Annotated in this window: 45 protein-coding genes, 1 other RNA gene and 1 pseudogene (2 of these 47 cut by a window edge); 26 read left to right on the forward strand and 21 right to left on the reverse strand. The window is 33.6% G+C overall.

The window, feature by feature from the left end; all coding sequences use genetic code 11:
* The 6 genes from ACM55G_RS12315 to ACM55G_RS12340 form a co-directional block, all read right to left on the reverse strand.
* Positions 1 to 2,772: the 5' portion of a SusC/RagA family TonB-linked outer membrane protein gene (locus tag ACM55G_RS12315; RefSeq protein WP_416844238.1), read on the reverse strand. 237 nt of this gene lie to the left of the window's left edge; 2,772 of the gene's 3,009 nt are visible here — the first part of the coding sequence; it begins with the start codon at positions 2,770 to 2,772; the stop codon falls past the left edge of the window.
* 242 nt (positions 2,773 to 3,014) lie between these two features.
* The gene (locus ACM55G_RS12320) at positions 3,015 to 5,759 is read right to left on the reverse strand and encodes a ligand-binding sensor domain-containing protein (protein ID WP_416844239.1); all 2,745 of its coding nucleotides are present in this window, start codon (positions 5,757 to 5,759) and stop codon (positions 3,015 to 3,017) included.
* 97 nt (positions 5,760 to 5,856) lie between these two features.
* Positions 5,857 to 7,056 carry an acetate/propionate family kinase gene (locus tag ACM55G_RS12325; protein ID WP_416844240.1) on the reverse strand — a complete coding sequence of 400 codons (1,200 nt, stop codon included), beginning with the start codon at positions 7,054 to 7,056 and terminating at the stop codon, positions 5,857 to 5,859.
* Position 7,057: 1 nt separating this feature from the next.
* Positions 7,058 to 9,151 carry a phosphate acetyltransferase gene (gene pta, locus ACM55G_RS12330; RefSeq protein ID WP_416844241.1) on the reverse strand — a complete coding sequence of 698 codons (2,094 nt, stop codon included), beginning with the start codon at positions 9,149 to 9,151 and terminating at the stop codon, positions 7,058 to 7,060.
* Between the two features lie 54 nt (positions 9,152 to 9,205).
* Positions 9,206 to 10,276: a magnesium/cobalt transporter CorA gene (gene corA / locus ACM55G_RS12335; protein WP_416844242.1), complete on the reverse strand. Its 1,071-nt coding sequence runs from the start codon at positions 10,274 to 10,276 to the stop codon at positions 9,206 to 9,208.
* A 231-nt stretch (positions 10,277 to 10,507) separates the two neighbouring features.
* Positions 10,508 to 11,710, reverse strand: a complete 1,203-nt coding sequence (locus tag ACM55G_RS12340) for an NAD(P)-dependent oxidoreductase (protein WP_416844243.1) — start codon at positions 11,708 to 11,710, stop codon at positions 10,508 to 10,510.
* Positions 11,711 to 11,956: 246 nt separating this feature from the next.
* Here ACM55G_RS12340 and ACM55G_RS12345 point away from each other — a divergent pair, with 246 nt between their 5' ends.
* From ACM55G_RS12345 to ACM55G_RS12360, 4 genes and pseudogenes are all read left to right on the forward strand, one after another.
* Entirely contained in the window at positions 11,957 to 13,168 is a 1,212-nt protein-coding gene (locus tag ACM55G_RS12345) for a serine hydrolase domain-containing protein (RefSeq protein ID WP_416844244.1), read from the forward strand.
* Positions 13,169 to 13,243: 75 nt separating this feature from the next.
* Positions 13,244 to 13,640, forward strand: a transfer-messenger RNA (tmRNA) gene (gene ssrA, locus ACM55G_RS12350).
* A 370-nt stretch (positions 13,641 to 14,010) separates the two neighbouring features.
* Positions 14,011 to 14,387: pseudogene (locus ACM55G_RS12355) on the forward strand (ATP-binding protein).
* A 485-nt stretch (positions 14,388 to 14,872) separates the two neighbouring features.
* A complete protein-coding gene (locus tag ACM55G_RS12360; RefSeq protein WP_416844245.1) occupies positions 14,873 to 15,034 on the forward strand; it encodes an IS3 family transposase in 162 nt (53 codons plus the stop codon).
* 141 nt (positions 15,035 to 15,175) lie between these two features.
* Here the strand turns inward: ACM55G_RS12360 and ACM55G_RS12365 are convergent, their stop codons facing one another.
* The 3 genes from ACM55G_RS12365 to ACM55G_RS12375 all read right to left on the reverse strand — a co-directional run bounded on the left by ACM55G_RS12365 (position 15,176) and on the right by ACM55G_RS12375 (position 19,799).
* Complete coding sequence (locus ACM55G_RS12365) at positions 15,176 to 17,374, reverse strand: TonB-dependent receptor plug domain-containing protein (protein WP_416844246.1); 2,199 nt, start codon at positions 17,372 to 17,374, stop codon at positions 15,176 to 15,178.
* A 20-nt stretch (positions 17,375 to 17,394) separates the two neighbouring features.
* Entirely contained in the window at positions 17,395 to 17,931 is a 537-nt protein-coding gene (locus tag ACM55G_RS12370) for a hypothetical protein (protein ID WP_416844247.1), read from the reverse strand.
* A 302-nt stretch (positions 17,932 to 18,233) separates the two neighbouring features.
* Positions 18,234 to 19,799 carry a family 43 glycosylhydrolase gene (locus ACM55G_RS12375; protein ID WP_416844248.1) on the reverse strand — a complete coding sequence of 522 codons (1,566 nt, stop codon included), beginning with the start codon at positions 19,797 to 19,799 and terminating at the stop codon, positions 18,234 to 18,236.
* Positions 19,800 to 20,359: 560 nt separating this feature from the next.
* Between ACM55G_RS12375 and ACM55G_RS12380 the strand changes: the two genes are divergently transcribed.
* The 3 genes from ACM55G_RS12380 to ACM55G_RS12390 all read left to right on the forward strand — a co-directional run bounded on the left by ACM55G_RS12380 (position 20,360) and on the right by ACM55G_RS12390 (position 23,704).
* Positions 20,360 to 22,447 (forward strand): TonB-dependent receptor family protein, encoded by a 2,088-nt coding sequence (locus tag ACM55G_RS12380; RefSeq protein WP_416844249.1) that lies wholly within the window; start codon positions 20,360 to 20,362, stop codon positions 22,445 to 22,447.
* Positions 22,448 to 22,597: 150 nt separating this feature from the next.
* A complete protein-coding gene (locus ACM55G_RS12385) occupies positions 22,598 to 23,032 on the forward strand; it encodes a DUF6526 family protein (protein WP_416844250.1) in 435 nt (144 codons plus the stop codon).
* Positions 23,033 to 23,134: 102 nt separating this feature from the next.
* Positions 23,135 to 23,704, forward strand: a complete 570-nt coding sequence (locus tag ACM55G_RS12390; RefSeq protein WP_416844251.1) for a pentapeptide repeat-containing protein — start codon at positions 23,135 to 23,137, stop codon at positions 23,702 to 23,704.
* A gap of 4 nt (positions 23,705 to 23,708) precedes the next feature.
* Here the strand turns inward: ACM55G_RS12390 and ACM55G_RS12395 are convergent, their stop codons facing one another.
* The 9 genes from ACM55G_RS12395 to glyA form a co-directional block, all read right to left on the reverse strand.
* On the reverse strand, positions 23,709 to 24,389 hold the full coding sequence (locus ACM55G_RS12395) for an ABC transporter ATP-binding protein (RefSeq protein ID WP_416844252.1): 681 nt from the start codon (positions 24,387 to 24,389) through the stop codon (positions 23,709 to 23,711).
* 2 nt (positions 24,390 to 24,391) lie between these two features.
* Positions 24,392 to 25,648, reverse strand: coding sequence for an ABC transporter permease (locus ACM55G_RS12400; RefSeq protein ID WP_416844253.1), 1,257 nt, complete (start codon positions 25,646 to 25,648; stop codon positions 24,392 to 24,394).
* The gene (locus ACM55G_RS12405; protein WP_416844254.1) at positions 25,648 to 26,742 is read right to left on the reverse strand and encodes an efflux RND transporter periplasmic adaptor subunit; all 1,095 of its coding nucleotides are present in this window, start codon (positions 26,740 to 26,742) and stop codon (positions 25,648 to 25,650) included. The genes ACM55G_RS12400 and ACM55G_RS12405 overlap by 1 nt, the downstream gene beginning before the upstream one ends.
* 137 nt (positions 26,743 to 26,879) lie before the next feature.
* Positions 26,880 to 27,377 carry a GNAT family N-acetyltransferase gene (locus ACM55G_RS12410; protein WP_416844255.1) on the reverse strand — a complete coding sequence of 166 codons (498 nt, stop codon included), beginning with the start codon at positions 27,375 to 27,377 and terminating at the stop codon, positions 26,880 to 26,882.
* 16 nt (positions 27,378 to 27,393) lie between these two features.
* Complete coding sequence (locus ACM55G_RS12415; protein ID WP_416844256.1) at positions 27,394 to 29,190, reverse strand: ATP-binding protein; 1,797 nt, start codon at positions 29,188 to 29,190, stop codon at positions 27,394 to 27,396.
* 10 nt (positions 29,191 to 29,200) lie between these two features.
* On the reverse strand, positions 29,201 to 29,653 hold the full coding sequence (locus ACM55G_RS12420; RefSeq protein ID WP_416844257.1) for a response regulator: 453 nt from the start codon (positions 29,651 to 29,653) through the stop codon (positions 29,201 to 29,203).
* A gap of 26 nt (positions 29,654 to 29,679) precedes the next feature.
* Entirely contained in the window at positions 29,680 to 30,243 is a 564-nt protein-coding gene (locus tag ACM55G_RS12425; protein WP_416844258.1) for a helix-turn-helix domain-containing protein, read from the reverse strand.
* A 182-nt stretch (positions 30,244 to 30,425) separates the two neighbouring features.
* Entirely contained in the window at positions 30,426 to 31,019 is a 594-nt protein-coding gene (locus ACM55G_RS12430; RefSeq protein ID WP_416844259.1) for a MiaE family protein, read from the reverse strand.
* Between the two features lie 133 nt (positions 31,020 to 31,152).
* On the reverse strand, positions 31,153 to 32,427 hold the full coding sequence (gene glyA, locus ACM55G_RS12435) for a serine hydroxymethyltransferase (protein ID WP_416844260.1): 1,275 nt from the start codon (positions 32,425 to 32,427) through the stop codon (positions 31,153 to 31,155).
* Positions 32,428 to 32,535: 108 nt separating this feature from the next.
* On the opposite strand from glyA, the gene fahA reads away from it, so the two are divergent.
* From fahA to argH, 12 genes are all read left to right on the forward strand, one after another.
* Positions 32,536 to 33,819, forward strand: a complete 1,284-nt coding sequence (gene fahA, locus ACM55G_RS12440; RefSeq protein ID WP_416844261.1) for a fumarylacetoacetase — start codon at positions 32,536 to 32,538, stop codon at positions 33,817 to 33,819.
* A gap of 138 nt (positions 33,820 to 33,957) precedes the next feature.
* Entirely contained in the window at positions 33,958 to 35,142 is a 1,185-nt protein-coding gene (locus ACM55G_RS12445; protein ID WP_416844262.1) for a hypothetical protein, read from the forward strand.
* A gap of 467 nt (positions 35,143 to 35,609) precedes the next feature.
* Positions 35,610 to 36,227 (forward strand): GNAT family N-acetyltransferase, encoded by a 618-nt coding sequence (locus ACM55G_RS12450; protein ID WP_416844263.1) that lies wholly within the window; start codon positions 35,610 to 35,612, stop codon positions 36,225 to 36,227.
* Positions 36,228 to 36,310: 83 nt separating this feature from the next.
* Positions 36,311 to 37,504 carry an argininosuccinate synthase gene (locus ACM55G_RS12455; protein WP_416844264.1) on the forward strand — a complete coding sequence of 398 codons (1,194 nt, stop codon included), beginning with the start codon at positions 36,311 to 36,313 and terminating at the stop codon, positions 37,502 to 37,504.
* Positions 37,497 to 38,474, forward strand: a complete 978-nt coding sequence (argC, locus tag ACM55G_RS12460) for an N-acetyl-gamma-glutamyl-phosphate reductase (RefSeq protein ID WP_416844265.1) — start codon at positions 37,497 to 37,499, stop codon at positions 38,472 to 38,474. The genes ACM55G_RS12455 and argC overlap by 8 nt, the downstream gene beginning before the upstream one ends.
* Positions 38,475 to 38,586: 112 nt before the next feature.
* A complete protein-coding gene (locus tag ACM55G_RS12465; protein ID WP_416844266.1) occupies positions 38,587 to 39,723 on the forward strand; it encodes an aspartate aminotransferase family protein in 1,137 nt (378 codons plus the stop codon).
* 87 nt (positions 39,724 to 39,810) lie between these two features.
* Positions 39,811 to 41,007, forward strand: a complete 1,197-nt coding sequence (locus ACM55G_RS12470) for a glutamate-5-semialdehyde dehydrogenase (protein WP_416844267.1) — start codon at positions 39,811 to 39,813, stop codon at positions 41,005 to 41,007.
* A 61-nt stretch (positions 41,008 to 41,068) separates the two neighbouring features.
* Positions 41,069 to 41,830: a glutamate 5-kinase gene (proB, locus tag ACM55G_RS12475; RefSeq protein ID WP_416844268.1), complete on the forward strand. Its 762-nt coding sequence runs from the start codon at positions 41,069 to 41,071 to the stop codon at positions 41,828 to 41,830.
* Positions 41,831 to 41,904: 74 nt separating this feature from the next.
* Positions 41,905 to 42,852, forward strand: coding sequence for an N-acetylornithine carbamoyltransferase (locus tag ACM55G_RS12480; RefSeq protein WP_416844269.1), 948 nt, complete (start codon positions 41,905 to 41,907; stop codon positions 42,850 to 42,852).
* On the forward strand, positions 42,842 to 43,627 hold the full coding sequence (gene argB, locus ACM55G_RS12485; RefSeq protein ID WP_416844270.1) for an acetylglutamate kinase: 786 nt from the start codon (positions 42,842 to 42,844) through the stop codon (positions 43,625 to 43,627). The genes ACM55G_RS12480 and argB overlap by 11 nt, the downstream gene beginning before the upstream one ends.
* On the forward strand, positions 43,624 to 44,694 hold the full coding sequence (locus ACM55G_RS12490; protein WP_416844271.1) for a M20 family metallo-hydrolase: 1,071 nt from the start codon (positions 43,624 to 43,626) through the stop codon (positions 44,692 to 44,694). Before argB ends, ACM55G_RS12490 begins: the two co-directional genes overlap by 4 nt.
* 136 nt (positions 44,695 to 44,830) lie before the next feature.
* A complete protein-coding gene (gene argH, locus ACM55G_RS12495) occupies positions 44,831 to 46,111 on the forward strand; it encodes an argininosuccinate lyase (protein WP_416844272.1) in 1,281 nt (426 codons plus the stop codon).
* 87 nt (positions 46,112 to 46,198) lie between these two features.
* Here the strand turns inward: argH and ytxJ are convergent, their stop codons facing one another.
* Complete coding sequence (ytxJ, locus tag ACM55G_RS12500) at positions 46,199 to 46,588, reverse strand: bacillithiol system redox-active protein YtxJ (protein ID WP_416844273.1); 390 nt, start codon at positions 46,586 to 46,588, stop codon at positions 46,199 to 46,201.
* Between the two features lie 143 nt (positions 46,589 to 46,731).
* Here ytxJ and clpB point away from each other — a divergent pair, with 143 nt between their 5' ends.
* The 4 genes from clpB (at position 46,732) to ACM55G_RS12520 (ending at position 51,984) form a co-directional block, all read left to right on the forward strand.
* Positions 46,732 to 49,335: an ATP-dependent chaperone ClpB gene (clpB, locus tag ACM55G_RS12505; protein WP_416844274.1), complete on the forward strand. Its 2,604-nt coding sequence runs from the start codon at positions 46,732 to 46,734 to the stop codon at positions 49,333 to 49,335.
* A gap of 651 nt (positions 49,336 to 49,986) precedes the next feature.
* Complete coding sequence (tnpA, locus tag ACM55G_RS12510) at positions 49,987 to 50,448, forward strand: IS200/IS605 family transposase (RefSeq protein WP_416844275.1); 462 nt, start codon at positions 49,987 to 49,989, stop codon at positions 50,446 to 50,448.
* A 168-nt stretch (positions 50,449 to 50,616) separates the two neighbouring features.
* Complete coding sequence (locus ACM55G_RS12515) at positions 50,617 to 51,216, forward strand: nitroreductase family protein (protein ID WP_416844276.1); 600 nt, start codon at positions 50,617 to 50,619, stop codon at positions 51,214 to 51,216.
* Positions 51,217 to 51,336: 120 nt separating this feature from the next.
* A complete protein-coding gene (locus ACM55G_RS12520; RefSeq protein WP_416844277.1) occupies positions 51,337 to 51,984 on the forward strand; it encodes an HAD family hydrolase in 648 nt (215 codons plus the stop codon).
* Between the two features lie 35 nt (positions 51,985 to 52,019).
* On the opposite strand, the gene ACM55G_RS12525 is transcribed toward ACM55G_RS12520, so the two are convergent.
* On the reverse strand, positions 52,020 to 52,487 hold the full coding sequence (locus ACM55G_RS12525; RefSeq protein WP_416844278.1) for an OsmC family protein: 468 nt from the start codon (positions 52,485 to 52,487) through the stop codon (positions 52,020 to 52,022).
* 201 nt (positions 52,488 to 52,688) lie between these two features.
* Between ACM55G_RS12525 and ACM55G_RS12530 the strand changes: the two genes are divergently transcribed.
* Positions 52,689 to 53,558 carry a DUF808 domain-containing protein gene (locus ACM55G_RS12530; RefSeq protein ID WP_416844279.1) on the forward strand — a complete coding sequence of 290 codons (870 nt, stop codon included), beginning with the start codon at positions 52,689 to 52,691 and terminating at the stop codon, positions 53,556 to 53,558.
* 460 nt (positions 53,559 to 54,018) lie between these two features.
* Positions 54,019 to 55,704, forward strand: coding sequence for an ATP-dependent nuclease (locus ACM55G_RS12535; RefSeq protein ID WP_416844280.1), 1,686 nt, complete (start codon positions 54,019 to 54,021; stop codon positions 55,702 to 55,704).
* A gap of 272 nt (positions 55,705 to 55,976) precedes the next feature.
* On the opposite strand, the gene ACM55G_RS12540 is transcribed toward ACM55G_RS12535, so the two are convergent.
* A complete protein-coding gene (locus ACM55G_RS12540; RefSeq protein ID WP_416844281.1) occupies positions 55,977 to 56,258 on the reverse strand; it encodes a hypothetical protein in 282 nt (93 codons plus the stop codon).
* 430 nt (positions 56,259 to 56,688) lie between these two features.
* On the opposite strand from ACM55G_RS12540, the gene ACM55G_RS12545 reads away from it, so the two are divergent.
* Positions 56,689 to 57,671: the 5' portion of a glycoside hydrolase family 28 protein gene (locus ACM55G_RS12545; protein WP_416844282.1), read on the forward strand. It continues 706 nt past the right edge of the window; the window shows 983 of its 1,689 coding nt (coding positions 1-983); it begins with the start codon at positions 56,689 to 56,691; its stop codon lies beyond the right edge, outside the window.

Consider the following 57,671-nt stretch of genomic DNA (forward strand, 5'->3'; position numbering starts at 1 on the left):
TGATTCTAAATAATAGTTAGAAGCTACAGGAACTAAATTAAATGGTCCAGGATTTGCAGCCGTCGTATTATTTACAGTCCAAAAATTAGTAGCCAAGGATTCTTCTACATTTTCTCCGCTAAAGCGTTGTGCTTTTTTACCATTGTATACTTTAGCACCAGAAGTACCGTATCCGTCCACTGAGAAATCAAAGTTTTTATAGTTCAATCCTAAAGTTACACCATACGTAGAATTAGGTAAAATTGAACCAACATATTTTTTGTCTTTATTAGCATCCAAAGCATCTTGAGTCACTTTGGCACCTGTTGCAGTATAATATAACATCTTACCATTTACAGCATCAAAACCAGCATATTCATAAATATAAAAACTACCTAATGGTCTTCCTACTGAGGTATTATCTAATAGTTTTGTCCATTGCCCATTTGCTAAATCTCCACCAGTAATTGGCGCAAGCGTAGCATCTTTCAAACCTGTCAATTCATTTTTGTTATTTGAAAAATTACCTCCAACCCAGTAACTCAAATTGTCAGTTAGTTTATCATCCCAACGTAAAGAAATTTCATATCCTTTATTAGATACTTCCCCAACATGTGCTGGTGAAGAATTACTTATACCTGAAGTCATATAAGGTTTTGTATTCAAAATAACATTGGTTGTTGTTTTATCATACACGTCAAATGAACCTTTCAATCTATTGTTCAACAATTCAAAATCGATACCACCAGAAGTTTCCTCGGTAATTTCCCATGATAAACTTGGATCAACTTGAGAATTGATTGTAGTTCCTTCATTCAATATAGAACCTCCTAAATAATAAGTAAGACCAGAACTATACGCTTGGTTGTTAAGCGGTACGTTTTGGTTTCCTAATTTACCCCAACCTCCTCTTAATTTCAATAAATTAATTCCTTTAACATTAGACATAAATTCTTCTTTGGTAACAACCCAACCTAAGCCAAAGGCTGGAAAAGTTCCCCAACGATAGTCTTTACCAAAATTGGATGAACCATCACGTCTAATTGTACCTGTAAATAAATATCGGTCCATTAATTTATATTGGAAACGACCGAAATAAGAAGCTATTTTATTTTCATTAAAAATTTCATCTCTATAACTAGTAACTGTTCCTACATAATCAACACCTGCTAGTGACCAGTAATTTGAATCTGCATTTACATTTTTCCTGGCAACAGTCAATTGTTCTCTTGCTCCTCTGATAGAAGTTTCAATACCCCCGGTTACTTCAATATCATGGATTTCGCCAAATACTTTATTATAAGTAAAGTAATTGGATAGATTCCAATTGAAATATTGATTTCTGCCTTTTGTCAATAAGTTAATATTCTTATCTGAAGGATAAATAATTGTAGCTAACTGACCTGGATTATTATTTGTTTGCCAAATAGCCTTTGTATCTTCAAAATTGTAATTTTTCCAAGTATAATATTCCCCATTAAACTGTGAGGTGAATTTTAACGATTTTACAATTTCATAATCTAATTTTACACCACCTTGCAATGTTACACTGCGCTGTTGTTCATTAAAATAGTCTAATTGAGCAACAGGATTACCTACATTATTAAAAGAAGAACCTGCTGTTCCAGCAAAACCATCGTTCCCTACATAAGACACTCCATATTGTCCATTAGAAAAACGAACAGGAACTATTGGAGATTGCTTGTACGCATTTGTAAAGGCACTCAATGGTTTTGGAGTAGAATTTGTTGAACCAAAACTGAAGTTTTGATTTAAAGTCAGTTTTTTAGAAATTTTGTATTCGTTGTTATTTCTAAAAGTAGTACGACTGTAATCTAAACCATTAAGAATTGCTTTCTCCTGATAATTTCCAATACTAAAGAAATATTTTATATTCACTGTTCCCCCAGAAACCGAAACGTTATTTTGAGTATAAGATCCTCTTCTTGTAATCGCATCAAACCAATCGGTGTTAACGGGTTGATCTTGTGAAAAAGTAGTCGTTTGCAAAGCTGCATTCGAATAATGGGAATATTTATTACTTCCCGCCATTTTTACTTTTTTCAAAGGCTCTCTAAAACCAGCAAAACTTTCAAATTCTACAGAAACCTTAGCCCCTTTTCCTTTTTTGGTAGTTATTATTATAACTCCATTTGCAGCTCTTGTTCCGTAAATTGCTAGTGAAGAAGCATCTTTCAATATTTCATAGGATGTAATATCATTAGTATTGATGTTATTAATGTTCTCAGTGGGCATCCCATCCACAATAAATAAAGGAGTTCTTCCTCCTAATGCAGTTCCTAAACCTCTAATAACAACAGAAGGGGTACTTCCCGGCAAGTCTGAAGAAATTACTTGAACACCAGCAGCCTTTCCTTGTATGGCTTGTGAAGCATTCAAAACTTTGGTTTTAGATATTTCCTCTGCTTTTAATGAAGTAATTGCGGTAGTATTGTCAATCTTTTTTCTGGTTCCGTATCCTATAACAATCACTTCTTTTAATTCAGTGTCTTTGGATTCTTTTAAAGTAATGTTCATATTATTAGCCGTTACGGCAATTGATATGGCATCAAAACCTAGCATGCTAATTTTTAATACCTCTCCTAGTTTGGCATTAATATTAAAATTACCGTCAAAATCAGTATCAGCCGAAGTCTTAGAATCAACAGCAAAAATCATTGCTCCAGGAATTCCAATTCCACTCTTATCCAATACTTTTCCCTTAATTACTTGACCAGACATGTACGCCGGAAGCAGAATGAGTGCTAAAAAGCTAAAAATAAAATTTCTCATATATTAATAATTTGTTAAAATTAGTAGAGCCAAATTAGATAATTACAACGTTATAGTAACCATAATAGAGTTACTACATGAATACATCAAAACATTGAAAGCCGATAAGAAATCTATATTTTAAAGAAGCTAACAAAGGTATATAGGCACTGTACTACATCGATATGATGTAGTAATGATGTAGTGTAATTTCGTGAAAAAATGAATGAAATAGTATGTTATATATAAAAATATAACCTATTTTATATAGTTAATAAAAATTTAGAAAGGTTTTCTTCCTGAGTAAGATTTAATTTCTTTCTTAATCGATATCGATGCAGTTCAACACCTCTGAAAGAAATGTTTATCATTGGTGCAATTTCTTTGGAGGAAAGATTCATTTTTAAATAAATACAAAGCTTAATATCCTTCGAAGTAAGGTTTGGATATTTTTTAGAAAGTTTAATTATAAACTCATTATGAATTTGATTCAAATTTGTTTCAAATGTTTCCCATTCATGCTTGTTTACAGCATTGATTTTTATGGCTTTTTTTATCTCGCTTTTTAGTTTATTGAAATCTGCTTCAGAATCTAAAATTCCCTGGATATTCTCTATCATTTCACTTTGCTTGGCAATCGAAAGTGATTTACCCGCAACTTCAGATGATTTTGATTGCAATTCCAATTCAAGAATGTGTTTTTCATATTCTTGAACATTTAACTCGTTTTCGGCTTTTAATTCCATTTCGAGAATTTTCTTTTGATGCTTTAATTCTTCTTCCTGCAATTTCAATTTCTGAATGTATTTCATCTTATTCCACTTATAATAAAGATACAATACCATTCCTATTAAAATCAAGTATACTAAAATCATCCAGAAAGAAAAATACCATGCCTTTGCCACCATGAATTGAAAACTGGAAACTTTATTATAATGCAAGCCATCATTCCCATAAATAGTTACCTCATGGGAACCACTATTGAGGTTATTCAAAATAATCAATCCTTCTTTTATGGGAATAAATTCTTTATTCCCATTTAGTTTATAAAATAAATCAGGTCTTGTCGCACCATAAATTCCAGATATTACATTTATTTTAAGATCTGAATTATGATTGATTTTTGATTTATTTTCAACCAAAATGGTATCATTAAAAGCTTCAATCTTTATATTTGATTTAGGTTTATTTTTATATTTTAATTGAAGAGAAATAAAACCGTCATCCAGATTCAAAAGATAACTGTCGTTATTGTTAAACACTTTCAAATTGTCATTGATTATTTTTCCTTTATAATATTTCTCCTGAATACTATTCTTAATGAATTTATTATCGTTGGCAAAAACCTGATATAAAAGTCCCTCTTCAAGTACCATGAAGTTGTTATCGTCAATAGCAACAATATCAGAGACGTTTTTGAAATTGGAATTAAACAATTCATTCCCTTCCAATTGATTGGTGATTGAATTATAAGTATACCAAGATTTGTCTATCAAGAAAAGGATTTCATTTCGAAACTCAAATATTTTCACACCAAAATCATTATCGATTTTACTACTTTGGGTAACATTTACAATACTGGTAGTTTCGTACGCATCATTATACAGAATTCGATACAAACCCCTGTTATTATCCGCAGCCCATATTTCATTTTTCCTATTTTGCGCCACATATTTAATAGGCTTCATTATTCCTTTTATAACTACTTTTTGAGTCAAATCATTCGCATCATTATAAATGATTACCCCACTATAAGTAGCTTGTAAATAGGAATTATTAATACTGCTTTTTGCCCAATTCCAACCTCCATTTATAGTACTTAATTTATAGAACAATCCGTTATCATAAATAAAAGTTCCTTCGTTGTGACCTATAATATATTTATTATTTATTTTATTTATATTCCAGGCTTGGCCTTGTGTATTTGGAATTAGTGAAAGTTTCTTTTCCTCATATTTAAAAACCCCATGATTGGAAGCCATTAAATAGCCTTTTGGAATGCTGGCAACAGAATAAACGGAGCCTAAAATTCCGGAGCTGTCATAAAAAATAGATATAGGAGAATTGACTTCAATATGCGCAATTCCATTATCCAGTCCCAACCATAAATCATTCTCTTTATCTTGTCCAATACTTAAAATCGAATTGTTCATCAAGACATTGTTTCTATTGATGTTTTTATAAGAACCATCATTCAAATCTAGAACATAAACCCCTTTATTTGCAGTTCCTATTATCAGTTTATTACTTTTTATAAACTGAGCAACATTGATGTTTGCAACTTTAAAAATGTCATTTAATGGATTTTCCCAAGGAATCAGCTTGCCATTTTCCAAAACATAAACACCATTCTTTTTAGTGAAAAAATAGGTTTTGTTTTGGTGTTTTTGAATAGCATGAATGACATTGTTTTCTAAAACAGCCCATCCATTTACTTTTTCTATAAGCCCATTATTCATTTTATAAATCCCTTTCTCAACTGAAGCAATCAAAAGCTGATTATCTACGATAAAGCAATAGGAAATAAGAAAAGAAAACTTTATTTCCTTGATTACTTTTCCATCAAAAAGGAAAATCCCATTAAAGGACTGAAAGTAAATTTTGTTGTTAAACTTAAATATTTTCCAAATTTCTTCATTATTTTTTTCATCAAAAACCTTATTGCCTTTGGAAATCGAAACATAATGCATCTTTCCTTCTTTTCGAAACCAATATCCAAATTCTTTATACGAACCAGAATAAATCTTGTCGCCGTCGACCATTATGGAACGAATGATCGTTTTGTTAGGTAACGTATATTTCTCCCATTTTACACCATCATATCGCAACAAATAATAATTATTGGCAAAATACATGGCATCATCATTTCCTTGTGCTACGTTCCAAATCTGGTTATCGCCCTGATAATTAGACTTGCTGTAATTTTCGACAAAAGGAAGTAACTCTTGAGAATATAGTTGGAATGAAAAAAAATACAATAGGATTATGAATGTAATTCTTGCTTTCAAAATGTGGCGTTTTATGTCCAAATATAAACAGATTTCTTAAATAAAAAGCATAAAAAAAGCCTCTGAATACAGAAGCTTTTTTAGAAAAGTATGTTTTTTAATTGGTAAGTAATTCAAATACCTGATTTGCAATTTCTATTTCTTCATTGGTTGGAATAACCAATATTTTAGTTTTAGAGTCGGGTGTATTAATTTCCCGAATTTCCTTAGAACGAATTTCATTTTTGGAATCGTCTAATTCAATTCCGAAATAATCCATATCCGTACAAACCAGTTTTCGAATATAAGAGGAATTCTCTCCGATTCCTGCTGTAAAAACAATAGCATCGAGTCCGTTTAAAACTGCAGTGTACGAACCAATATATTTTTTAATCCGATACGCATTCATATCTAAAGCCAACTGGCAATCAACATTTCCGTTCTCCGCATTCGCTTCAATATCTCTCAAATCACTGTAGCCGGTAAGTCCCAGCATTCCGCTTTGTTTCTGCAACATTGTATTCACCGCTTCAAGCGAATATCCTAACGAATTAACCAGATAAAAAATCACTGATTGATCTACATCTCCGCTTCGGGTTCCCATAATCAACCCATTCATTGGACCAAAACCTAATGTATGATCGATACTTTTTCCATCTTTTATAGCGGTCATACTACATCCATTTCCTAAATGTATCGTAATAATTTTCGAGCCTTTATTTATAGAATTCTGATTCAAATAATGAATTGCATTTTCCGAAACGTATTTGTGACTCGTTCCATGAAAACCGTATACGCGTATTTTATTTTCTGTCAAAAGGTAATTTGGTAACGCATATTTGTGCGCCACAACAGGAATCGTTTGATGAAAAGCCGTATCAAAAACAGCCACTTGCTGTGCCGAATTGAAAATTTCCTCCGCCACATTTACTCCTTCTAAATTCGCTGGATTGTGTAAAGGAGCTAGATCAAAAAGCTGCCTGATTTTATCTTTTACTTCGCTGGTAATAATTACGGTATTAGAAAAAGCGCTTCCGCCATGCACCACACGATGGCCGACAGCTTCAATCTCATCCGTACTTTTAATTACCCCCACTTTTTCATCCATCAGTAATTTAGCAATTTTTTCCAAACCAATTTTATGATTCGCAATAGGTAATGTTTCCTCTAATTTAGTGTTATTGGTTACGTAACTTAGATTTGAAGTTTCCAATCCTATTCTGTCAATCATGCCCGAACAAATGACTTCATTCGCCGGCATATTGATTAATTGGTATTTTATGGATGAACTTCCCGAGTTTATAATTACTATTTTCATTTTATAATCCTTGTGCTTGAATCGCTGTAATCACGACTGTATTTATAATATCATCTACCGTGCAACCTCGGCTTAAATCATTTACGGGTTTGTTTAATCCTTGTAACATCGGACCAATTGCCAATGCTCCAGTTTCCCTTTGCACCGCTTTGTAGGTATTATTCCCTGTATTTAAATCTGGAAAAATCAAAACGCTGGCTTGTCCTGCCACTTCAGAATTTGGCATTTTACTTTTTCCAACAGACATATCGACTGCAGCATCATATTGAATAGGGCCTTCAATTTTTAAATCGGGGCGTTTTTTTCTAACTATTTCGGTTGCAGTTCTTACCTTGTCTACTTCATCCCCTTTTCCGGAGGAACCAGAAGAATAGGAAAGCATGGCTATTTTTGGTTCTATTCCAAAAGCTAAACTGGAATCAGCGGAGGAGATTGCTATTTCTGCCAGTTGTTCCGCTGTTGGGTTTGGATTGATGGCACAATCCCCAAAAACAGAAACTCGGTCTTCCAAACACATGAAAAATATTGAGGAAACTACTGATGAATCTGGTTTTGTTTTAATGAATTGCAAAGCCGGTAAAATGGTATGTTGTGTAGTATGTGCCGCTCCGGAAACCATTCCATCGGCATCGCCTTTATAAACCATCATTGTTCCAAAATACGAAACATCTTCCATTAAATCTTTGGCCATTCCTAAAGTTACGTTTTTCGTTTTTCGCAACTCATAATAAGTATTTACATAATCGTCGTAATGTTCGGATTCTATTGGATTAATAATTTTTATTTTAGAAAAATCAAAATCCAACCCAAGTTCCGAAACTTTACTTTCTATTTGTTTTTTGTTTCCAATAATCGAAATATCAACTACATCCATCGTTAATAATCGGGAAGCTGCAATAATAATTCTTTCATCATTTCCTTCAGGTAAAACAATGTGTTTTCTATGTTTTCTCGCTCTTTTTACCAAATTGTATTGAAACATTTTTGGCGTCATTCCTTCCGCTTCAAAAGTAATTAGCTTTTCAGCCAAATTATCCAAATCGACATACTTTTCGAAAGTGTTGATGGAAATTTCAATCTTCTGTTTGTTATTGGCGTAAATTTTAGATTTAATGGAACCTATTTTATTGGTAATATAATACGTCCCTTCCTCTACTGCAAAAATGGGAACAACGGGAGAAAGTCCTTCAATTAATTTTAGGATACTCACCTCGGGCAATATATTTCCCGTCAGCAATATTCCAGAAATTGTTGGATAATTCACGGATTCATTCGCCTGAAGCGCACCAAGGATAATATCAGCTCTATCTCCTGGAGTTATCACCAGACTATTTTCTTTCAAATGCAATAAATAATTACAAAGCTGCATAGCTCCCACACTAAAATTACCCGTTTGATTGTTTAAATAAGCTGCGCCAAATAAAACTTTAGCATCTAATTTATTTACAATTTCCTGAATTGTGGGATTATTTAAATTAGAAATTAAAGGAATTGAATTCACCAATATACTTTCTGGCAGACTTTTTTTCAAACCAGTAGTTACCAATTCAATGTTTTCAGGTTGTACTTTATTGGCGATTACAGCCAAAACTTCCACTTCTTTTACTTTGAATGAATCATACGCAAGATAAAGGCTGTCAATCAATTCTTCTAATGTTTTCCCGACTCCGGAGCCCACAATAATAGTTGGAATCCCTAGATTTTTGGCTATCAAAACATTCATATCTAATTCGATAACAGTTCCTTCTCCTGTAAAACTAGTTCCTTCAACTAAAACAAAATCAAATCGTTCTTCTAATTTCTTATATTTTTCAATGATTAAATCGAGAACTTCCCCTATTTTTCCTTTGTTCTTCTTTTTGATTAATTTACTTTTTGTAATGGCGAAAGCATCTTCGAATTGAATATCCAAGCCAAAATGACCAATCACCGTTTCAATATGATTATCAAACCCTCCTTCTTCAAAATCTTCTACAATAGGTCTAAAATAACCTACTTTGGCAGTTTTGCCAATAAGCATACTCATCAACCCTAAAGTTATAATCGACTTACCACTATTTTGTTCGCTTGTTGCTATATATATGGCCTTGTTCATCTTTGTGTTTTTATATTTAATTCCATATTTACTGAATGCATACCTTTTAAATTCCTAAAAATAGCGTCGTTTTTTAAAATAAATAATCATTCCAATTACAACTAACAGCATCACACCCATAACTGCATAATACCCATTTTTATAATGTAATTCAGGCATAAACTCAAAATTCATTCCGTAAACACCCGCTATAAATGTAAGGGGTATAAATATCGCCGACACAATAGTAAGGGTTTTCATAATTTCATTCATCTTATGCGTCTGTGCCGAAAAAAAAAAATTAGAAGCACTTTCTAACGAGCCCATATCGGATTCAATTTGTTCTAAGAGCTCTAAACTCTTCTGATGCAATCGCGTAAAAAAACTAAAATTTTCCATTTCCATTGCATTAAAAACATTATCGTCTTTTATGCTTTTTATGTCATACAAAGAATCCCGGAGCGGAATAATCGATCGTTTTAGAAAATTAAAATTATCACGATGCTTTTCAATTCTTTCCAAAATTATCGGATCGGCACTATTTTTAGAAAGATTAATCAGTTCTTCCACTTTGTCTTCTTCATTCTCAATAGTTACATAGAAATTTTGCATAATGGCGTCAAGCAATATATACAGAAGGTAATCGGCTTTTTTTGTCCTTACTATTCCAGAATGGGTTCGAATACGCTCTCGAATATGAGTAAAAAAATCACTTCTCTTTTCCTGAAAAGAAATTAGAATACCATCTTTCATCAGAAAACTAATTTGTTCTACACTTATATTATCTGAATCTCCGGCCGGCAATAATGATTTTATATTAAAAAACAGGACATCTGAGAACTCCTCTAATTTAGTTCTCCTAGTAGTATTCAAAATATCAGCAAGCATAAAATTATCAATTGTAAAGTAGTTCCCAATAGACTTTACTAATTCGATATTATTTAAACCATGCAAATTCAACCAATTGGTTTTTTGTGGATCAATATATTTATCCAAATCTGAAACTTTAAAATCTTCATATTCAATCAAATCAAAATTATCAAAAACAAACAATTGCATCTCTGAATCGTGACTTTTATAAATTCCTGTATATTCAAGGTTATAGGGCTGAAGTTTTCTGCCTTGTTTATATTTAATTTTTCTCATTCCAACTCATTTATGTAGTAATATTACAAAAAAAAATATCAATAAATGGTTACTTTAGGAATTTGGCATTCCTAAAAATGATATTTTCTCATTGACTTATTTTATTTTGAAAAACAAAAATACCCAGAAATAACAATCCGTTTTATGAGATAAATTATATTACATTAACAAAATACCAAAAAAAACCGAGCTATCACTAACTCGGTTTTTAATCAATTAAAACTATTGTATTTATTTACCATCAACATAATCCTGTAAATAACTGAATCTTGGAGTCAATTTTCCGTTTTGAGTAATTTTAGCTCTTTGTAAAATTCCATCTTTGTCTCCGTTAAAAAATGCTGGAATTACATGTTCTATAAACATTTCACCAAAACCTTCACTGGCATCTTTAGGTAATTCGCATGGCAAATTATCCACAGCCATAACTACAATTGCTGCCGGATGAAAAACATCAACTTCTTTATTTTCACTTGGCCAATATCCGTATAAAGGCTCAGCAATTGTTGATGATCTCAATGTACATGCTATTGGACCATTGACATCACAAGAAATGTCCCCGACAACTTTTATCTTACAATCTTTCGACTGTAGCATTTCACTTGTAAGAATTTCCGGGGCTTGATAGGCATGAAAATGTCCAGTAATATAGATATCCGAAACCTTGGTAAATCGTTCAAAATCGGACACATATTCTTGTGGATTTTCATAAAAATCGGTAAAATCTAATACTTTTCCGTCTTTACGTTTATTGTATTCTAAGACATCGACTTGGGTGTAAACGGGCTGTGCATAATTCTTTGTCAAGTAATTTCCGATTGAAACTTCCTTAACTTTCATAGCATCCAAAACTTCTTTAGCTCCATTAGTCACTTTTCCGGAGCCTGTAATCACAAATTTCAAAGGTGGCAATACCAATCGTTTTAAATGAGCGATTAGTGCCTCTTTACCGGAAAGTGTATCTGCTTTTGGCAATTTGAACAATTCGAATTTTATTCCAAAAGCACGAATACTATTGTAAACACCCACAATTCCTGCATACTTTCCAAAACCAATTAACCTGCGATTATGGGAATCTACTATAGTTTCATGATCATATAAAATGATGTTTTTTTCTAAAATTGCTTGTAGTAATTTTCTATTGTGAGGTTGTTTTTTTATAGTATGCGAAAACAAGAAATAGGCTTTATTAGGAATTAGCGCATCAACAGGAACTTCTTTCACTCCAAATAAAACATCACAATCACTAATGTCATTTGTAACTTCGATTCCTAAATTTATATATTGTTCATCTGTAAAAATTCGAATATCGGAGCTTTCTACTTTTATCGAAACGCCTTGATATAGTTCTTTTACTCTTGCTAATTCATTAGGAGAAAAAACAACTCTCCTGTCTGGAGGGTTTTTTCTTTCTTTTATAATTCCGAATTTCATTTTTTTATTCTTTTATATTAATTTAATATAACTTATTATTTATTATTTGTTACAAAAATAACAATTTTAAATAAATTGTCTTTCTTTTTTAAATAAATTCACCTGTCTTACACCGATTAAAAGCTGATCTCCAAAATGATACAAACCAGCAATTATAAAACGTTGATAAAATAGTGTTAAGGTTTCGGAAAAAAGACGAATCAAAAGGGATTGATTCTATATATTTGTCTTTCTAGTACTATCAAAATGATATTTATAAAAAAAGCAAATATAGTACAATTACTCGTCCTGATAATAGTTTTGAGTTCTTGTACCAAAGAGAAAAAGAAAACAGCATTAAGTGACGCTCAACTCCCAAAGAGTACATTACCTAAGATGAAGCCTTTAACTAATGAAAGTCCTAAACTAACTGCGGAATACATTGATTCTAAAAAAAGGTCTGTTGAATCTTTTTATAATAGAACTTGGCCTAATCACAGTGCTAACGGAAGTTTTCTTGTGGCTCAAAATGGACAAATTATTTATGAAAATTATGAAGGCTACGCAAATTTCAGAAAGAAAAGATTAATTACAAGTACAACACCACTCCATTTAGCCTCAGTTAGTAAAGTAATAACTGCAACTGCTGTACTGAAGTTAATAAATGCCAAAAGAATAGATTTAGACCAAAAGGTTAATACGATTCTAAAAGAATTCCCTTTTCCGGATGTTACTATAAAAACACTATTAAACCATAGAAGTGGCATGCGTAATTATGCTTATTTTACTGATCGAGATAAAACGGTTTGGGACAGACATAACAGGTTGACCAATCAAGACATATTAACTATTATGGCTACTAAAAATATTGGATTGGAATTTAAAACAGATACCCATTTTAGTTATTGCAATACCAATTATGCCATGTTGGCATTGATAATTGAAAGAATAACTAAACTTTCTTATAAAGAAGCGATGAAACAAATCATTTTCAATCCTCTGGGTATGAAAAACACTTTTGTTTTTGATTATGAAAAAGATAAAGATAGCATAGCCCCTTCTTATAAAGGAAATGGAGTAGAAATTGGTAAAGATTATTTGGATGCTGTTTATGGGGACAAAAACATTTATTCTACCCCCAGAGATTTACTAAAATTTGACCGAGCAAGAAATTCTACTGCTTTTCTAAATTCAGAGCTGTTTAAAAAGATCTTTATAGGATACAGTAATGAGCGCAAAGGAGAAAAAAATTATGGTCTTGGCATTCGTATGATCAATTGGCAAACGGGACAAAATTTCTATTTTCATAACGGTTGGTGGCATGGTAACACATCATCTTATATCACTTTGCCAAAAGAGAAGGTTACTATAATTGCCTTATCCAATAAGTTTACAACAAGAACTTACAAAGTTAGAAAATTAGCAATGCTATTTGGTGATTATCCGTTTCACTTGAATAAAGGTGAAAAAGAGGAATGATTTTTGTTATGAAGTTGAAAGTTTAGCAATAGTAATTCAAGTTTTAAATTGTATATTTGCAAACTAAAAATAAAAGGGGTCGACTGGTTTTGACAGCAAGTCGAATTGAAAAGTAAGCACGTCGAGAACTGGGACAATTCTCGTTAATAAAAGGTCTCAAAACACTTACACGGCGAAGGAAACTACGCTCTTGCTGCATAATCTGAATTATAGTAAGATTAGCCTCGTTCCTATCAGATAGGAAAGCAGGATTTACCTCGAAAGCTTTGGTTTATAGCGGTCGATAAAGGTGAATCGTAAATTTAAACCTAGATTTCCATGAGCTTCGGGTGGATTTCGAAATTAAGAAGATAAGTCTTGCGCGACTGTTTCTGGTCAAACGCAAGATCGAAAATCTAATCAGGAAATAAACGCGTAGAAAGCCTTTTAGTTGCTTGTTTGGACCCGGGTTCGATTCCCGGCGACTCCACAGAACAAAACCGTAATAACCTATTTAATAAGTTATTACGGTTTTTTTTGTTTACAATATTCCACCACATGCTCCCCACAACCAAAAAAACGTCAATATCTTAAAAAATCAGTGTTTAGGATTGTGATCCAATGTTTGCTTCGGTTCGATTTTTTCGGGTTTAATGCGTTCCATTACCAAAAGATATTGGATACACATAATGATCGAAAACTCACAAGACGTCATTATTCTCGTATAGGATTGTTCATGAATGAATGAATGAATGAATGAATGAATGAATGAATGAATGAATGAATGAATGAATGAATGAATGAATGAATGAATGAATGAATGAATGAATGAATGAATGAATGAATGAATGAAGCTTTATGGCATGCGTAATGCTTTTAAAACTGCTATTGAAAGCGAAAAAACAGACCATAACACACTCGATGAGTTTGTATCGATGCTTATTGATGCCGAATGGAATCAAAGGCATAATCGTCGTATTGAGCGCAGTATCTCCAATGCCCGATTCCATTACAAATCAAACATTGAAACTATCAATTTTGACCAAACCAGTAATCTGGACCCAAACGCCTTACTAAGTCTAGCAGAATGCGAATTTTTAAAAAAAATGAACCCATTTTAATCAGATTAAGTACAGGTGTAGACAAAAGTTATTTAGGCACAGCATTAGGTTACCAGGCCTGTATACAGGCTTTTAAAGTGAGTTATTTTAATACTTCGAAGTTGTTTGCTAAATTATAAATAGCCAAAGCAGATGGTTCTTATTTGCGAGAATTAGCCAAAATAGAAAAGCAAGATTTTTATATTAGACGATTTTGGACTCCACGCATTAGATAGTCATAACTGAATTACCCTTTAGAGATCATTGAAGACAGGTATAATAATGGTTCTATAATTGTGAAATCACAAATTCCAGTGCAAGTTTGTTATGACATCTATTTAACAGATGAAAAAAAGTAGTTTTTAAGAAAAATTGAGGTGGTCAGTTTGCTCAGGAATTAGGTGATAATTTTGAATTGAAATCAGGTGCTCATTTTAAATTGGAATTGGGTGGTCAATATCAATGGAATTAGCAGTAACTGCCCCACAGTTGTAAAAATAGTGGAAAATCGCGGTTAAAACCCCAAAATTGAAGAAGGTTTAATTTTCCATTCCGACAGAGGTGTTCAATATGCCAGCAAAAAGTTTGTAAATGTTCTTAATTTCTATAAAAAATAACCCACAGTATGAGACGTAAAGGAAATTGCTTGGATAATGCGGTAGCAGAAAGCTTCTTTAAATCCTTGAAAACTGAATTGATTTATGAGAACAAACTTCTTTCTAAAGAACAAATAAAACTGGAAATATTGAAGTATGGTACAAAAGAAAAAGGAGACATTCAGCTTTGAATTATCAACAATTGAAGAATTTAACAATCAAATAAATTACAAAAATGTAGCTTAACTAAATGGCAGTTTTTATTTGTACATCCAAAATACAAAAAGCCCAAAATTTCAATGAAATTGAAGGCTTTTATTTCGATTTTAATTCTAAAAATTGTATTTCCCTCCAAGATAAAAACTTCTACCGCCAGCATTGATCCCAGAAGCAAAAGTCCTGTATTGTGTATCTAAAATATTTTCAACACCAGACAAAACAGTGAACTGTTTCATTAAAGATAAGGATCCTTTCAAATTATAGGTTTCCCAAGATGGCATCCCATTTTTTGGAGCATATTGCAAATTATCTTCACCACTGGGTGAGTAATTACTTAACTCTTTTTTTCCATTATACATAATATATAAATCCAGATTTACTAATTTACTTTCATATTTAAAACCCGTTTTCCCATAAACTGGAGCAACATGGTCTAAAGGAAAATTACCCGCCGTATTTTGGATTCTACCGTGGGTAAAGTTGAAAGTGCCATAAAACAATAATGATTTTGTGATATAATTTCTTAACGTGGAAGAAATTCCGGTAATATTTCCCTTTCCATGATTTTGATTGGCATAAATGAGACTATTTATTCCTTCATAAACAATCAAAGATTGGCCGTTTAACATGAAAGCACCCGTTACTATTGCATCATACAGTCTTGTGTAATAAAAAATATTTTCAAACTGAAAACGCTTTCCTTCCCAAAAAGTAATGCTCAAATCAGCCGTTACTGACTTTTCAGGCTTCAAATCTTTGTTTGGTACAATTAAATTTCCTCCTGCCGATTCGAATATTTTGGATAAATCATCAATGTTTGGAACTCGAAATGCAGAAGCTAAATTAAAACCTATTTTGGTGTTTTCACTGGCATTATTTACAATTCCAACGGCGCCACTATAGGTAAAGTTTTTTTGTGATACGATAGTATAAGGTAAATTCAGAAAATTGGTTGAAATTTCGCTGTTCAAAGTGGCGTAGCCCGCTCTGGCACTTACATTGTACGAGGCCGTTTTGTTAATGTTATTGCTGTAGGAAGCAAAACCTTCGGCTCTAAAAGTATTGTTTTTTCCATCCGGATAACGCGAATCAGTGATGCCTTCAGCATTAGTTAAAATATTTCTTTTATTTCCCGAAGAATTCAAATTATCATAATATACATCGGCGCCATAAATAAAGTCACCGTTTCCTATTTTTGTTTTAAAATCAGAATTGATGGCAAATATCGAAACTTTTTCAATCCTTGAACTTTGTGTTGGATTACCAAAATTACGGGTAATTCTACTTTCTTCGATGTTTTGATAACTGGCAACCGAATTCATATCACTGTTCAAGAACACCTTCTTTTTGTCTAATTTATAAGCAGAAAGTAATCTTTTTTGTGGACCATAATTCCAAACTGCAGATTTAAATTTTCCGTTTGAACTCAAATCAGTTAGCCTGTCATATCTCGGAATGTCTGATGTGGTAGAATATTGTAAATTTAAACTATGTCGCGTGTTAATATTTTTCTGAAAAACAATTTTTTGCATAAAATCATATTGTTTGTATCCCGAAAATTTTTGCACATATTTATCATCATTCGCAACTTTAGTGTCAACACCATCATTGGTTACCACATAAAAAGGTCTTTCTCCAAAAAAATCATTAGAACCATTTTTATGTTTTCCCATTTTTAAATCCCCATAATCATTATAGGAAAATGACGTTAAGTAACCCCATTTTTGACCCGCAAAGTTGAAATCTAAATGACCTGATTTCCCTTGGTTTCCAGAGTTGTAACTCGTTAAAATAGTTCCGCTAACCTTTTGGTTTTCCGTATCGGAAAGCAATTTTGCATTTTTAGTTTGTAAATAAATGGCTCCGCCAAGCGCATCACTTCCGTGAATAGTAGACGATGGTCCAAAAAGCACATCTATATTCTCGATTATATTTTTATCTACAGTAACTATGTTTTGCAAATGTCCAGCTCTGTAAATTAAGTTATTCATTCGGATTCCATCAACGAGTAATAAAATTCTACTGGATTCAAACCCCCTAATAACAGGACTTCCGCCTCCCTGTTGTGATTTTTGAACTACTAAAGCCCCTGAATTTCCTAACACATCGGCACTGGACTGGAAGTTATTAAACTCGATTTCTATTTTAGATATACTTTCAATTTGTTGCGTAATTTTTCTTTTTGGTTTTGCAAATCTTTGTGAACTTATAACCACTTCATCTAATCCTATTGAGTTTATTGTGTCTTTTTTGGTTTGGGAAAATCCCATCAAAGAGTAAATCCAAACCATTACGGTTATTGTTTTTTTCATGTTTATTTAATTAATTTTGTTTAAAAAAAATGTTTAAAAAAAACAATTTTAACAGGAGGATCAAACAGTAAATAGATAAATGATCTAGTTTTTAAATTAAATTGAGTATTATGGTTTTCAATTATACCAATTTTAAAAACGATTTTAAAACCAAAATTTATTTTGTTTTTTTGTACAGGGTGTTTAGAGAGAAAGGTACGCTTCTTCTCCAAAGGGAATCTTTTATGTTTATTTAAAACTTGAGAAATTACTAAACGAAATTGATTCTCCAAATCATAATTTACCGCTTTTGAGATAACTTTTGTATGATTTTTTTTAAACGAAATCATATCATAAAAAGGATTATTATATTTTATTTCTTTTTTATCCGAAAAGGCTTGCCATTCATCCAAAGAGAAGATTATAGTTTGTCTAAATTTTATTTTTTTTATTTGATTTTCATACCTTATTTTTTGAATTGGATTGATCAAATCACCTGAATAGGTCAAAAAAAAGCCAGTACCATATAATGAAATGATTACGAAAATGATAATAAGTATTTTATTTTTTGGGAACATTATATTTGTGATTTTAAAAATAAAAATTAAAACTGTTTGCTTTCCTAAGAATATACTAAAAATGTCTCTTAAAAAGAGCATTACCATAAATAACTATGATGATATTGTTTCGACCTACAAAACTATATTATTTCACACTATGTTTTGTGCAAAATGTATCATCTTGGTTGTTTGCAAGCGAAACCACTATTAGCTAAATAGCCTCTGCTGTCATGGTTAAAAAAAGTAGTTACTACTGAAAAATAGAGGAGGTCATTCTGAATTGAGTGTTTAATAAGTGGTTTGAATACTAAACCATAAAATTATTTAATAGTTTTCACCAGCGATACATCATCAACATGACAAAAAGAATTTGCAGTACCATCGGTCAAGAAACCGATTTCAATCTTTCCTTTTGCGACAGGTATATTTTCAATATAAACCGTTTTCCATGATGTATTTTCCTCTTTGAAACTGTATTTTAGTGTATTACCATTACTTAAAGCATATATTTCTAATTGGGCAAAACCCTTGCTGTTTTTTACTTTTGCGGTTAGTGTATAAAATCCATCTTCCAATTTCACATACGATGAAGATGCAATTGTCTGGAAAATTTTTCGCTTAAAACTAACCTTGTCACTAATATTCAGGCTTTTTTCACCTATTACAATCTTCCTGTCATTTTCGCTATTAAAATAGTTTAAGACAGGCGAATTAATACTGTCAAGTCCAATCTCATTCCCAGCAATAACCTCAGTAGCCCAGCCAGTTAATTGTATTTGTACTGGTTTAAAATGGCTAGGAATATGCCTGCGGTCTGCCTCAAAACTACCATTTTTCACATAATTGTTGTCATCAGCTACTTTCCACATACCTGTTTGGGCATCCAAGTTCCATGAACTGAGGGAATTGAAATAGGGAATTTTATCATCAAACGAAAGTGGAAACCATTGGTTATAACCTAATCCGTTACCCGCAAAATTAGCCCATCGGTCTCCGCAGTAAATTACTGTTTCCTGTTTGTTACCTTTTACAGAACAGAAAAAACCAGTCTGCGTTACATGTGCAAAGTCTTCTGAACTTCCTTTCATAACCAACATCTCGTTAGTAGGTGTATAAGGCCCTCTGATACTATCGGCTACCAGATAATAGGCATAAGAGGAGTCCCAGCCATATATATTTGACGCAAACATGTAATACTTGTTGTTGTATTTAAACATGCAATTTCCTTCACGACTTTCTCCCTTAAAAACTTCTGTACAGTCTAACAGGTTTACCTTTCCATTTTTAACACCGATTTCCGATATATATATCTTGTTACGCCCTCTTCCATAAGAATAAATGAGGTAAGACTTTCCTGTATCTTCATCGGTAAATACAGTTTGATCTCCGGTGTTGCTAGTCCCAATCATTTGCTCCATATTTATTTTCTGATGCCATAAAAATTCACCCGTTGGAGAATCCGAAACAGTAATCAGTACCTCCTTATCATGTTGAACAAACATGGCATATTTGTGCAGCTCCTTAATATAAGTTACACCTAAGCGACCCACCCAGGTCTTCCCTGACTTATTTACTTTGTCTTTAGTTAAAACATCGCCTTCAAACGTCCAATTTACTAAATCTAAAGAGCTATAACAGGTTACAGATTCAAAAGTAGAGGTTTTTTGCGTAATAAAAGGTGAATTGCGATAGCTGTCGGCCTCTGCATAATGAACTCCATACCAGTAATATTTTTTTACTCCTGTTACTGGATCATCAAATTTAAATATACCACCACCCTGACTATTAATCGGACGCCCATCTTTGGTATTCCAAAACACATCATTTTTGATATTAAGTTGCTGTGCATAACTAGTTGTACATATTCCTATACTACAAGCCCACATTAGTATAACAACTCTAATAGAATAACATTTTTTTATTTTCATTATTATTTTCCTATTTCAATTTGATTAATAATTTATTTAACATCCTATAAGCAAACATATCAATCAATATGAAATTTTTAAATTCGCTAATATTTAATAAATGTATCTAATCGCAATTAGCAAACCGTCATGCACTATCCTGCATTATCTTGATCTATACTGCCTGCGCAAAAGAATTGGTACCTAAAGTCATCAATCATTTATACCGGAAATATTATTTAAAATATGGAAAAAGGATTAAAACTTTATTATCTTACTTGTAAGACCAATTTACGATTAGAACAAATTATACAAAATCTTTTAAAGGTTTTTAATCAATAATTTTAGCTAAAACAGCAGCATCAACTTTGGTGTAATTCATCTACTTCATACAAATTATCCAGTCAACTCACAAAAGCAATCGCAATTATAACATTATTTGATAATTGCATTTTTTATTTTATCCTACTTAGCTTTCATTAATTTAAAAGTAAGTAGTAAATTTATAATTTTTTTATTTCTAATAAATATACAAAGCATTGGACAAAAATACTTCTTACCTTTTTTCATTTTTACTACTATTTATTTATACCGCGACTGTAGGTCAGGTACAAAAAGACACGACAGCACTTTCTGAAATTATTCTTAAGGCATCACCTATTAAGACTTCGATTCAAAATAATGCGGCATCTGTATCATTTATTGGGAGAAAAGATCTCAACAATAGCGATGGCGTGATACTCACCTCCGTTTTGAATAAAATTCCAGGAGTTTATATGCAGCAAGGATCTATGAATACCACTAGAATTACGATTCGGGGAATTGGCGCCAGATCACAATATGGTACTACTAAAGTTAAAGCCTATTTTGAAGATATTCCATTGACAAGTGGCGAAGGCGAAACGGTAATTGAAGATATTGATATGGAATCTATTGGAAGTATTGAAATAATTAAAGGACCTAATTCCACTAGCTTTGGTTCCGGATTGGGTGGCGTGATTCATTTGTTTGCGCGAGAAACTTCTTTGCAGGAATCCTTTGGGAAATCGGTAACCACATACGGTAGTTATGGCTTGGTAAAACAAAGTCTTTCAGTCGGCTATAGCGATGCTAAATCAAATCTGTATTCCAGTTATACGCATTTGCAGAGCGAAGGCTTCAGAGCCAATAGCGCTTACGACAGAAAATCGTTTAACCTACACGGAAAACAAAAGCTAAACTCCAAAGGAAGTTTGTCTTATTTAGGGATTTTTACCCGTTTAAAAGCTTTTATCCCAAGTTCAATAAATGAAAATGATTTCAAAAATCATCCCGAAAAGGCAGCTGCTACTTGGGCTGCAGCCAAAGGAAATGAATCCTCTGATAAATTGCTGATGGGAATTGGATATAAGCATCAGTTTTCTGAGAAATGGTCTGCCAAAACGAGTGTTTTTGCCAATTTCAGAAAGGCAAAAGAAGACAGACCTTTTGATATTTTGAAAGAAAAAACAAATTCTGCAGGATTTCGCTCTACGATAAATTATAAAGCTCTTTTATTTTCTCTGCCTTTTGAAGCAAGCATTGGAACAGAATTTTTATCTGAAAAATATGACTTTTCTCTTTTCAAAAATTTATACTTATCGCAACCCGGCCAAGGAAGCATTACGGGGGCTGAATTCAGTAAAATCAAACAAAAACGGAATTACATTAATTATTTTTTACAAATAGAATTGCAATTGTCAAAAAAGCTGTTTTTAGAAAGCGGTCTGGCATTGAATACAACCAAATATTCTTTAGAAGATGTTTTTCGACACACTACTGTAAACCAAGAACCTGCTTATACTTTTGGAAATGTTTGGTCGCCAAGAATCGGACTTTCCTATAAAGTAGCTGAAGGCACAAACATCTATTCGGCGATCAGTAAAGGATTCTCAGCCCCCTTAGTTGCCGAAACACTCACTCCTCAAGGAAAAATCAATACCAGTTTAAAACCAGAGATGGGATGGAATTATGAATTGGGTTTCAAAGGAAATTGGCTGGATAATAAATTATATACTGAAACCGTACTTTACAGCACACAAATCACAAACTTATTGGTGGCCCGACGCACAGCCGAAGATCAGTATGTGGGGATTAATGCCGGAGAAAGTTCGCATGTTGGAATAGAATTTTCTGTGAATTATAGGCTTATCAAAACTTCTAAATGGCAAATTACACCTTATTTTTCTGGAACGATTAATAATTTTAAATTCAAGGATTTTGTGGATGGAAATGCTGATTATTCGGGTAACATACTAACAGGCGTTCCTAACGTGCAATGGAATTTAGGCGTGGATTTGAGTACAGAAAGGGGTTTTAGTTTGAATACTTCTTTTAGAAGTGTGGGTAAAATTTCAATGAACGATACAAATTCAAAATATAGTGATGGTTATAAACTATTGGATATTAAAGCGGCTTACACTTTTAAAATACAAAAATTCCTAAAAGCAGAATTGAGCACTGGAATTAATAATGCAACGAACAGTCACTATGCAGCTAGCATTTTACCCAATGCAGTCGGTTTTGGAAGCGTACCTCCAAGGTATTATTACCCTGGAAATCCAAGAAATTTTTATGGAGGAATTTCGGTTGCACATATTTTTTTATAGCCGATTTTCAAAACGCGTAGTTGTTTAAAATCTTCAGTGAAAGATTTATAAAATTCTAAACTTATATAATTTAGGTTTTCTTGCATTTAAAAATTCTGTTTCCTTCCTAATAAGTTCTTTTGACTATCTTTAAAAAACTAAAATAAAATCATGGAAACACAATCTTATAAAAATCATATTCGGTATTATCCGCCTCATCATTTTGTTTATTATCCCATTGTAATGACATTTTTAGCTTTTAGTGTATATTTTACTTTTACATCCGAAGACAAATTGATTTGGTCTTTCATCAGTGCTAGTTTTGTTGTTCTTTTTTGTCTGGCTTTTATGTTACGCCAGCATTACGCATTAACTTTACAAAACCGAATTGTACGATTAGAGCTTCGGTACCGCTATTTTTATATTACAGGAAAAAGACTGGAAGATCTTGAACACCAATTAAATGACGACCAATTGTTTGCCTTACGATTTGCTCCAGATGAAGAACTTCCTACACTCATGAAAAGAACGTTGGATGAAAATCTTTCAGGAAAAGCAATTAAAAGAGCGATTATTAATTGGAAAGGTGATTTCGACAGAGTTTAAATTTTAAAAATAATTATTACAAAAGCTGAATTGTATAGCTATAGAATTTTGTTTCTTTGCTGAAAAGTATAACCGACTTAAACCTGAATTTAAAAGCCATAAATGCCAGAATATTTTTTAGATATTGAATACAAGAACATCATTTATAACGAAGAAGATGTCAATTTTAAGGAGTTTGAGTGTTGTACTTTTACCAATTGTAATTTCTCCCAATGCATATTTCTGGATGTCACTTTTATTGACTGCACATTCAATGATTGTACTTTTAGCAACGCAAAAATAAATTATGTCGCCTTTAGAACCGTGACTTTCAATCGGTGTGAAATCAAAGAAGTGAATTTTGCTATGTGTGATAAATTAATTTTCGAAATTGATTTTACCGACTGTATTTTGGATTTCTCCAAATTTTACACCTTAAAAATCAAAGGAACGTCGTTTACTAATTGTAGTTTAATTGCAGTTGATTTTATGGCTACTGATTTGACCGAAGTCCTATTTGAAAATTGCGATTTATACCGTTCTGAATTTGCAAAAGCAATTGCCAATAAAGCGAATTTCAAGACAAGCTACAATTATACCATTGATCCAAAAGCAACAAAATTAAAAAAAGCAGTCTTTGCTTTAAAAGGATTAAAAGGGTTGCTTTACAAACACGAAATTATAGTTAAATAAGCCGTTACGAAACTACTTTACCATCATCCATGGTGATGACTCTATTGGTCCGCTCAGCAAAATCAGTATCGTGCGTAACAACCAATAAAGTCTGATTTTGTTCTTGAGTCAATTGATTAAAAATATCAAAAACCAAGTTGCTATTTTTCTTGTCTAAATTTCCTGTAGGCTCATCACCCATAATAATCAGCGGATCATTTATCAAAGCCCTGGCTATAGCCACACGCTGTTTTTGTCCACCACTCAATTGATTTGGCATTTTTAAGGCTTGGTCTTCCATGTCCAATGTTTTCAAATGTTTCATCGCTCGATGTTCGATTTCCTGATTGGAATATTTACCCAATTTCATTCCCGGAAGCATGACATTTTTCAATACATTATATTCCGCTAGCAAGTAATGAAACTGAAATACAAAACCTATCTTCTCATTCCGTATTAATGCTAATTCTTTGTCGGACTTATCGGTTATGAGTTCATTATTGATCACTAATTTACCCTCATAATCCGTATCCATTGTCGAAAGCAAATACAACAAAGTCGATTTTCCGCAACCCGATTTTCCTATAATTGAAACAAATTCACCCTGATTAATACTCATGTTAATTTCTTTTAAGACCTGAAATTTCACTGGGTCATAAAAATATTTATTCAAACCAACCGCCTCTAAAACTTTATTGTTCTCCATCGTTATTTTCCTCTGATTATTTCTACTGGATCAACTTTACTGGCTTTCAAAGCAGGGAAAAGCCCTGCTATTGTAGTGGTAAATAATGCAAAAGTAATTCCGATAACATAAAATAAGGGATTGTAATTTATGGGATAAGTTTTTATTGTGGGTAACGAAGCCGTTTCAAATGGAATTACATCTATAATGGAGGAAAAAATATAGCCAAATAATAATCCAAATAATCCCCCGGCAAGTCCAATAATAATAGAAAGTGAAACAAAAATCCATTTGACATCATTCCCTGAAAAACCAGTTGCTTTTAGAATCGCTATACTATCCATTTTTTCATAAATCAACATATTTAGGATGTTATAAATCCCAAAACCAGCCACAATAAGCAACACTACGCCCACTGCATAGGAAATAATACTCCGTATTGTACTTCCGGTTTCAAACTGTGAATTTGCTGTTTGGTAATCGATGGTATCCAAGTTGAATTTATCCCTAAACTCTTTTGCAACAGCAGGAGCCGAAGCCATGTCAAAAAGTTTAATCTGAATATCAGTAATGTAATTTGTGGGTTCGCCCAAAATTTTTTGGGCTGTGGCCAATGACGTATAACTCATCGTATTATCAATTGCAGCAATACCAATTTCAGAGATTCCAACGATTTTTAAAGAGGCTAAACTCCCTTTGGGAGTACTGATTTTAATAATATCTCCTTTAGAAAGCAACATTTTATCCGCCAATCCTTTTCCTATAATAATACTATTATTCTGAAGCAAATCAGCCACATTCCCTTCTATGATATAATCGCTGATTTTAAATAATTTCTCTTCCGGCAAAACATCAATACCGTTGACTATTCCTGAAATTTCAATGGTTCCAGAATTAAAAAAAACTGGAGTAGTAACTTTTGGCGCAACATCAATAATACGTGAATCTTCTTTTAATACTTTAATAATCGTTTTACCATTGTAAATAGATTTTCCTCTGTCTTTTGGTTTAATAGAATGAATAAAATTGACGTTATTTTTATAATCATCCACTAATGAAACAGGTTCATTTTCAGAAGGTTTAATTTCGTTATACAAAAGAACATGAGGCGTTCTATTAAGCATTAATCCATCCAATAAATCATTTAAACCATGCATAAAACTAACCAAAGAAATAAACATGGCGATACCAAAAGTTACTCCAACGGCCGCAACAATAGTTTGTTTTAGTCTGGCTCGAAGCAAATGTAGCGCAATATTTAAAATCAATTTGAAGTTCATTATTTAGGCATGTAAATTGTTTCTTCGGCTTTTAATCCTTCTAGAATCTCTACTTTCTGATAATCACTCAATCCTATTTTTACTTCTCGTTTTTCATCTTTATTCACTAAAACGTATTTGTTTTGAATTAAATATGACTTAGGAATCGTGATTGTATTTTTCTTAATCTGAATGATAATATTCGCTTCAGCGGTAAGGTTAGGATATAATTTACCAGGCGGTTTGATAAAATGAGCTTCGATTTTAAAAGTACGGGAACGCTCCTCCATAATAGGATAAATTTTATCGACAACTGCGTCAAAAACCTGACCTTTATAGCTGTCCATAGTTACCAGTACTTTTTGCTCCATCATAACGTGTATCATGTCATTTTCATCTACTTCTAATTCCAATAAAAAAGAATCTGCTTTACCAATAATTGCCAAAGGAGTTTGCGGAGTAATCAAACTTCCTTCTTTAACCAACACATCGAATAATTCCCCTGAAAAGGCACTTTTAACACTAAAATCGTTTTGGGATTTTTGATTGATTTTAAGATTAATGCGATTGCGATTTTGCTCGTTTTCTAATTGTGCTTTGAGTTGACCCAATTGTTTTTTAGCCGATTCATAATTGATTTTTGAACTTTTATACCCCAATTCTACTCTTTCAAAATCAACTTCTGAAATTCCCCCTTGATTTTTAATGTTCTTGTTCCTGTTATAAATCGATTCGTCTAAGGTTAATTTATCTCTGGCAGCTTGGACTTTCATTTCCATCTCAGAAATTTTATCTTGAGTGTAACGATTGCTTTCTTGACTTAATTGATACGCTAATCGGGCATTTTCAGTATTCAATTGAGCTTTATCACTTTCCAGTTCAAATAAAGATTGCCCTTTGATTATGGATTGACCCGCAACTACATTTATTTTTTGCAAGGTTCCGTTAACGGTAGAAAAAACGGTATATTGACCATCCGCTTTAATAATGCCTGATGCATAAACACTTTCCGTTACATTACCCAGAGTGGGTTTTGTTTCTTGATTCTCTTTTTTTGAACAGGATAGAATGGCAAATAGCAATAAATAAAATAATGATATTGATTTAAAACTCATTTAATTTTTTATTTAACATTATACGTTACTATAAATTCTTCTATCAAATGTACGATATTATACATTTTAATATTAAATCACAGGTACTTAATTATGTAATAAAAAAACGTTTTTGTAAGAGAAAATCCAGCAATAAATTACAAGTCTTTTTGCATAATATAATCTTCCATCAAATAGTCATTGCCAATTTCAGTATCATACTCCTCTACGATTTCAAAACCTATTTTTTGATAAAAGGTAAATGCTTTATTAAATTTATTTACATTTAAGGAAATAGCAACGGAATAATTTTTTTTTGCCAAATTTTCGATGGTATCAATCAATAATTTCCCTGCTCCTTTACCCTGTGCTTCAGGAAGTAAATAGATTTTATGCAAGCGGGTTACATTTTTGTTTAAGTAATTGTGTTCGTATGAAGCAAATCCTAGGCACACAGTTCCATCAAAAGCCAATAAAAAGTAATGTCCTTTATTAGTCAAGTTATCAATCAAAACAGCTGAAGTGTACCATAAATTAAGCATGAAATCGATTTGCTCCTGCGAAAGTATTTCGCCATAAGTGTCAGGCCAAGATATATAAGCAATCTCTTGAATTGTATTTATATCAGATATTGTAGCTTCTTTTATTGTAATCATTATAATTTTATTGAAATTAAAGCAAATCCCCTTTAGGAATAAAAACATAGAATTTAGCTCCTACTCCAGGTTCCCCTTTTACTTTTATGAAACCTTTATGGTTCTCTACTATTCTATTGCAAATAGCCAGACCAAGTCCAGTTCCTGAATATTTAGGATCGGATTCTAAACGTTTGAACAAAAGAAATATCTTTTCGGAATATTCCTGTTTGAAACCTATTCCGTTATCTTCTACGACAATTTTATAATAATCCGCTGCATTCGCAATTTCGTTATCTACTACTTCTTTTTCAGTAATCTCTTTAGAAGCGATACTTATTTGAGGCGGCACGTCGTCTTTACTGTATTTAAGAGAATTAGAAATTAAGTTTATAAAAAGTTGTTTCATTTGAAACGGTATTACTTTGATTGTTGGCAAATTTCCAACTAGAATGGTTGCTTTTTTCTCTTCGATATTTAAAGATAAATCTTGAAGTGTTTCGTCAACCACTTTGTTTAAATCTGTTTCTATAAAAACCTTATCTCCTTTTATTGTTCTGGAATAATTGACTAAATCTATTAATAAAGTCTGCATTCTGTTGGCCGCAACACGAATTTTAGAAAAATAGTCTTTTCCTTGTTGGGTAAGTAAATCCAATTCTTTTTCTTCTAATCTTGAAATAAACATTTGAATCTTACGAAGCGGTTCCTGCAAATCATGACTCACTATATTGTTAAACGCTTCGAGTTCTTTATTGATATATTTAAGCTCTTTGTTATTTTCCTCTAATTCAAGTGTTTTTTTGTATTGGTTTGTAATATCACAATTCACACCTATTTTAATTAAATTTCCATTTCCATCATTAGTGAAACTTCCTACACCTAAAATGTATTTCACTTCTCCTTTTGGAGTTAAAAATCTAAATACCATCGAAGTAGACTGGTGATTTATTAAAGAATCTTTATGTACTTTCGTTACATAAGCTAAATCATCAGGATGAATAAATTTAATTGTATTTTTTATATTGGGTTCAAATTCATTGGGTTCAACGCCCATTAGACGGAACAAATTATCTGAAAAAGTATAGGTGTTCGTTTCCAGATTAACCATCCAATGTCCAAAACCCGCGGTCATTTCAGCCGTATTATACGACTCGTTAATCAGTTTTAATTTATCATTTGCTTTTTTGAGTTCATCAATATCTACATTCATTTTATTGAATGATAACAGCAATATTAAAAGGGAAAGAATGACTAATAAAAAGGCAGTTATAATGGAATCTCGTAATTCAAATTGATGACTGTCATTTTGAAATTTTGTTTTTGCACTTTCCGAAAATATTATTTTAGTGACAAAAAATTTCATAATTTCAGTAACCTCACTACTTTCTAGCAACTTCGCATTTAAGTATAATGGTCCTGAATTCTTACTTTTAGCAATAATCAACGTTTGTCTGAACAGCTTAAATCTGTAATCAATGATTTTCTTAAGCCGATCAATATCCTTATTTCGGCCAGGATTCTTCGAAGTCAACTTTTTTAATTTCTCTAAGTTTTCTTCAATTTTACCTCTGCTCAAAAAACGGTCTTCTAAATACGATTCATCTTTAGTGATAATATAACTTCGTAAACTCGTTTCGTAACTACTGATTACCGATAAAAGTTTTTCTAATTCAAGTTGCGTTTCATTTGAATTTGCAATTAATTCAACCGTAGAATCAAGCTTTTTCATTTGGAAATAAAACATTGAGGCTATATAGCAAACCACAACAATTGCAATAGCTAAAGCTATTTTAAACACTTGAGAGTTTTTATATAGTCCAAGAATTTTCATTTACCCTCTTTTATATGCTGAAGAAAAAGGTTTCTATATTTAAACCTGAAGTATGAAATTGCCAATTCATATTCACCACTTCCTTGATTACTTTTTTCAGCTTTGAAAAATCGTTTGGCTTTTTGATATAAATATTAGCGCCCTCTATAAACGTATCCTCAATATCTTTTTCTGATGAAGAAGTAGAATATATGGCAATAGAAACATCTTTAAAACGAATATTAGCTCTTATTTCTTTCAGACAATCTATTCCGGTTTTTCCTGGCATATTTAAATCGAGAAATAAAACATGCGGTAACCTAATATCTGGATGTACTAAATAATCCATTAGATCTTTACCATCTTTAAACAGAGTCAACTTATTATTCATTTTAAGCTCCTGTATAGCTTCACTAAAAAATGTGCGATCATCTTCGTCATCGTCAGCTAAAAGAATATGCATTGAATCTTGGTGTGAAATCATAAAATATCGGGGGTTATTTTGTATTTTTATTGTTCATTATTAGCTAACTCTCTTCTTTTACCTACAATTCTTTTAAACATGGAAGGTGTTAATCCTGTTACTTTTTTAAATTGAGTTGATAAATAAGCGACACTGCTATAATTCAGTTCATGAGAAATCTCAGTTAAAGTGAGCTTCTCTTCAATTATTAATTTCTTTGCTCTTTCAATCTTTTGAATAATAATAAAATTCTCAATTGACGTATGCGTATATTCTGAAAAAACATTTGTAATATATCCATATCTAAAGTTCAATTTATCCGATAGATATTGAGAAATTGTTATGTTAGGGAATTTATCCTTTTCATAAACAATTTCAATTATTGCATCTTTAATTTTTTGAATTAATTGCCCTTTTGGGTTATCGATAATATGAATCGCATACTTCTTTAAACGCTCTTGAAGCGCTGTAAAGCTATCTTCTGAGACATCGTCACTAATTTCAATTTGACCTAAATCTAAAAGTTGATATTTAATTTCTAAATTTTCTAATTGATCTTGCAATATTGCCCTGCAAGCAATATTTCCATCATAATTAAAATTGAGCTTCATAGCAATAACAATTGTTAAAGTTAAAATTAAACAATAAAAGTAAATCAAAAATTATTAATCCATAACAAATATTTTACTTTTAATCCAAAACATTGGCTTCTTTAAAATACAAAAAACATAAAAACCTGACTATTAATACTCTTAAATAAATTTGTTTATTCTAAAAAATATCCTAATTAAAGTTATCCATGAATTGTTTCACTTTTACCGTAATTTTTTATAATATTTTCCTCGAATTCAAGCCATTCTCTCCAACGTTTTTCAACATCAATGCCTACTCCATATTTTCGGGCATAGGTTATAAAAGTAGTGTAATGGCCCGCTTCACTTTCCATCAAATCTCTATAGAAAACAGATAATTCTTCGTCCTGGATATTTTCAGAAAGGACTTTGAAACGTTCACAACTTCTGGCTTCTATCATGGCTGAAAACAACAACCGTTCCACTAAACTTGAAACTCTGCTTCCGTTTCCATTTTTTTTCATGTAAAGATACAATTCATTCACATAATCATCTTTTCGTTCGCGTCCTAACTTCAAACCGCGTTTAATAATAATGTTGTGTACTTGCTCAAAATGGTCGATTTCTTCTTTGGCCAAAGCCAATAAATCCTTCACTAAATCTTGGTGTTCCGAGTTGTTAGTGATAATTGTAATGGCATTTGTCGCTGCTTTTTGCTCACACCAAGCATGATCTGTCAAGATTTCTTCAATATTCTTTTCTACAATATTCACCCATCTCGGGTCGGTTGGTAATTTTAATCTTAGTACGGACATTTTTTAGTCTTAAAGTTAAAAAGTCGAATGTCATAAAGCTAAAAGAAAAGTCATAAAATCAATAATCAAAAAGATAGAATAAATTCCACTTCAAGACATTCAATTTTATGACTTTAAAAACTTTAAGACTTATTTAATATACGAAAATAGCTCTTTCACTCATCATTTCGTTTACTTCAGCAGCTACTGCTTCGATAACATCTTCGTTAGTGTGATCCACTAGCACTCTATCAATAAGAGCAACAATAGTTTCCATATCTTCTTCAACCAAACCACGAGTTGTAATCGCTGCAGTTCCCACACGAATTCCTGAAGTTACAAATGGTGATTTATCATCAAATGGAACCATGTTTTTATTTACTGTAATTTCTGCTTTTACTAATGCATTTTCAGCATCTTTTCCAGAAATATTTTTGTTTCTTAAATCAATCAACATCATGTGGTTATCTGTACCTCCAGAAATGATTTCATATCCTCTTTTTACAAAAGCATCTGCCATTGCATTAGCATTTTTTTGCAATTGTAAAGCATAAGTGAAAAATTCATCATTTAATGCTTCGCCAAATGCCACCGCTTTAGCAGCAATAATGTGCATTAACGGACCACCTTGATTTCCAGGAAAAACAGCTAAGTCTAATAAAGAAGACATCATTCTGATTTCTCCTTTTGGAGTAGTTAGACCAAATGGATTTTCGAAATCTTTACCCATTAAAATCAAACCTCCACGAGGACCACGTAATGTTTTGTGTGTGGTAGTAGTCACTATATGGCAATGAGGCAATGGATCATTCATCAATCCTTTGGCAATAAGACCTGCAGGATGAGAAATGTCAGCTAATAAAATAGCCCCAACACTATCAGCAATTACTCTGAAACGTTCAAAATCCATATCACGGGAATAAGCCGAAGCTCCAGCGATGATTAATTTTGGTTGTTCTTTTGTTGCAATTTCTTGAATCTTATCATAATTTAATCTTCCAGTTTCCTTATCTACACCATAAAAAGAAGGCGTATATAAACGTCCAGAAAAGTTTACAGGAGAACCGTGCGTTAAGTGTCCACCATGTGACAAATCAAAACCTAAAATTTTATCTCCTGGTTTGATACACGCATGATAAACTGCTGTATTCGCTTGTGAACCAGAGTGTGGCTGCACATTTGCGTAAGCAGCACCAAATAATTCTTTCGCTCTGTCAATAGCAATTTGCTCAATAACATCAACTACTTCGCAACCGCCGTAGTATCTTTTGCCAGGATATCCTTCTGCATATTTATTGGTTAAAACAGAACCAGCTGCTTCCATTACTTCGTCACTTACGAAGTTTTCCGAAGCGATAAGTTCTAATCCATGTATTTGTCTTTCTTGTTCTTCTAGAATAAGGTCAAAAATTTGTTCGTCGCGTTGCATTTCTTTGATTTTCGTTAATATGTTGCAAAAATACAAAAAAACGTTTGGTTAATAGTTAGATTATAATATATTTGATGAGTAATTTTCAACAAAATAATTAACAGCCATATGCCTATAACAGCCAACAATACTAAAAGAAAATCATGGTTAGAAGTAGCTCCAAGCAGCGATTTTCCCATTCAAAACATTCCTTTTGGTGTTTTTCTTACCAAAGAAAACATAGTTACTGTAGGGACTAGAATTGGAGATTTTGCAATTGATTTGGGAGCTTTACAACAATTAAATTATTTTGAAGGTATTGAGCTGACGGATGATATGTTCATGCAAGACACTTTGAATGATTTTATTTCGGATGGCAAAAAAACATGGCGATTGGTTCGAAATCGTATTGCCGAAATTTTTGACGAAAAAAATCCAACATTAAGAGATAATATAAAAGATCGAGATATTGTGATCTTCAAAATGGAAGATGTAGAAATGCAATTACCGGTACTAATAGGTGATTATACAGACTTCTATTCCAGCAAAGAGCACGCAACTAATGTAGGAAAAATGTTCCGTGATCCAGAAAACGCGTTATTACCCAACTGGCTTCACATCCCTGTAGGGTATCATGGAAGAAGTTCCTCTATTGTTCCTTCGGGAATTCCAGTACACAGACCCATGGGACAAACATTGCCAAATGGCGAAACTACACCCGTTTTTGGCCCTTCCCGTTCCGTCGATTTTGAATTGGAAACTGCTTTTATAACAACCGATGTCAATATTATGGGAGAAAATATTCCTATAAATGAAGCCGAAGATTATATTTTTGGAATGGTTTTATTGAATGACTGGAGCGCCCGCGATATTCAAAAATGGGAATATGTGCCATTAGGACCATTCTTATCAAAAAACTTCGCCACCTCAATCTCGCCTTGGATTGTAACTATGGATGCGCTGGAACCGTTTAGAACCAAAGGTCCAAAACAAGAACCTACTCCGCTACCGTATTTACAACAAAAAGGAAAACATTCGTTCGATATCAATTTAGAAGTGGCAATTCAACCTGAAAACACCCAAGAAATTGTAGTTTCTCATTCTAATTTTAAATATTTATACTGGTCAATGTGCCAACAGTTAGCGCATCACACCTCTAATGGCTGTCGCGTAAATTCGGGTGACATGATGGGATCAGGAACAATCTCAGGACCAACCGAAGATAGTTTTGGCTCTATGCTGGAATTAACTTGGGGAGGAAAAAATCCAATAAAAATGAATGACGGCACAGAACGTAAATTCATCAATGATAACGATACTGTAATCATAAAAGGATTTTGTCAGAATGGGCAAGTTCGCATTGGTTTTGGTGAAGTTTCCAGTAAGTTGCTTCCACCTTTCGTAAGAAAATAAAAAAAATAAAAATATACTTTTCAAAACCTAACATTTATTCTATTTTTGTTAGGTTTTTTTGTGGCATTATTTTTTTAAAAATTGAATTTAAAAATTAGGATTACAGTTTCAAATAAACACTGACCCACCTTTTTGCTTATGAAAAAAATCACTCTTTTATTATCCCTATATATTCTTGTTTCGTCTTGTGGTGTAAAGCAAACTCAAAACTTATTAAACTCCGGAAATTACGATCAGGCAATTGAAAATGCTATTTCTAACTTACGAACCAATAAAGACAAAAAAGGAAAACAGGAATATGTTTTTTTGCTCGAAGAGGCTTTTGCCAAAGCCAAAGAGCGTGATTTGAATGCGATAAACATATTGACAAAAGAGGCAAATGCGGCGCAATTAGAAAAAATGTATACCACTTACATACAATTAAACGACCGTCAGGAAAAAATCAAACCGATACTTCCTTTGAAATTAATTAAAGAAGGCAGAAAAGCAATTTTTCCTTTTGACAATTATAACCACCAAATTGTAGACAGCAAAAATGTCTTGTCAGCTTATTTGTATGCTAATGCAAAAAAGTTAATGCTCACTTCAGACAAGATGAATTTCCGCAAGGGGTATGATGATTTGGATTATTTGAATCAGATAAATCCAAATTACAAAAATGTCTTGCAACTCATGGATGAAGCTAAACTCAAAGGTTCAGATTATGTTTCGGTTTACACCAAAAATGAAACTAATATGATTATCCCGGCTCGTCTGCAAAATGATTTATTGGATTTTAGCACCTATGGATTAAATGATAAATGGACCGTTTACCACAGTAACAAACAAAGAGAAATTAATTACGATTATGGCATGATGATTAATTTTCGTCAAATTTATATTTCACCGGAACAAATCAAAGAAAGAGAATTTGTAAAAGAACGCATCATAAAAGATGGGGTAAAAAAACTGATTGATGCGAATGGTAAAGAAGTTGTAGACGAAAAAGGAAAAGTTGTTATGGTTGATAATCTTAGAACTGTAAACGTCCGTATTTATGAATCGAGACAATTTAAATCCTGCCAAATTACCGCAAAAGTAGATTATGTAAACTTAAGAAGCAATCAACTCCTACAGTCCTTTCCTGTGACAAGTGAGTTTACATTCGAAAATATCTATTCAACCTATAAAGGAGACCGACGCGCATCTGACGATAATTATTACGCTAATTTTGATAAAAGAGCAGTCGCTTTTCCTAGCAGTGAACAAATGATTTATGATACGGGAGAAGATTTAAAAGCCAAGTTAAAAGATATTATTAGTCGCAATAGATTTCGAAACTAATTAATAAATTCGTACCATAACAACCCAATGAACGCTCTCATTAAGTTTTTTATTCATAGAAAACAAACATTGTATTAAATTTTTGTTACAAAAAATAAAACAAGCCTTGCGTTTAAAAAATAATTGTATTTTTGCGACCATGAATAATATAAGTGTACCTATAACTTCTATATCACGGACAAACAGACCTACGGCTTCTCCCGAAGTACGGATGCTATAATTATAGTACCCACAACGTGTTTTGTTTTTGTTTTTATTCATTTTTCATATATACCGTTTTGAAATTATCCCAGTTAACCGTTGGATTAGCATATCCTAAAAAAACTATATTTTCTTGCTCATTAGCATATACAAGGCTATGTTCAGGATCAATGTCTTTTTATGGATCTATTTTAATTGATTGGTACAACGATGGTTTTTTAAAACTTGAATCCAACTCATTTTTTAACTCAAAATAATCTCTTGAAATGAAAATTTCTATCATTGTAACTCAGGAAGAACATTATAAGTATTCGCAGGAAATATGCGATACTATTGAATCGTCCGCCTTATTGAGAGGTACTGGGATAGCTAAAAGAACTCCTGAATACATCCAAAAAAAGATGGAAAGCAAAGATGCTGTCATCGCATTAGACAATGGCAAATTTGCTGGTTTTTGCTATATCGAAAGTTGGCAACACGGAAAATTTGTAGCACATTCTGGTTTGATTGTACATCCTGATTACAGAAATTTAGGTTTAGCAAAAAAAATCAAATCATTTGTTTTTGATTATTCATTGGAAAAATATCCGGAGGCTAAGGTTTTTGGAATTACCACTGGTTTAGCGGTAATGAAAATCAATTCAGATTTGGGATATAAACCGGTCCCTTTTTCAGAATTGACCAGCGATCCAAGTTTTTGGAAAGGATGTCAAACCTGTACCAATTTTGAAATTTTACAAAGCAAAGATAACAAAATGTGTTTGTGCACCGGAATGTTGTTTGATCCAAAAGAGAAACCAAAAGATCCGCCTAAACATCCATTTAACGTCAGAGTATTAAACCGATTAAAATCAATTAAAGAAGCCTTGTTCTTAAAAAAATAAAATAATCATAACAAAAAATTCCCCTTTGCCAGTTTCGGCTCCCCTTCCTTCGGAGGGGCTGGGGGGAGGAAAAAACAATAATTATGAAAAAAGTTGTATTAGCTTATAGTGGAGGACTAGATACCTCATATTGCCTAAAATATTTAAAAAACGAAAAAGGATATGAAGTTCATACCGTTCTTATAAATACAGGCGGATTTGATGATGCTGAACTAGCCGCTATTGAAGAAAGAGCCTACGAATTAGGAAGTGCGCAACATGCAAATCTTACCATCGTAGATAAATATTACGATAAAGCCATTAAATATTTGATTTATGGAAATGTATTAAAAAACAATACGTACCCATTATCCGTAAGTGCAGAGCGTGTTTTTCAAGCTATCGAAGCGATTAAATACGCAAAATCTGTTGGTGCTGAAGCAATTGCTCACGGAAGTACTGGTGCAGGAAATGACCAAATTCGTTTTGATTTAATTTTTCAAACCATTGCTCCCGAAATTGAAATCATAACTCCTATCAGAGATTTGAAATTATCAAGACAGGAAGAAGTTGATTACTTGGCTCAAAATGGAGTTCATTATTCTTGGGAAAAAGCACAATATTCCATCAATAAAGGATTATGGGGAACAAGCGTAGGTGGTAAAGAAACATTGACCTCAAATCAATCTTTACCAAGTGAAGCGTATCCTTCGCAATTGCAAAAAACGGGTGAAGAGAAAGTGACACTACAATTTGAAAAAGGACAATTAGTAGGCATCAACGGGACATTGGACATACCAACAAAAAACATCGTTGCATTAGAAAAATTAGCCAGTGCGTATGCAATTGGTAGAGATACACACGTGGGAGATACCATTATCGGAATTAAAGGAAGAGTAGGTTTTGAAGCTGCCGCACCTTTAATCATTATCAAAGCACACCATTTATTAGAGAAACATACGCTGGGTAAATGGCAACAATACTGGAAAGAACAACTCGGAAACTGGTACGGAATGTTGTTTCATGAAGGACAATTCTTGGACCCTGTGATGAGAAACATCGAGGCTTTCCTAGAAGACACTCAAACGACTGTAAATGGAACCGTTATCGTTTCTCTAAAACCATATCACTTTACATTGGACGGAATTGAATCTGAAAATGACTTAATGAATACCACTTTTGGTCAATATGGAGAAATGAACAACGCCTGGACATCTGACGATGCCAAAGGATTTATCAAAATTCTTGGAAATGCCCAAAACATATTTTCATCTGTAAATAAACTGACACATGATTAATATTGGAATAATTGGTGGTTCGGGGTACACAGCGGGGGAACTCATCAGAATATTGATGTTCCATCCCAATGCTACACTTGATTTTGTGTATAGCACAACAAACGCCGGAAAACCACTTTCGGTTGCGCATCACGATTTAATGGGCGATATCGAAATGAATTTTACCGATACTGTAAATCAAAATGTGAATGTTGTTTTCTTGTGTTTAGGTCATGGTAAATCAAAATCGTTTTTAGAGAACAATCAATTTGCGAGTCATACCAAAATCATCGATTTAGGAAATGATTTCAGATTGACAAAAGACAAAGATTATGAGAGTAAAACTTTCGTTTATGGTTTACCTGAATTGAATAAAGCGGTAATCAAAAACGCTCAATTCATAGCAAATCCCGGTTGCTTTGCAACAGCAATTCAACTAGCATTATTACCATTGGCTAAAAACGAAATGCTTACGACTGATGTTCACATCAATGCCACAACCGGAAGCACGGGAGCTGGAGTTTCGCCTTCGGAAACGACGCATTTTAGTTGGAGATCGAATAATATGTCGCATTATAAAGCTTTTGAACACCAACATTTGGGCGAAATAAACCAAAGTGTCAACCAATTGCAGGCGGATTATACCAACGAATTGATTTTTGTGCCCAACAGAGGTGATTTTGCCAGAGGAATTTTTGCAACATTATACACAACAATCGAAGAAAATCTGGAAGATTTAGTAGCAAAATATGAGGCTTTTTACAAAGACCAACCTTTTGTCACGGTTACTACCACTGGAATCAATATGAAACAAGTAGTTCAAACGAATAAATGTATTATTAGTTTAATGAAAAAAGGAAACCGGTTATTGATTACTTCAGTAATTGATAATTTAACAAAAGGAGCCTCAGGACAAGCCATTCAAAATATGAATTTAATGTTTGGATTGGATGAAACCACAGGATTACATTTGAAACCAAGCGGATTCTAGAAATAATTAAAAGATTGAAGGATTTAATGATTGAAAAATTTTTAAGATTCTAAACACAACGATTTAAAAAGGCTTAAATCTTTCAATTTTTAAATCTTTAAATAATTAAAACATGAACTTATTTGACGTTTACCCATTATACAACATCACTCCTATAAAAGCACTGGATTGTACTATTACAGATGAAAACGGAGTGGAATATTTAGATTTATATGGCGGTCATGGAGTAATTTCCATTGGACACACACAACCGGATTATGTTGCCAAATTAAAAAATCAATTGGATAATATTGGCTTTTATTCGAATGCGATTCAGAATCCATTGCAAGTAGAATTAGCAGCGAAATTAGGAAAACTTTCCGGATTGGAAGACTACACTTTATTCTTGTGCAGTTCTGGAGCTGAAGCAAATGAAAACGCCTTGAAATTAGCCTCTTTTCACAACAATAAATCTCGTGTAATTGCTTTTGATAATTCCTTTCATGGAAGAACTTCGGCGGCGGTTGCGGTTACGGATAACAAAAAAATTGTTGCGCCAATCAATGCGCAACAAATAGTTACTTTTTTACCATTGAATAATATTGAGTTGGTAGAAAACGAACTAAAAAAAGGCGATGTTTCTTCTATTATCATTGAAGGAATTCAAGGAGTTGGAGGTTTAGACCAGGGAACTACTGAATTTTTTCAGGCATTAGAAAAAATATGCGCTACTTACGACGCCGTTTTGATTTTGGACGAAGTGCAATCTGGATACGGAAGAAGCGGAAAGTTTTTTGCACACCAACATCATAACATCAAAGCAGATATTATTTGTCTGGCGAAAGGAATGGGCAACGGATTTCCTATTGGCGGAATCTTGATTTCTCCAAAATTCACAGCGAGTTATGGATTATTGGGAACTACTTTCGGTGGAAACCATTTGGCTTGTGCTGCTGGAATTGCGGTTTTGGATGTGATTGCAAGCCAAAATTTAATGGATAACGTAAATGACGTTTACGCTTATTTTTTAGAGGCAATCAAACAAGTTCCTGAAGTTATTAAAGTAAAAGGAAAAGGATTAATGCTAGGTGTAGAATTTGATTTTGACGTAAGTACACTTCGTAAAAAAATGATTATGGACAAACATATTTTTACGGGAAATGCTAATAATAAAAACTTATTAAGAATCCTTCCTCCATTGACAATCAAGAAGGAAGCAATCGACACCTTTATAATAGCTTTAAAAGAAACATTGGCAGAATTGAAATGATTTTATAAACATATAAGTCATCTAAGCTCTTAAACTTACGTGACTTATATGCTTCGATTTTTTTCTAAAATAGTAAACCAAAAACTAATGAACTACGTATTACCAATAGAAAAACGAAATTCAGTTTTAAGCCTCATGGCCGAACTTCTTGAACAAGAAAGAGCCAATCTTAAGACTATAAATCAACAAGATTTGCAGCATTATTCTGGCGATGATTTGGCCATGGAAAAACGTTTATTGGTTGATGACGCCAAAATTGACGGTATGATTTTATCCATGCAACAATTGGCCAGTCAAGAAGATCCTATTGGCGTAGAGCGTTTTAATTTCGACCATCAAAACGGAATGAAAATCATCAATAAAACAGCGGCTTTTGGAACCATAATGATTATTTATGAATCCAGACCCGATGTTACTGTTGAAGCTGGCGGAATCGCTTTCAAATCCGGAAATAAAATTCTATTGAAAGGCGGAAAAGAATCTTTGCAATCCAACTTAAAAATTGTGGAATTATGGCATCAAGCTTTAACAGCAAACAATGTGGCTACAGAATGGGTGGAATACTTGAATTACAATCGGGAAGAAACGCAGGCATTTTTGGAAAAACCAACACAAAAAGTGGATTTAATCGTTCCTCGTGGTGGGGAGAAATTGATTGCTTTTGTAAAGAAACACGCCACTTGCCCAGTGATTATAAGTGGTCGAGGAAATAATTTTGTATACGTAAATAAGGAAGCCGATTTGAAAAAAGCGTTTGACATTATTATTAACGGAAAGACCTCAAACATATCGGTTTGCAATGCTTTAGATAAAGTTTTAATTGACACAAATCTTGAAAATTGGGAAGCTTTTGCTACCAATATAGTTCAGGAATTACAACAAAGAAACGTAACCGTTTTGGGAGATGAAAGTATTTCCAAGGCAACAAACGTTCCTCAGATTGAATCGGATTTAATTTGGTATGAAGAGTTTTTAGATTATAAAATTGTTATTGGAACAACCAATTCGGATCAAGAAGCGATTGACAAAATAAATAAATATTGTGGCGGTCATTCCGCTTCGATAATCACAAAAAATGATGCAATTGCTCAGGAATTCATGGAAAATGTAGATACTGCAGCCGTATATCAAAACGCCTCTACCCGATTCACTGATGGAGGACAATTTGGTTTAGGAGGCGAATTAGCCATAAGCACAGATAAATTGCACCAACGTGGACCAATTGGATTGCAACATTTAGTTACCAATAAATGGTATATTTACGGAAATGGACAAATCAGGTAAAAAGATTTTTGATTGAAGATTAACGATTTTTGATTGCAGATTGAAAGTAGAAATAATAAAAATGGCTAAAAAAAGGATTTTATTAAAGTTAGGAAGCAATACGCTAACCAAAGAAACCAATCACATTTCGAGAGGAAAGATTGAGGATATTGGAATGCAAATAGCAGCGTTGAAAGATGATTACGAGTTTATAATAGTGAGTTCCGGTGCGATTGCTGCGGCCAAACAATTTGTTAAACTGGAAAGTCAGGACAAAGATGTTTTTGTAAAACAAGCGTTGGCTTCGATTGGTCAGCCACATTTGATGCGGATTTATCATGAAAATTTTAGTGATTTAGGATTGCTAATTTCGCAATGTTTGCTTTCTTATTCTGATTTCGAAAAAGAACAATCCAAAGTAAATATCGTGAACACCATCAATGTGTTAGTCAAAAACAATTACATTCCGATTATCAATGAAAATGATACTGTAGCGACGGATGAGATTCGGTTTGGTGATAACGATAAATTAGCCGCTTTGACCGCCGTTTTATTAAATGTTGATATTCTTATCATTGCCACCAATACGAACGGGATTTACACCAAATCATCCATTCATGATGCAGTTCCTGAAACCATTTCTTTGGTAACCGATTTAAAAGTATTGGAAAAAGAGATTGGCGATTCTAAATCTTCGCACGGAACCGGTGGAATGCAATCTAAAATAGAAGCATCGGCAATTGCCAAAGCCGCTAATATCGAAACCTGGATTGTCAATGGCTTGGAAGACAATTTTATTTTGAAAGCTTTAAAAAACGAAATACCATTTACTAAAATAATTTAATTCGAATATTGGATTTTTAGATTGTTAGATTTTTGGACAATTCATAATTCATAATTTCATAATTCACAACTACAATGAACTATATTTCCATACAAAACATAGATTCGCTCAACAAATGGGTGAAAGAAGCATTAAAAATCAAGAAAAAACCCCTTAAAAACAAAAAACTGGGTAAGAACAAAACCTTAGGAATGTTGTTTTTTAATTCCAGTTTAAGAACACGTTTGAGTACACAAAAAGCAGCTTTGAATTTAGGAATGAACGTGATGGTAATGAATTTTACCAGCGAAGGTTGGACATTAGAATTTGAGGATGGAGCCATCATGAATTCCGGTGCTTCGGAACATATTAAAGAAGCGGCAGCAGTTGTTTCTCAATATTGCGATATTATTGCCATCAGGGCCTTTGCCGGATTGGTAGACAAAGAAAAAGATAATGCCGAAACCGTTCTTATGGGTTTCTTAAAATATGCCACTGTGCCAATTGTTAACATGGAAAGTGCTACTGGACATCCGTTACAATCGCTAGCCGATGCAATAACTATGGCAGAACACAAAACAAAACACAGACCAAAAGTAGTTTTGACTTGGGCACCCCATCCTAGAGCATTGCCTCAAGCGGTACCCAATTCCTTTGTGCAAATGATGCAGTTACAAGATGCAGATTTTGTCATTACGCATCCTAAAGGCTACGAATTGAATCCTGAAATCACGAAAGATTCCAAGATTGAATACGACCAAGACAAAGCTTTTGAAAATGCCGATTTTATTTATGCCAAAAACTGGAGCAATTATAACGAATATGGTCAAATTACAAATTCCAATCCAAATTGGACTGTAACGGCCGACAAAATGAAACTGACTAATAATGCTAAATTCATGCACTGTTTGCCAGTAAGGCGTAACGTAATTGTAACGGATGAAGTGATTGACAGCGAAAATTCAATTGTTATCGAACAAGCCAACAATAGAACCTATGCCGCACAATTAGTGTTGCAAAAAATATTGGAAAATGGAAAATAAAAAACCGGTAACGCTAATAAAAATTGGAGGAAACATTATTGACAACCCAACGGAATTAGCACAATTTTTAATTGATTTTTCTCAGATTGAAGGCTATAAAGTACTCGTTCATGGCGGTGGAAAATCAGCTACCAAAATGGCGGAAAGTATTGGTTTAGCTCCTCAAATGATTGATGGAAGACGCATCACCGATGCCGCAATGCTTGATGTAGTTGTGATGATTTATGCAGGTCAAATCAACAAAAATATCGTTGCCCAATTACAAGTAAATTCGACCAATGCGATGGGGTTTTCTGGTGCTGATGGGAATTTAATTCTGTCGGATAAAAGAAACCATCCTACAATCAATTATGGTTTTGTGGGCGATGTAAAAAAAGTGAATACAAACTTATTACAAACGTTACTTTCTAGTGGAATAGTTCCTGTATTTTGCGCGATAACACACGATGGAAAAGGACAATTATTAAACACGAATGCCGATACCATTGCCAGCGAATTAGCGATTGCTTTATCGGAAGTTTTTGATGTCACTTTGAATTATTGCTTCGAAAAACTGGGCGTTTTATATGATGCCGAAGATGATTCTTCCGTAATTGAGAACATAAATCAAGAATTGTATTCCAAATTAAAAGCTGAAGGCGCCATACATTCTGGTATGATTCCTAAATTAGACAATTGCTTCAATAGTTTGTCCAAGGGAGTTCAAAAAATAAAAATTGGTCATCACAGGATGTTGCAAGATAAAACGGCATTGTACACTACAATTACACTATGAAGAGTATAGAAATCTTTACACAAGAAGCCATTTCGTTATTAAAAGGACTGATTGAAACGCCTTCATTTTCAAGTGAAGAAGACCAAACAGCACTTTTAATCGAAAATTGGTTTAGAAAAAATAATATCCCTTTCGAAAGAGAGAATAATAATATTTGGGCTTTCAATAAGAATTTTGATAAAACCAAGCCAACACTTTTACTCAATTCGCATCACGATACCGTAAAACCAAACCAAGGTTATACTAATGATCCATTTGAAGCCATCGTAAAAGACGGCAAATTATTTGGACTGGGGAGCAATGATGCGGGAGGTTGTCTGGTTTCACTTTTAGCCACTTTTGTTCATTTTTATTCGAATGAAAATCTGCCTTACAATATTGTGATGGTTGCTTCAGCCGAAGAAGAAAGCAGCGGGAAAAATGGATTAAACAGCGTAATAAAACATTTACCGGAATTGGAATGTGCCATTGTGGGAGAACCTACTTTGATGCAATTGGCCGTAGCCGAAAAGGGGTTATTGGTACTCGATGTTATCGTAAAAGGTACCGCTAGTCATGCAGCACACAACAATACTGACAATCCTATTTACAATGCGATACCCGTTATTGAATGGTTTAACAGTTATCAATTCGAAAAAATATCGGAGGTTTTAGGTCCTGTAAAAATGACCGTAACACAAGTCACTGCAGGTAAACAACACAACGTAGTTCCTGCAGAATGTCATTTGGTTATCGATATACGAGTGAATGATTGCTACAACAATCAAGAAATTTTAGATATTGTAAAAAACCATTTGACTGCCGAAGTCAATCCGCGTTCGATGCATTTGAATGCGTCATCAATTCCTGTTACACACGAATTAGTACAAGCCGGAATCGCACTGGGAAGAACCACGTACGGGTCGCCTACCCTCTCGGATCAATCGGTTTTGAGTTGTCAATCCTTGAAATTAGGACCTGGTGAAACCCTACGGTCACATTCGGCTGACGAATTTATATTTATAAACGAAATAGAAGAAGGAATTCAATTGTATATCAAAATACTAACTGATTTTTTCAAACAATAAAAGTCATCCTGAGCGCAGTCGAAGGAGGAGCCAATCCCGCTATTCGTTGCAATCTTTTATTTTAAAAAAAAAAAATAAAAGGATTTCCACTGCTATCGGGGCTAATCTAACAGTCTAAAAATCTAATTATCCATATATGAAACTTTGGGAAAAAGGAATACCAACAGATAAACAAATAGAACATTTCACCGTTGGTAACGACAGAGAACTAGATTTAGTTCTTGCCAAATACGATGCTTTAGGCTCTATTGCTCATGCCAAAATGTTGCACCAAATCGGACTTTTAACAACTTCCGAAACGGAATCTTTAGTTCTGGCTTTAGAAGATATTGTCATTGATGCAGAAAAAGGGCATTTCGAAATCGAAGATAGTTTTGAAGACGTACATTCTAAAATCGAGTATCTTTTAACGCTAAAATTAGGTGATGCCGGAAAAAAAATTCATACTGCCCGTTCTCGTAACGACCAAGTTTTAGTAGACGTTAATTTGTATCTAAAAGACGTGGTTAAAGAACTAAAGGAACAAGTAAAAAGTCTTTTTGATTTGCTAATGGAATCGGCTGAAAAACATCAAAATGTTTTATTACCAGGATATACTCACCTTCAAATTGCGATGCCTTCTTCTTTTGGAATGTGGTTTTCTGCTTACGCCGAAACCTTAATTGATGATATGACGATGCTAAATGCTGCTTTGAAAATTGTAGACCAAAATCCATTAGGTTCAGCTGCAGGTTATGGAAGTTCCTTCCCAATTAACAGAACATTCACCACAAAGGAATTAGGGTTTGAAACTTTAAAATTCAATTCTGTAGCGGCACAAATGAGCCGTGGAAAATCAGAAAAAACGGTTGCTTTTGCAATGAGTAGTGTTGCTGCTACTTTGGCGAAGTTTTCTATGGACGTTTGTTTGTATATGAGCCAGAATTTTGATTTTATCAGTTTACCTGCCCATCTTACAACAGGTTCGAGCATCATGCCACACAAGAAAAACCCGGATGTTTTTGAATTGATTCGTGGAAAATGCAACAAGATTCAAGCGCTGCCCTACGAAATTACTTTAATTACCAACAACTTGCCAAGCGGTTATCACAGGGATTTGCAATTGTTGAAAGAAGGACTATTTCCAGCGATTCAAAACCTGAAAGCCTGTTTGGATATTGCTATTTTTGCTATAAAAGATATTAAAGTAAAAGAACACATTTTAGACGATAAAAAATACGATTATTTGTTTACGGTAGATTCCTTAAACGAAATGGTTGTTGCCGGAATGCCTTTTAGAGATGCCTATAAAGTAGTTGCAGAACAACTGGAAAATGGCACTTTCAAATCGCCAAAAGAAACCAAACATACGCACGAAGGAAGTATTAACAATTTGTGTTTAAAGGAAATAAAAAGGAAGATGAGAGATTCTTATTAATTCAAAAAAAAATAATGATTATAAAAAAATCCATTCGCTACAAAAACGAATGGATTTTTTTATACTTTAAATTTAAATTGTTAGTCTTTAAACCTTTTTACCCAATTCCTCTGCATCAATATCACTATGTGAAACATTGTAAACGGCTTTTCCATCTTTAATTAATATCAATTGTGGGGATTGATGCGTTACACTAAATTGATCTGCAATGGCATTAGAAATATCGCGATGCGCTATTAAATCTAAGAAATAAGGCGTAACTTTACCCACGCTATTAAACTCATTTTCAAACTGTTTCAGCGCCATCCTACTTACGCTGCATCGCGTACTGTGTTTAAAAATTGCTACCGGTTTTTCATTCGAAATGAAAATAATTTCATTCAGTTGTCCTAAATCGGTTAGTTCATTCCAGTTGATTTTGTTTTCTTTTAAATCCTTGTCGTCTGAACTATTAAAAATATTTTGAAAAAAACTCATAATTTCTTATTTTAAGACATTTTTACTTTGAATTATGATAAAAATCATGAAATTTCCGTCAATTTGTCTGTATTATTGTATTGGAATATATATTGAATATAATTCGCAAAGTTAGTCAAATAACAACAAAACAGTATACCATCATGAACATAAATAAATTTACTATCAAATCTCAGGAAGCCATTCAGCTTTCCCAACAATTAGCGCAAAGTCAAGGGCAACAACAAATAGAAAACGAACATATTTTCAAAGCTATTTTTGAAGTCGATGAAAATGTGGCGCCTTTTATTTTGAAAAAACTGAATGTAAATGTGCCCTTGTTTCTTCAAATATTAGACAGCACGATTCAGAGTTTTCCGAAAGTTTCCGGTGGGGAAATTATGCTTTCCAGAACTGCAAACACAACGCTAAACGAGGCCGAGATTATTGCCAAAAAAATGAATGATGAATTTGTTTCTGTCGAGCATTTGATTTTAGCCATTTTTGATTCTAAAACAAAGGCTGCTCAAATATTAAAAGATCAGGGAGTAACCGGAAAAGGATTAAAAGCCGCCATAGAAGAATTGCGAAAAGGAGAACGGGTAACCTCTGCCTCTGCTGAGGAAACCTATAATTCTTTAAATAAATATGCCAAAAATCTAAACGAATTGGCCCGTGCCGGTAAACTCGATCCGGTTATTGGCCGTGACGAGGAAATTCGCAGGGTATTACAAATTCTAACCCGAAGAACTAAAAACAACCCAATGCTCGTGGGAGAACCAGGAGTGGGAAAAACCGCTATTGCGGAAGGATTGGCGCACCGAATTGTAGATGGAGATGTTCCAGATAATTTGAAAGATAAAATTGTGTATTCCCTTGATATGGGAGCATTAATTGCAGGTGCCAAATACAAAGGGGAATTTGAAGAACGATTAAAATCAGTGGTGAAAGAAGTGACTTCTGCCGAAGGTGATATTGTTTTATTCATTGACGAAATCCATACACTCGTAGGAGCCGGCGGTGGCGAAGGCGCTATGGATGCGGCTAATATTCTGAAACCGGCGTTGGCTCGTGGAGAACTACGCGCCATTGGAGCCACAACATTGGACGAATATCAAAAATATTTTGAAAAAGACAAAGCACTCGAAAGACGTTTCCAAAAAATAATGGTCGAAGAACCAGATACTGAAAGTGCCATTTCGATTTTACGTGGAATCAAAGAAAAATACGAAACACATCATAAAGTCCAAATCAAAGACGATGCTATTATTGCGGCTGTCGAATTATCGCAACGGTATATTACGAACCGTTTTCTTCCAGATAAAGCCATCGATTTAATGGACGAAGCCGCTTCAAAATTGCGTATGGAAATCAATTCGAAACCCGAGGAACTGGATGTTTTGGACCGAAAAATCATGCAATTGGAAATTGAAATTGAAGCCATTAAACGAGAAAAAGACGAAAGTAAGCTTAAAATTTTAGGAATGGATTTGGCGAATCTCAAAGAAGATCGCAACGAAATCTACGCCAAATGGAAATCAGAGAAAGATGTAGTTGATAACATTCAAGCCGTAAAAACGGAAATTGAAGACTTCAAATACGAAGCCGAACGTGCCGAACGTGATGGTGATTATGGAAAAGTAGCCGAAATTCGGTACGGTAAAATCAAGGAAGCACAAGAACGTTTGGCCATTTTACTCAAGGAATTGCAAGAAAACCAATCTGGAACTTCGTTGATAAAAGAAGAAGTTACCCGTGAAGACATTGCCGAAGTCGTAGCCAAATGGACTGGAATTCCGGTGATGAAAATGCTTCAGGGCGAACGAGAAAAACTACTGAAACTGGAAGATGAATTGCATCACAGAGTCGTAGGACAGGAAGAAGCCATTCAGGCGGTAAGTGATGCCGTGCGCAGAAGCCGTGCGGGATTGCAGGATATGAAAAAACCGGTGGGGACCTTTCTTTTCCTTGGTACAACAGGAGTTGGAAAAACGGAATTGGCGAAAGCCTTAGCCGAATACCTGTTTGACGATGAAAATGCGATGACCCGTATTGACATGAGCGAGTATCAAGAACGCCACAGCGTAAGCCGTTTGGTGGGTGCGCCTCCAGGATATGTGGGTTATGATGAAGGCGGACAATTGACCGAAGCCGTACGTAGAAAACCGTATTCTGTAATCTTATTGGATGAGATTGAAAAAGCGCATCCGGACACGTTCAACATCTTATTACAAGTATTAGATGAGGGACGTTTGACCGATAACAAAGGACGTCTGGCCGATTTTAAAAACACGATTATCATCATGACTTCTAATATGGGAAGCCAGATTATTCAGGAGAAATTCGAAAATCTAAAAGGAAGCGTGGAAGCCGCAACCGAATTGGCCAAAGTTGAAGTACTGGGATTGTTGAAACAAACGGTTCGTCCGGAATTCATCAATCGTATTGACGAAATCGTAATGTTCACACCATTGACTAATGAAAATATTGCTCAAATTGTAGGGTTGCAACTGAAAAATGTGACCAAAATGCTGGCGCAACAAGGCATCACAATGGATGCTACTCCGGAAGCTATTGCCTACTTATCAGAGAAAGGATACGATCCGCAATTTGGAGCCAGACCAGTGAAAAGAGTGATTCAAAGAGACGTTCTCAATGAATTATCCAAAGAAATTCTATCCGGAAAAATAACTACAGACAGCATCGTTTTGATCGATGCTTTTGATGGAAAATTAGTTTTTAGAAATCAAACCGAGTTAGTGAGTTAAACCACTCATCAGTAAAAGCTTTGCCAAAGTTTTGAACTTTGGCAAAGCTGATAGAAAACATCAGTCGAAAGGCTGGTGTTTTTTTATGTCTTTTTTTAGGAGCAGAACATTTCTAATTTTTCAAGACGAGTTGTCCCGCTGTCCGCAGTATCTTTTTAAACGCAACCCTATCGGGTTACATTTATAAAAGGATACTTGCTCCCATCGAGGCTAAGTGATAACAACCTTTTTCCAAAATAAAATTTCGATAAACAAACTGCTTTGGTTACCATTTAAATCTTATATTAACCCTTTCCAAATGAACGGGCATGTAACAATTTGTAGTATATTATTTATATATTAGCAACTATAAAAAAGCTAATCGTGAAGGAGTAATGATATGGGCCGAGCCAACGGCTCTTTGTGATACTGGAGTTCCTTTATGTCAACTGGACTAAAGTCCAGCCTTACAAAATGAGTCGAGCCGATGGCTCTTAGACGTATGCAAAAGTTCCATAGAAACGGTACCTATTGTAGCAGCGGATTTTAATCCTTTAATGTTAAAACAAATTGTATGCAAAAGTTCCATAGGAACGGTACATATTGTAGCAACGGATTTTAATCCGTTGGGGTTAAAAACAAAACGAATAAAGATTCATCTAAAATATAAAAATGGCAAATACCTATCATCAAGTTTACATTCAAGTAGTTTTTGCAGTAAAGTATCGAGAAGCCATTATTAGTAAGGAATGGAAATCTATATTAATGGGCGTAATTGGAAATTTGATTAATGAAACTGGGTGCAAAACCATTATTATTAATGGTTTTGAAGATCACGTGCATTGTTTCTTGGGATTGAAACCAGTGGTTTCTATTTCAGAATTGATGAAAACCGTTAAAGCAAAATCATCTAAATATATCAATGACCACCAACTCACAAAATCAAGATTTGAATGGCAGGAAGGTTATGGTGTTTTTTCGTACAGTCATTCCCAAGTTGATACTGTTTATAAATACATTGCCAATCAGGAAGCGCATCATAAGAAACAAACCTTCAAAGAGGAATATTTGGCGTTTTTAGATACGTTTGAAGTCCCGTTTGATGAAAGGTATATTTTTGAACATCTGACATAACTGAGGCTAGGCGAAGTCTCATGTACGAAGTCTCATGTACGAAGTCTCATGTACGAAGTCTCAAGACTTCGTACCATTGCAAAATGCAAGTTCGCTACCATCAATCAAATGGTTTAAACCTATTAGCTTAACTTTGTAGCTATAATTAATCCTATAAAAAACAGAGCCATGAATATTTTAGAATTAATAAAAAAAAGATACACTGCAAAGAAATACAACTCTGACAAGGTTATACCACAAGAAAAAATTGAAGATTTGAAAGAGGTTTTACGCCTCACTCCTTCCTCTATAAATATTCAACCTTGGAAATTTACATTTGTACAAAATCCAGAAATTAAAACAAAATTAGCTTCTGTTTCTATGCATAATAAAGAAAAAATAAATCAAGCGCAACTATTAGTTGTATTTAGTGTAGCGGATGATTTGGATGCTTTTCAAAAAGTGGTAGACACCGAATTACCGAAAGCCAGAAAGGATTGGTACAATCAAATGAAAGCAAGTATGCCAGAAGCCGATTTGAAAATATGGCTGTCCAAACAAGTGTATATCGCCTTGGGAGTTGGTTTGACCGCTAGTGTTGCATTAGGGCTGGATTCGACAGCAATGGAAGGTATCGAATCGGATAAATACAGGGACATTCTTAATATGGCAGCTTACAAACCACTATTTGCTATGGCCGTAGGTTACGGTTCGGAAGATGATTTTAACCGAATTGAAATAACACCAAAATCTAGAAGATTACAAGAGAGTGTAATTGAAACTATTTAAACTAAAACGAATTAAATCAGCTTTACATTTTAAGAGACGAAAACAATATCCCTACCTTTGACCACCCATACCAAAACAACAATCGAAACTCATCCTTTCGATTAATTTAAAAAATAAAAAATGAAATTTAAAGGAATTATTTTTGATTTAGACGGAACACTGGTGAATTCATTGGAAGACATTGCAGATGCTATGAATAATGTCCTTCAAGGCCTCAAATTCCCTACTCACAATTATGATGCTTATCAATATTTCATTGGCAGCGGCCTTAGAAATTTGGTCACTAAAGCCTTGCCGGCAACACATAATGAGGAAACACAAATTGATCAGTGTTACCATTTGATGGTTGCAGTATATCGTGATAATTGTACACATAAAACAAAAGCCTATGAAGGGATATTCGAATTATTAGACGAATTAAAATCACGTAATATAAAACTAAGTGTATTCTCGAATAAAGCAGATGACCTGACAAAGGAAATTACAGCAGCCCTATTTCCTGATTATTTTAATCCAATAGTTGGTTTGACCACAGAATCACTAAAAAAACCGAATCCGTTTAAAACAGTGGAAATAAGTAAACACTTTGGATTAAAAGCCGAAGAAATCATTTTTATAGGGGATTCCGGTATTGATATGCAAACAGCTACGAATGCCAATATGTGTGCCGTAGGGGTTTCATGGGGCTATAGACCAGAGGCAGAATTGATTTCGAATGGCGCAAAATATGTATTAAACCAACCCGCTGATTTAATTGCTATTTTATAATTATTCTCCAAAAAAAGTAAATAGGCACAACCCATTTAATTTGTAGCTGCAATTTCACAAGTTGGAAAGTGTACAATTGGAAAATTACACGAATTGGATATAAAACAGAGTTGGTTTGCTTTTTTATGCAAGCTAAGTGCCTCCGCTATTTTTTCTTTGTTGCTGATACGCACTTTAGGATTTAGTTTAATTTCAATAAAACGGCCGCTACCGTCGGCCAAGACCTCCAGAGTTGCCTCTGCTTCGTCTGTATAAGACACCACATCGATGCCATTTTGCTTACAAACATATAAATACGACATCATGTGACAGGAAACCACACTGCTCAATAACAAATCTTCAGGATTGTACAAAGCAGGATCTCCTTGGAACGCTTTAGCCGCCGAAACGTTTAAAACAGCCTTACCGTCAATCGTTATGGTATGACTTTTAGTATACGTCGCCGCTTCGTTTTTAGAAAAAAGCCAACCTAATTTGGCTTTAAATACATGTTTGAATCCCATAATTTTTTTATTTCAAAAGTAAATATAAACAGTACTGCTAATACCGAAAGGTTTTAGTTTAATATTAACTAAAAATTCACCTGTTTTATAAATAGAGTAAATAAAAAAAGTTTTAGCTTCGCATCAATAAACAATGAAAACGCGTAAATTAAATTTGGGTAAAGCAATACCAAAATCAACGCAGTTTAAAAAACAATTAAAATGGCATCAGGTTTTTTCGCACTATTAGATGATATCGCAGCAATCATGGATGATGTTGCAGTAATGAGTAAAATTGCAGCCAAAAAAACGGCAGGTATTTTAGGCGATGACTTGGCCGTAAATGCCGAAAAAGCTTCCGGATTTATTTCATCAAGAGAACTTCCTGTATTGTGGGCAATTGCAAAAGGTTCTTTCCTTAATAAAGTAATCATTTTACCCATCGCCTTTCTGTTGAGTGCTTTTTTACCTGTGGCTGTAATCATAATCTTAGTGCTAGGCGGACTTTATTTAGCCTACGAAGGTGCCGAAAAAATATACGAGTACTTCTTTCCACACGAGAATGCAAAGCACGAAATTTTAATGGAACCGATGACCGAAGAACAAATATTAGCTTTCGAAAAGGGAAAAATAAAATCAGCCATCGTAACCGATTTTATTTTATCAGTAGAGATTGTAATTATTGCACTGGGCACCGTAATTGGAAAGCCTATTTCATCACAAATACTTGTTGTTTCTATCATTGCAATAATCGCAACAGTTGGTGTTTACGGCATTGTAGCCTTAATTGTCCGAATGGATGAAGCAGGTTTAAAACTGATTCAACTGAGTTCCAAAGAAAAAAGTTTTACAAAAACGATCGGTACTATTCTGGTACAAGCACTGCCAAAGGTCATCAAAAGTTTATCCGTAATAGGCACAATCGCCCTGATATTAGTGGCAGGTGGCATATTTGTACATAATATCGATTTCTTACATGATGTATTACCGCAATTGCCGGCCATCGTAACCGAATTTATAATCGGACTTCTAATCGGGGGAATTGTTTTGGGAATAGTAACCCTGTTCAAAAAGATAATTGGCAAAAAGTAAGCAGCAATTGAATACACTTTAGCAGTATACATAATTTAAAAACAAGGAGAACATCAGTCGAAAGGCTGGTGTTTTTTTATGTCTTTTAGCAGCAGAACTATTCTAATTTTTCAAGACGAGTTGTCCCGCTGTCCGCAGTATCTTTTTATAAACGCAACCCTATCGGGTTACATTATAAAAAGGATACTTGCTCCCATCGGGGCTATTTGACAACGCGTTTTTTCCAGAATAAAGTTTTCGAAAAAAGTGCTTTATTAAAGTTTAGATTCTGTTATAAATCATATTGGAATAAAAAATTTGATCAATAATTTGTAAGAAAATTTTAATATATTTGTTTACTATATCGCCATAAAGTAGCGACAATCTACCCAATTACGGTTGTATAGTCGCTACTTTATAGCGAGTATATAAGTTATGTGCAACCTCGCGAGAAAACCGCAGAATTCAAGAAATAAAAATAATGATAGATAAAATTTACGTAAAATTTGGAAGTTCAAATGATCAACCAAATTTGGAAATTGATGTAACACTTATAACTGTATTTGTTGGTCCAAATAATTCAGGCAAAAGTAAAATTTTAAAAGAAATCGAAAATTACTGTCGTGTTTCCTTTGGGCAACCAAATGATTTGATTGTTTCAAAAATAGATTTTACGGCATATAGTGAAGTAGAAATTGAAAAAGAAATTTCGGAAATTGAACAAATTCCTGTAGTTGGTGAGAAAATTAATGCTGGAAATATCATAATAGCAAAAGTTGGTGCTCAAGAAAATCAAGCACAAAGAATACATATTCCTAAATCTGATTTAATAAGCCAAGCAATTAATCCTAATCAACGAAGTTATTGGTTTGGACAATTTTTAAGTATGTTTACTTTACGACTTGACGGCACAAATAGACTCAATCTACTTGCTCAGCAAGCCGCAGGAGATTTACAGAATACTCCGCAGAATCATATTAGTCATTTATTTATCAATGACAAATTACGTCAAGAAGTTAGAAGAATAATTTATGATGCATTCGGAAAGTATTATGTGATTGATCCAACAAATATTGGTACTTTAAGAATCAGACTTTCAGATAGAGAGCCAATAAATGAGAGAGAAGAAAAAGGTTGGGAAAATGAGTCAATAGATTTTCACAAAGCGGCTTTAGAAATATCACAAGCAAGTGATGGAGTAAGAGCTTTTAGTGGAATAATTACAACTATCTTAGCAGGCAATCCTAAAATCACTTTAATAGACGAACCCGAGGCATTTTTACATCCGGCTCTTTCGAATAAACTTGGAAAAGAAATCGGCAATTCTCTGAGACGTTCTGGAAAAAGATTATTTGTTTCAACCCATAGTTCAAATTTTTTAATGGGATGTATTCAATCTGGTTCTCCTTTAAATATCATTCGTTTAACGTATAAAAATCAAATACCAACCGCAAGAATTTTACCAAAAGAAAAAATTCTTCATCTTATGAGACATCCGCTTTTAAGATCGACTGGTGTACTTAACGGATTGTTTTTTGAATGTGTAGTAGTTTGTGAAGCTGACTCAGACAGAGCTTTTTACCAAGAAATCAATGAACGTCTTTTACTTCAAAATGATACTAGAGGAATTAATAATTGTTTATTTATAAATGCACAAAATAAACAAACTGTTTGGGATATTGTTAAACCTTTAAGAGAGCTTGGAATTCCTTCAATCGGTATTGTAGATATAGACGTTTTGAAAGATGGAGGTCAAGTCTTTGCCAAACCTTTAGAAGGTTCATTTGTTCCAAATCTTAATCATCAAGCATTTCAAAATCAAAGAGCAACATTACTCGCAAGTTTAAATGCGACAGGTAAAAATATGAAACGTGATGGCGGTATTGATATTCTCTCAGTCTCAGACAAAGAAGCCTGCAACAATTTTCTTGAACAACTTAAAGAATATGGAGTTTTTGTTGTGAAAAATGGCGAATTAGAATCGTGGCTAAAACCGCTAGGTGCAACAGGACACGGCTCGGGATGGCTAATTAATATTTTCGAACTAATGGGAGAAAATCCTGAAACGCCAAATTACACAATGCCATCAAATGGTGATGTTTGGGACTTTTTAGGAGAAATAAAAATATGGATGGAAAACCCGAATCGGAAAGGTATTCCTGAATAGAGGCAGCACATAACAGCTGTTTTGATATAGCTGGAATTTAGTGGAATTACCCTTTCGCATCAAGTTTTCGTTAATCCGAAAATTGAGCGGTTACGAACTTCCAGCCATCTCAAAGCAGCGGGACATCATGCTGTTAAAAAACCTCTTATTTGGATTAAGATCTTCAAATTTTCCTTTTCTACAATCCAAAACAAAGCCTTTTAAGAAAGTTCTTTTTTAGGCTATTAATTGTAAAAAGAACCGTTTCCAAATAATTAAAGAAAACCAATACACTAAAATAACTTATATATTCGGTGTATAGGAATCATCACCCCTTGCTTCAACATAACATTTTTGTCAGTAACACCCCAAACCGTAGTATCTACTATTTTTTTGGATTCGTTATCTTCAAAGAAAATTTTAATTTTCGAATGCTCTAGATTACCCAATGCTAAAGCCCTATTGAGTTCACTTATTCTCGTTTTTATTTCGTCCACATCCTCAAGAACATCTGTTTTGGGAAATTTAAGAAGAGCGATGTCTTCTTTATCAATAATTTTGAATTCATGTGTCATAATAGTAAAAATTTAATAAATTATTAAAGTGCAATAGTGTAGTAATGCAAAAACTTTACCAGTTTTTATTAACTATAGTACATACAAAAATAAAATCTCCTGATTTCTCCAAGTCAAAGTCTTGACACAATTAGTTAATACTCTTTATAATCCATACAACATATCCGGCTACTGCTAACACATTATCGCTAATTTCTAATTCTGAACGCACTGATCCAACGCTTAGATGCTATCTGTAACTCACTATATACATAACGATTATACTGCATGAAATTATATACAAATATATTTTAATCAGAATTAATTTGTAAATCCTCATTTATTAGATACATTTGAGTAATCGATTACATTATTCTCTTTTAATTAAATAGGTCCCTTTTTTATATTGACCTAACAATAAAAATCTATACAATAAATCAAATTAATAAAAATGAAAACGAAACTAATTAACCTATTATGTATTGCTTTGGCAGTTTTAATAACAAGCTGTTCTAAAAATATTGTCTCCAATAATTCAGAGTCCAATGAAACATATAAAAACATTGAATTCAAAATGGCAAAAGTCAAAGAACCCATAATTCCTAACAATACCGTAAACATAAAAGATTTTGGTGCTGTAAATGGAGGAACTGTTTTAAATACCAAGGCTTTTGCCGATGCCATTGCTGCTGTATCTAAAAAAGGAGGGGGGAAAGTGATTATCCCTCCCGGAATCTGGCTTACAGGGCCAATCATTTTGAAAAGCAACATCGAATTGCATGCCCAAACTGGTGCCTTAATAAAATTTTCAACGGATAAAAGTTTATATCCACTAATCGAAACCAGTTTTGAAGGATTAAATACTTGGCGTTGCCTCTCCCCTATTTATGGAAAAAACCTTGAAAACGTAGCCTTTACTGGAAAAGGAGTATGGGACGGTTCAGGAGAAGTTTGGAGACAAGTCAAAAAGAACAAACTTACTGAAAGTCAATGGAAAAAATTTGTTGCTTCAGGCGGAGTACTCAATGATAAAAAAGACAGTTGGTACCCATCGGAAACCTTTATGAATGCTTCTAAAGGTGCCGACCAAAATGTACGCCTCGATTTAAAAACAAAAGAAGAATTTGAAGCCATTCATGATTTTCTTCGTCCGGTAATGGTCAGTATTCAAAACAGTAAAAGAGTATTGTTTGACGGGCCTGTATTTCAAAATTCTCCTGCTTGGAATATTCATCCGTTAATGGTGGAAGATTTAATTGTTCGTAATGTATCCGTTCGTAATCCTTGGTTTTCTCAAAATGGGGATGGTCTTGATGTAGAATCCTGTAAAAATGTACTCATTGAAAATTCAAGTTTTGATGTGGGCGACGATGCCATTTGCATCAAATCTGGAAAAGACAAAGATGGTCGTGATCGTGCTGTTCCCTGCGAAAA

Source organism: Flavobacterium algoriphilum (genome assembly GCF_048158655.1).
Taxonomy (GTDB): domain Bacteria; phylum Bacteroidota; class Bacteroidia; order Flavobacteriales; family Flavobacteriaceae; genus Flavobacterium; species Flavobacterium algoriphilum.

Coding starts and splice junctions, on each gene's coding strand:
- ACM55G_RS12490 (WP_416844271.1), top strand. CDS start 43,624: ATGAAGAGTATAGAAATCTTTACACAAGAAGCCATTTCGTTATTAAAA.
- ACM55G_RS12400 (WP_416844253.1), bottom strand. CDS start 25,648: ATGAACTTCAAATTGATTTTAAATATTGCGCTACATTTGCTTCGAGCC.
- fahA (WP_416844261.1), top strand. CDS start 32,536: ATGCCTATAACAGCCAACAATACTAAAAGAAAATCATGGTTAGAAGTA.
- ACM55G_RS12525 (WP_416844278.1), bottom strand. CDS start 52,487: ATGGGATTCAAACATGTATTTAAAGCCAAATTAGGTTGGCTTTTTTCT.
- ACM55G_RS12360 (WP_416844245.1), top strand. CDS start 14,873: ATGAGACGTAAAGGAAATTGCTTGGATAATGCGGTAGCAGAAAGCTTC.
- ytxJ (WP_416844273.1), bottom strand. CDS start 46,588: ATGAGTTTTTTTCAAAATATTTTTAATAGTTCAGACGACAAGGATTTA.
- ACM55G_RS12540 (WP_416844281.1), bottom strand. CDS start 56,258: ATGACACATGAATTCAAAATTATTGATAAAGAAGACATCGCTCTTCTT.
- tnpA (WP_416844275.1), top strand. CDS start 49,987: ATGGCAAATACCTATCATCAAGTTTACATTCAAGTAGTTTTTGCAGTA.
- ACM55G_RS12425 (WP_416844258.1), bottom strand. CDS start 30,243: ATGAAGCTCAATTTTAATTATGATGGAAATATTGCTTGCAGGGCAATA.
- ACM55G_RS12455 (WP_416844264.1), top strand. CDS start 36,311: ATGAAAAAAGTTGTATTAGCTTATAGTGGAGGACTAGATACCTCATAT.
- corA (WP_416844242.1), bottom strand. CDS start 10,276: ATGAGAAAAATTAAATATAAACAAGGCAGAAAACTTCAGCCCTATAAC.
- ACM55G_RS12395 (WP_416844252.1), bottom strand. CDS start 24,389: ATGGAGAACAATAAAGTTTTAGAGGCGGTTGGTTTGAATAAATATTTT.
- ACM55G_RS12480 (WP_416844269.1), top strand. CDS start 41,905: ATGAACTATATTTCCATACAAAACATAGATTCGCTCAACAAATGGGTG.
- ACM55G_RS12520 (WP_416844277.1), top strand. CDS start 51,337: ATGAAATTTAAAGGAATTATTTTTGATTTAGACGGAACACTGGTGAAT.
- ACM55G_RS12470 (WP_416844267.1), top strand. CDS start 39,811: ATGAACTACGTATTACCAATAGAAAAACGAAATTCAGTTTTAAGCCTC.
- ACM55G_RS12445 (WP_416844262.1), top strand. CDS start 33,958: ATGAAAAAAATCACTCTTTTATTATCCCTATATATTCTTGTTTCGTCT.
- argH (WP_416844272.1), top strand. CDS start 44,831: ATGAAACTTTGGGAAAAAGGAATACCAACAGATAAACAAATAGAACAT.
- argB (WP_416844270.1), top strand. CDS start 42,842: ATGGAAAATAAAAAACCGGTAACGCTAATAAAAATTGGAGGAAACATT.
- ACM55G_RS12370 (WP_416844247.1), bottom strand. CDS start 17,931: ATGTTCCCAAAAAATAAAATACTTATTATCATTTTCGTAATCATTTCA.
- ACM55G_RS12420 (WP_416844257.1), bottom strand. CDS start 29,653: ATGATTTCACACCAAGATTCAATGCATATTCTTTTAGCTGACGATGAC.
- ACM55G_RS12340 (WP_416844243.1), bottom strand. CDS start 11,710: ATGAAATTCGGAATTATAAAAGAAAGAAAAAACCCTCCAGACAGGAGA.
- ACM55G_RS12325 (WP_416844240.1), bottom strand. CDS start 7,056: ATGAAAATAGTAATTATAAACTCGGGAAGTTCATCCATAAAATACCAA.
- ACM55G_RS12375 (WP_416844248.1), bottom strand. CDS start 19,799: ATGTGGGCTTGTAGTATAGGAATATGTACAACTAGTTATGCACAGCAA.
- ACM55G_RS12385 (WP_416844250.1), top strand. CDS start 22,598: ATGGAAACACAATCTTATAAAAATCATATTCGGTATTATCCGCCTCAT.
- ACM55G_RS12535 (WP_416844280.1), top strand. CDS start 54,019: ATGATAGATAAAATTTACGTAAAATTTGGAAGTTCAAATGATCAACCA.
- ACM55G_RS12390 (WP_416844251.1), top strand. CDS start 23,135: ATGCCAGAATATTTTTTAGATATTGAATACAAGAACATCATTTATAAC.
- ACM55G_RS12365 (WP_416844246.1), bottom strand. CDS start 17,374: ATGAAAAAAACAATAACCGTAATGGTTTGGATTTACTCTTTGATGGGA.
- ACM55G_RS12405 (WP_416844254.1), bottom strand. CDS start 26,742: ATGAGTTTTAAATCAATATCATTATTTTATTTATTGCTATTTGCCATT.
- pta (WP_416844241.1), bottom strand. CDS start 9,151: ATGAACAAGGCCATATATATAGCAACAAGCGAACAAAATAGTGGTAAG.
- ACM55G_RS12430 (WP_416844259.1), bottom strand. CDS start 31,019: ATGTCCGTACTAAGATTAAAATTACCAACCGACCCGAGATGGGTGAAT.
- clpB (WP_416844274.1), top strand. CDS start 46,732: ATGAACATAAATAAATTTACTATCAAATCTCAGGAAGCCATTCAGCTT.
- ACM55G_RS12415 (WP_416844256.1), bottom strand. CDS start 29,190: ATGAAAATTCTTGGACTATATAAAAACTCTCAAGTGTTTAAAATAGCT.
- ACM55G_RS12345 (WP_416844244.1), top strand. CDS start 11,957: ATGATATTTATAAAAAAAGCAAATATAGTACAATTACTCGTCCTGATA.
- glyA (WP_416844260.1), bottom strand. CDS start 32,427: ATGCAACGCGACGAACAAATTTTTGACCTTATTCTAGAAGAACAAGAA.
- argC (WP_416844265.1), top strand. CDS start 37,497: ATGATTAATATTGGAATAATTGGTGGTTCGGGGTACACAGCGGGGGAA.
- ACM55G_RS12515 (WP_416844276.1), top strand. CDS start 50,617: ATGAATATTTTAGAATTAATAAAAAAAAGATACACTGCAAAGAAATAC.
- ACM55G_RS12410 (WP_416844255.1), bottom strand. CDS start 27,377: ATGATTACAATAAAAGAAGCTACAATATCTGATATAAATACAATTCAA.
- ACM55G_RS12465 (WP_416844266.1), top strand. CDS start 38,587: ATGAACTTATTTGACGTTTACCCATTATACAACATCACTCCTATAAAA.
- ACM55G_RS12530 (WP_416844279.1), top strand. CDS start 52,689: ATGGCATCAGGTTTTTTCGCACTATTAGATGATATCGCAGCAATCATG.
- ACM55G_RS12450 (WP_416844263.1), top strand. CDS start 35,610: ATGAAAATTTCTATCATTGTAACTCAGGAAGAACATTATAAGTATTCG.
- proB (WP_416844268.1), top strand. CDS start 41,069: ATGGCTAAAAAAAGGATTTTATTAAAGTTAGGAAGCAATACGCTAACC.